Source organism: Marinobacter sp. G11, assembly GCF_021282325.1.
In the GTDB taxonomy this organism is placed as follows: Bacteria; Pseudomonadota; Gammaproteobacteria; order Pseudomonadales; family Oleiphilaceae; genus Marinobacter; species Marinobacter vinifirmus.
Window position 1 is genome coordinate 1 of the sequence record NZ_JAJSPB010000006.1, and the last position, 54,898, is coordinate 54,898.

A 54,898-nucleotide genomic window follows, 5' to 3' on the forward strand; every position below is an offset into this window, starting at 1 on the left:
TGAGCCAGTACGACTTCCCGGGTGACGACACTCCGATCATCACCGGTTCTGCCCTGATGGCTCTGGAAGGTAAAGACGACAACGAGATGGGTACTACCGCTGTTAAGAAGCTGGTAGAAGCCCTGGATGACTACATCCCTGAGCCGGAGCGTGCCATCGATCAGCCGTTCCTGATGCCGATCGAGGACGTATTCTCCATCTCCGGTCGTGGTACCGTAGTAACTGGCCGTGTTGAGCGTGGCATCATCAAGGTAGGTGACGAGGTGGAAATCGTGGGTATCCGCGACACCACCAAGACCACCTGTACTGGTGTTGAGATGTTCCGCAAGCTGCTGGACGAAGGTCGTGCCGGTGAGAACGTAGGTGTTCTGCTGCGTGGTACCAAGCGTGACGACGTTGAGCGTGGTCAGGTTCTGTGTGTACCGGGCTCCATCAAGCCGCACACTGTGTTCGAGTGTGAAGTGTACGTACTGTCCAAAGAAGAAGGTGGTCGTCATACTCCGTTCTTCAAGGGCTACCGTCCGCAGTTCTACTTCCGGACCACTGACGTGACCGGTTCTTGCGAACTGCCGGAAGGCGTAGAAATGGTAATGCCGGGTGACAACGTGAAAATGACTGTTACCCTGATCGCTCCGATCGCCATGGAAGATGGTCTGCGCTTCGCGATTCGTGAAGGCGGCCGTACCGTTGGTGCCGGCGTGGTATCCAAGATCATCGAGTAATATGCTCGATTGATCAGGAAAAAGGGGCTGAATTATTCAGCCCCTTTTTCCGTTTAAGTCGCAAAAGCGTACCTGGCGGTGTCGATTGCAGTGGCAGTTGACACGGTTGGGTATTATGCATACAATGCGGCTCCTTTTTTTGAAGGTCGGCTAACTAGTAGCTGCTACGAGTGGAGTTTGGTGCATCATGCAAAGCCAAAAAATTCGAATCCGGTTGAAGGCGTTTGATTATCGCCTGATCGACCAGTCCACGCAGGAGATCGTCGATACCGCTAAGCGGACCGGCGCTCAGGTGCGTGGTCCAATCCCTCTGCCGACGCGGAAGGAAAAGTACACGGTATTGATCTCTCCGCACGTCAACAAAGACGCGCGCGATCAGTATGAAATTCGTACGCACAAGCGTCTGCTCGACATCGTTGAGCCGACGGAAAAGACAGTGGATGCTCTGATGAAACTGGACCTGGCAGCAGGTGTAGACGTTCAGATCAGCCTCGGCTAATACCGCCCGGTATTAGTCTGTGTAACTGTCATAGGCCATAGAGGGTGCGAGCCCCGTACACTTAAGAGGTGAAACATGGCAATTGGTGTTGTCGGTCGTAAGGCCGGTATGACCCGTATTTTTACGGACGAAGGACAGGCCCTGCCTGTCACGGTAATTGAGGTTGAGCCCAACCGCATTACCCAGCTCAAAACTCTCGAAAGCGACGGCTACCGTGCAGTACAGGTAACCGTAGGTTCTCGTCGTTCCTCCCGTGTAAACAAGGCGGCTGCTGGTCACTTCGCGAAAGCGGGTGTCGAGGCTGGTCGTGGCGTGTGGGAATTCCGTCTGGCTGACGGCGAAGGCGAAGAACTGGCTGCGGGTGGCGAGCTCACTGTCTCTGTATTCGAAGACGGTCAGGTGGTTGATGCCATCGGTCAGTCCAAGGGTAAGGGTTTTCAGGGCGGCGTAAAGCGCTGGAACTTCTCTATGCAGGACGCTACTCACGGTAACTCTCTGTCCCACCGTGCTCCGGGTTCCATTGGTCAGAACCAGACTCCGGGCAAGGTATTCAAGGGCAAGAAAATGGCCGGTCAGCTGGGTAATGCGCAGGTTACTGTGCAAAACCTGAAGATTGTCCGTGTCGATGCCGAGCGCAACCTGCTGCTGGTAAGTGGTGCCGTACCTGGCGCAACTGGCGGCGATGTTGTCATCAAGCCTGCAGTTAAAGCCTGAGGAGCGGTGCGATGGAATTAACAATTACTGGTAGCGGCAAGGGAATCTCTGTTTCCGACGCTGCATTTGCCAAAGATTTTAATGAGGCTCTGGTTCACCAGGTGGTAACTGCCTACATGGCAGCTGGCCGTCAGGGTACCAAGGCTCAGAAAACACGTTCCGAAGTTAGCGGCGGCGGCAAGAAGCCGTGGCGCCAGAAGGGTACCGGCCGTGCACGTGCCGGCACCATCCGTAGCCCGATCTGGCGCTCCGGTGGTGTAACCTTCGCTGCCAAGCCTCGCGACTTCGAGCAGAAGGTTAACCGCAAGATGTACCGTGCGGCTATGTGTTCCATTCTCTCCGAGCTGGTTCGTCAGGAGCGTCTGGTTGTGGTTGACGACATCAACGTCGACTCCCCCAAGACCAAGGCCTTTACTGCCAAGCTGAAGGACCTGGGCGTTTCCAATGCCCTGATCCTGTCCGAGAACGTTGAGCAGAACCTGCACCTGGCCTCCCGCAACATTCCCCACGTGGATGTTCGCGACGTAGCGGGTCTGGATCCGGTCAGCCTGGTTGCCTTCGAGAAAGTCGTGGTGACTGTTCCCGCTCTGAAGAAGATCGAGGAGATGCTGGGATGAATCAGGAACGTATTTACAAGGTCCTGCTTGGGCCGCACGTATCAGAAAAAGCGTCTCTGGCGGCAGAGCGTGGTCAGGTGGTGTTTCGTGTAGCCCCTGATGCAACCAAGCCGGAGATCAAAAAAGCCGTTGAGCAGCTGTTCAACGTCACCGTCGAAGGTGTTCAGGTTCTGAACCGTAAGGGTAAGCTCAAGCGCACTATCCGCGGGTTCGGCAAGCGTAATGACATTCGTAAGGCTTACGTCAAGCTGGCAGAAGGTCAGGACATCGATTTTCTGGATGTGGAATAAGGTAAAGGGGTCGTAATATGCCGATCGTCAAAACCAAGCCAACATCTGCCGGACGCCGTCACGTTGTAAAACTTTACAACCCGGATCTGCACAAAGGACGTCCTTACGAGCCGTTGGTAGAAACTAAGAGTAAGTCTGGTGGCCGTAACAATGCTGGCCGCATTACTACTCGTCACATTGGTGGTGGTCATAAGCAACACTACCGTGTTATCGATTTCAAGCGGACCAAAGATGGTATCCCGGCGATCATTGAACGCCTGGAATATGATCCTAACCGCTCTGCGCACATCGCACTGCTGAAGTACTCCGATGGCGAGCGTCGCTACATCATCGCTCCCAAGGGTATGAAAGCTGGCGATCCAGTGCGTTCCGGCGTCGACGCGCCGATCAAGGTGGGCTCCACTCTGCCGCTCCGGAACATTCCGGTCGGTTCTGTGATCCACTGCGTCGAACTGAAACCTGGCAAAGGTGCCCAGCTGGCTCGCTCCGCGGGCGCATCCGTACAGCTGGTAGCTCGGGAAGGGGCATATGCCACTATCCGCCTGCGTTCAGGTGAAATGCGTAAGGTGCTTGTAGATTGCCGTGCAACGCTGGGTGAAGTATCCAACAGCGAGCACAGCCTCAAGCAGCTTGGTAAAGCGGGTGCATCACGTTGGCGCGGTAAACGTCCAACAGTACGTGGTGTTGCTATGAACCCAGTTGACCACCCGCATGGTGGTGGTGAAGGGCGTACCTCTGGCGGACGTCACCCGGTTACTCCGTGGGGTGTTCCGACCAAAGGGCATAAGACTCGTAAGAACAAGCGTACTGACAAGATGATAGTACGTCGTCGTTCAGCCAAGTAAACGACTACATAGAGGTAATTGCTGTGCCACGTTCTTTAAAGAAAGGTCCTTTTATAGACCTGCATCTGTTGAAGAAGGTCGAGGCAGCTCTGGAAGGAAATGACAAGCGGCCCATTAAAACCTGGTCCCGCCGGTCAACAGTTTTTCCGGAGATGGTAGGCCTGACCATTGCAGTCCACAACGGCAAGCAGCACGTGCCGGTTTATGTCACCGAAGATATGGTCGGTCATAAACTGGGTGAGTTCGCGGCAACGCGTACTTATCGTGGCCATGCGGCCGACAAGAAAGCTAAACGCTGATTGTGAGGTAATAGAAATGGAAGTAGCAGCCAAGTATAAGGGCGCTCGCCTCTCAGCTCAGAAAGCACGTCTTGTCGCCGACCAGGTACGCGGCAAGGCTGTTGAGGACGCCCTGAACATTCTGACTTTCAGCCCGAAGAAGGCAGCGGTAGTAATCAAGAAGGCTCTTGAGTCTGCCATTGCCAACGCTGAGCATAACGAAGGTCTGGACGTAGATGATCTGAGGGTTTCCACCGTTATGGTGGATGAGGGCCCAACGCTCAAGCGAATCAAAGCTCGAGCCAAGGGGCGCGCTGATCGTATTTTCAAGGGCACCTGTCATATCACCGTCAAGGTCGCCGACAAGTAGGAGATGCTCAGATGGGTCATAAAGTAAATCCAACCGGCATTCGCCTGGGTGTGATCAAAGAGCACAACTCAGTGTGGTATGCCGACAAGAAGGACTACGCGAAGAATCTGCTGAATGATATTCAGGTTCGCGAGTTCCTCGACAAGCGTCTGGTTAAGGCGTCTGTCAGCAAGATCGTGATCGAGCGCCCTGCTCAGAACGCCCGGATCACGATCCATACCGCCCGCCCCGGTATTGTTATCGGTAAGAAGGGTGAAGATGTTGATCGTCTGCGTCGTGAAGTTAGCGACATGATGGGTGTGCCCGTGCACATCAACATCGAAGAAGTCCGCAAACCGGACCTGGATGCCCGCCTGGTAGCGCAAAACGTTGCCGGCCAGCTGGAGCGTCGTGTGATGTTCCGTCGCGCTATGAAGCGTGCGGTACAGAACGCCATGCGCCAGGGTGCCAAGGGTATCAAGATTCAGGTTGGTGGTCGTCTTGGGGGTGCTGAGATCGCACGTTCCGAGTGGTATCGCGAAGGTCGTGTACCTCTGCACACACTGCGTGCAGATATTGATTATGCAACCTACGAAGCGAAGACCACTTACGGCATTATCGGCGTAAAGGTATGGATCTTCAAAGGTGAGATTCTTGGTGGTATGGAGCAGGTCCGTGCTGACAAGAAAGCCTCTGGGAAGAAAGGTTCTAAGTAAAGGGGCACTCTTATGCTGCAACCAAAACGCACCAAATTCCGCAAGGTAATGAAAGGCCGTAACACCGGTCTTGCTCACCGCGCCAATAAGGTGAGCTTCGGTGAATACGGATTGAAGGCGACTAGCCGTGGGCGTATAACTGCGCGCCAGATTGAGGCAGCGCGTCGTACCATGACTCGCCGCATCAAGCGGGGCGGTAAGATCTGGATCCGGGTATTCCCGGACAAGCCGATCACCGGTAAGCCGCTTGAAGTACGTATGGGTAAAGGTAAAGGTTCTGTCGAGTATTGGGTGGCTGAGATTCAGCCAGGCCGTATGCTTTACGAGATGGAAGGCGTAGCGGAAGAAATCGCCCGCGAAGCTTTCACTCTGGCTGCTGCCAAACTGCCGGTACAGACCACCTTTGTTAAGAGGACGGTGATGTGATGAAAGCAACAGAGCTGCGTGAAAAGTCAGTCGAGGAGCTGAACAAAGAGCTGATCGACCTCCTGAAGGAGCAGTTCAACCTGCGCATGCGCAAGGCGACAGGTCAGCTGAATCAGTCTCACCTTCTCGGCAAGGTGAAGCGCGATATCGCTCGCGTGAAAACAGTATTGAATGAAAAGGCAGGACAGTGACATGACCGAAGCTACCCAAACTGCCAGAACTCTGAGCGGCAAGGTCGTGAGCAACAAGATGGACAAGTCCATCGTGGTCCTGGTTGAGCGTCAGGTGAAACACCCTCTGTACGGTAAGTACATGAAGCGTTCAACCAAGATCCATGCACACGATGAAAGCAATCAGTGCAACATTGGTGACACCGTTACCATCCAGGAAACCCGTCCGGTCTCCAAGACCAAGACCTGGGCCCTGGTGGAAGTCACCGAACGCGCTGCCAAGGTGTAATTCGCCCGGAGAACAACCATGATTCAGACTCAAACAATGCTTGAAGTCGCGGATAACAGTGGTGCACGTCAGGTTATGTGCATCAAGGTCCTGGGCGGATCTCACCGGCGTTATGCAACCGTTGGGGATATCATCAAGGTAACCGTTAAGGAAGCCATCCCCCGCGGCAAGGTGAAAAAAGGCCAGGTCCTGAAGGCTGTTGTAGTACGTACCCGTAAGGGTGTGCGTCGTCCGGACGGTTCTCTGATCCGTTTTGACGGTAACGCGGCGGTACTTCTGAACAATCAGGACGCTCCCATTGGTACCCGTATCTTCGGACCGGTTACCCGTGAACTGCGTAACGAGAAGTTCATGAAGATTATCTCACTGGCACCCGAAGTACTTTAAAGGACCAGAGGCCGGTTATGAAAAAGATCAAACGAGATGACGAAGTAATCGTCACCACGGGGAAAGACAAAGGCAAACGTGGTAAAGTCCTGAAGGTTCAGGACGACGGTCGCGTGATTGTTTCTGGCATCAACATGATGAAGAAGCACACAAAACCGAACCCGATGCTCGGCACCCCGGGTGGTATCGTCGAGAAAGAAGCGCCTATCCAGGCTTCCAACGTGGCTATTTTTAATCCGCAGACCGGCAAAGCCGATCGTGTTGGCTTCCAGATCAAGGAAGACGGCAGCAAAGTGCGGATCTTCAAGTCCACGAACGAAGCTGTCGATAACCAGTAAGCGGTGGTGGTTACGATGCTTAACATGAAAGAGCAGTACACTAAGGAAGTGGTACCCGCCCTGCAGAAAGAGTTCGGTTACAAGAACATTATGCAGGTGCCGCGTATCGAGAAAATCACCCTGAACATGGGTGTTGGCGAAGCGGTTGGTGACAAAAAGCTGATTGAGAATGCCGTGGCGGATCTTGAGCGCCTGGCAGGTCAGAAAGCGGTTGTCACCAAGGCACGCAAATCCGTAGCGGGTTTTAAAATCCGTGAAGGTTGGCCGATTGGCTGTAAAGTGACCCTGCGCGGTGAGCGCATGTGGGATTTCTTTGATCGTCTGGTGCACATTGCGGTTCCCCGCATTCGTGACTTCCGCGGTCTGAACCCGAAATCCTTCGATGGTCGCGGTAACTACAGCATGGGTGTTCGTGAGCAGATCATCTTCCCTGAGATCGAGTACGACAAAGTCGACAAGATCCGCGGGCTGGATATCACCATCACCACCACTGCCGGTACCGACGACGAAGGTCGCGAACTGTTGAAAGCCTTTGGCTTTCCGTTCAAGAAATAAGGAACGAGTGACATGGCGAAGGTTTCAATGAAGAACCGCGAGCAAAAGCGCGAGCAACTGGTAGCGAAATACGCTGCCAAGCGCGCTGAGCTCAAGGCGATTATCAAAAACCCGAATACCAGCGACGATGACCGTTGGGATGCACAAATGAAGCTCCAGCAGCTTCCGCGTGATTCATCTCCTTCGCGTCTTCGGAATCGTTGCCAGGTGACTGGTCGTCCCCACGGCGTTCTGCGCAAGTTCGAGCTTTCACGGATTAAACTCCGTGAATACGGCATGCGCGGTGACGTTCCGGGCCTGACCAAGGCAAGCTGGTAAGATAGGCAACCTGACTTCGGTCAGGTGCCTGTTGGTAAGCGGTGCGGCACGCCGCTGCACAACTAAAAAGATCAGGAGCCTCATACTAATGAGTATGCAAGACACGCTTGCGGATATGTTTACCCGTATCCGTAATGCCCAGATGGCGTCAAAAGCTGACGTAACGATGCCATCTTCCAAAATGAAGGTCTCCGTAGCCCAGGTCCTGAAGGACGAAGGTTACGTTGAGGATTTCTCTGTTTCAGCTGACGCGAAGCCCGAGCTGACCATTACTCTGAAATATTTCGGCGGCAAGCCGGTTATTGAAGAGATCAAGCGGGTTAGCCGTCCGAGTCTGCGCCAGTACAAAGGCGCCGGGAAACTGCCGAAAGTATCCGGTGGTCTGGGAGTCGCGATTGTCTCAACGTCCAAGGGCGTTATGACAGACCGCGCCGCACGAGCTGCAGGCGTGGGTGGCGAAGTCATCTGCACCGTATTCTAGGAGATACACATGTCCAGGGTTGCCAATAATCCTGTCGTGCTGCCTTCCGGTGTTGAGGTCAAGCTGAACGGACAGGAAATTAACGTGAAGGGCTCCAAGGGAGCACTTCAATTCACCATTCACCAAGCGGTAGAAGTAAAGCAGGAAGAGGGTACTCTTCGCTTTGCTGCACGCGATGGTGCCAAACAGTCCCGCGCTCTTGCTGGTACTACTCGTGCGCTGGTTAACAACATGGTTGCCGGCGTATCCACAGGCTGGGAGCGCAAGCTGCAGCTGACGGGCGTAGGTTACCGTGCGCAGGCGCAAGGTAAGAAGCTTAACCTGACCCTGGGTTTTTCCCATCCGGTCGAGTATGAGCTGCCCGAGGGTGTTACCGCTGAAACTCCGTCCAATACGGAAGTTGTGATTCGCGGTATCGACAAGCAACAGGTTGGCCAGGTCGCTGCTGAAATTCGCGCGTTCCGTCCGCCCGAGCCTTATAAGGGTAAGGGTGTTCGTTATGCGGATGAGCAGGTCAGACGCAAAGAAGCCAAGAAGAAATAAGGCGGGACTATGAGCGCGAATATCGAAAGACTGCGTCGCGCACGTAAAGTGCGCATGAAGATTCGTGAGCTGGGTACTGACCGTCTGTGCGTTCACCGCACTCCGCGTCATATGTACGCCCAGGTTACAACTGCAGATGGCAGCAAAGTGCTGGCCACTGCCTCCACGTTGGATAAGGAACTGCGCCAGGGTGCAACCGGTAACGTGGACGCTGCCAAGAAGGTCGGTCAGCTGATTGCTGAGCGTGCCAAGGCAGCAGGCATTGAGAAGGTCGCTTTTGACCGCTCAGGTTACCGTTATCACGGTCGCGTCCAGGCTCTGGCCGACGCAGCCCGTGAAGCTGGCTTGCAATTCTAAGAGGTGGAGAAGATGAGCGTTAACGAACAGAAGGCGCCTGAGCTCCAGGAAAGGCTGGTTCAGGTAAACCGCGTCGCCAAGGTTGTTAAAGGCGGCCGGATTTTTGCCTTCACCGCACTGACTGTAGTGGGTGATGGTAAAGGACGCGTTGGTTTCGGTCGTGGTAAGGCCCGGGAAGTTCCGGTAGCCATCCAGAAGGCGATGGAAGCTGCTCGTAAGAACATGGTAGATGTGGCGCTTGACGGCAACACTCTGCAGTACCCGGTTCGCGCCCAGCACGGCGGTTCCAAGGTGTACATGCAGCCGGCATCTGAAGGTACCGGTGTTATCGCCGGTGGTGCGATGCGTGCGGTACTGGAAGTGGCAGGCGTTCAGAACGTTCTGTCCAAGTGCTACGGCTCTACCAACCCGGTGAACGTGGTACGTTCCACCATCAAGGGTCTGCAGGCCATGAAGGCGCCTGAAGATATTGCAGCCAAGCGCGGTAAATCCGTCGAAGATATTCTGGGTTGAAGTCATGGCGAACGCAAAAACGATCAAAGTAACTCTGACCCGCAGCCCGATCGGCTGTCAGCCCAAGCACAAGCTGTGTGTAAAGGGTCTGGGTCTTCGTAAAATCGGTCACACCGTTGAAGTGGAAGATACTCCTTCCATTCGCGGCATGATCAACCGGGTTAACTACCTGGTTCAGGTTGAGGAGAACTAAGATGCGTCTGAACGAACTTGCTCCGGAACCTGGTTCACGTCCTAGCGCCAAGCGCGTTGGTCGTGGTATCGGTAGCGGTCTGGGTAAAACCGGCGGTCGCGGTCACAAAGGTCTGAAATCCCGTTCCGGTGGCTCCGTAGCCCCTGGTTTCGAGGGTGGTCAGCAGCCTCTGGCCCGTCGTCTGCCGAAGTTTGGTTTCACCTCCCGCCAGCAGCGTTACGTTGCTGAGATTCGCCTGAACGAACTGGCGAAGGTAGAAGGCGATGTAGTCGACCTGGCTGCACTGAAAAAGGCTGACATCATTCGTGAAGAAATTCGCGAAGCCAAGGTTATGCTGTCTGGCGAGCTGGACCGCGCAGTAACCGTTAAAGGGCTACGTGTCACCAAAGGCGCACGCGAGGCAATCATTGCCGCGGGTGGGAAAGTCGAAGACTAAGACGAGTCGAGGACTAAATGGCCAAGACAGCATCATTGCCTGCGGGCGCCGGAAAAGGATTTGCAGAGCTGCGCTCGCGGCTCTGGTTCGTCTTCCTGGCGTTGTTGGTGTACCGGATCGGTGCCCACATCCCGGTTCCAGGCATCAACCCGGACCGGTTGGCGGCACTGTTTGACCAGAACCAGGGTACTATCCTGAGTCTGTTCAACATGTTTTCCGGTGGTGCGCTTGAGCGCATGAGTATCTTCGCACTCGGTATCATGCCGTACATTTCTGCCTCTATTATCATGCAGCTCATGACTGCGGTTAGTCCGCAGCTTGAGCAGCTGAAGAAAGAAGGCGAGGCTGGTCGTCGCAAGATCAGTCAGTACACCCGGTATGGTACGGTTATCCTGGCCCTGGTTCAGGGCTTTGGTATTTCTGTGGGGCTGGCCTCTCAGGGCGTTACCTTTAACGACAGCTTCAGCTTCCACTTTGTGGCGGTTGTTTCCTTCGTGTGTGGTGCCGTCTTCATGATGTGGCTTGGCGAGCAGATCACCGAGCGTGGTATCGGTAACGGTATTTCCCTGCTGATTTTCGCAGGGATTGTTGCCGGTCTCCCGGGGGCTATTGGTCAGACCCTGGAGCAGGCCCGTAACGGTGAAATGAGCCTGTTGGTAGTGCTCGGTATTGGTATCCTGGCAATCGCGGTTGTCGGCTTCGTGGTTTTCATGGAGCGGGGCCAGCGCCGGCTTACCATCAACTATGCCAAGCGGCAGCAAGGGCGCCGGGTATTTGCCCAGCAGTCCAGTCACCTGCCGCTGAAGGTGAACATGGCCGGTGTTATTCCGCCGATCTTCGCCTCTTCCATTCTGCTGTTCCCGGCTTCGCTCGGTCAGTGGTTTGGCCAGGGTGAAGGCATGGAATGGCTGAGCGATGTGTCCCAGGCATTGGCGCCGAGCCAGCCTTTGTATATCATTCTGTTCGCAGCAGCAGTAGTCTTCTTCTGCTTCTTCTACACAGCGCTGATGTACAACCCCAAAGAAGTTGCGGATAACCTCAAGCGTTCCGGCGCGTTTATCCCGGGTATTCGTCCGGGAGAACAGACCTCCAAGTACATCGATGGTGTGCTTACCCGTCTGACGTTGTTCGGGGCTATGTATATTGCAGCAGTATCCCTGTTCCCTCAGTTCCTGATGGTTGCGGGTAACGTGCCTTTCTATCTTGGTGGTACGTCTCTGCTGATTGTTGTAGTCGTGGTGATGGATTTCATGGCGCAGGTTCAGTCGCACCTGATGTCCCATCAGTATGAATCGCTGATGAAGAAATCCAATCTCAAGGGCTATGGTCGGAACGGCTGATTAAGCCGTTCCCCTTGAAAACTGGAGTCGACAATGAAAGTACGCGCTTCGGTAAAGAAAATTTGCCGTAACTGCAAAGTAATTCGACGCAATGGCTCAGTGCGAGTCATCTGCTCGGAGCCTCGCCACAAGCAGCGCCAGGGCTGATTCTCCGGAATCGCACTGACATTGCAGAAGGGGTTCGGAATAGTGGCGCTTGACTCGACCACGGGTCAGGCGCTATTATTTCGCGCCCTTTTTGTGGCGGAAAATTCACACAGCAAAGCTTTGAACGCGGAGTAATTTGGATGGCACGTATAGCCGGTGTCAATATACCCGATCACAAACATGCTGTTATCTCGCTGACCTACATCTTTGGTGTTGGCAAGACAACAGCCCAGAAGCTTTGCGATGCAACCGGCGTTAAGCCGGACGCCAAGGTCAAAGACCTGAGCGACGAGCAGCTTGAAGCACTTCGTACTGAAGTGGGCAAGTTTACCGTCGAAGGCGATCTGCGTCGTGAAGTACAGATGAACATTAAGCGTTTGAAGGATCTCGGTTGCTTCCGTGGTCTGCGCCATCGTCACGGCCTTCCGGTCCGTGGTCAGCGCACCAAGACCAACGCCCGCACCCGTAAAGGTCCTCGCAAACCTATTCGTAAGTAACAGGTAGGCAAACATGGCAAAGCCAGGTACACGTACCCGTAAAAAGGTGAAAAAGACGGTTGTTGATGGCGTCGCGCACATTCACGCGTCCTTCAACAACACCATCGTGACCATTTCGGACCGTCAGGGCAACGTCCTGTCCTGGGCCACCTCAGGTGGTTCCGGTTTCCGCGGCTCACGTAAGAGTACACCTTTTGCTGCGCAGGTAGCAGCTGAAAGAGCCGGTAATGCGGCTGCTGAATACGGCCTTAAAAACCTGGACGTAGAGGTTAAGGGTCCTGGGCCCGGACGTGAATCCGCTGTACGCGCGCTTAACGGCTGCGGGTACAAGATCACCAACATCACTGATGTGACGCCGATTCCCCACAACGGCTGTCGTCCGCCCAAGAAGCGCCGCGTCTAACACAGGAGACAGTGAAATATGGCTCGTTATATAGGCCCGAAGTGCAAGCTGTCTCGTCGTGAAGGGACAGATCTTTTTCTGAAGAGCGGCGTACGCGCGCTCGATTCCAAGTGCAACATCGAGACTCCGCCGGGTATGCACGGCGCGCGTCGCGGTCGTCTGTCCGAATACGGCTTGCAGCTTCGCGAGAAGCAAAAAGTTCGTCGTATCTACGGTGTGCTTGAGAAGCAGTTCCGTAGCTACTACAAAGAGGCTGCCCGTCGGAAGGGCGCAACCGGTGAAAACCTGCTGCAACTTCTGGAAGGCCGTCTGGATAACGTTGTATATCGCATGGGCTTTGGTTCTACCCGTGCGGAAGCTCGTCAGCTCGTCTCTCACAAGGCGATCCTGGTGAATGATAAGTCGGTGAACATTCCGTCTTACCAGGTTAAGCCGGGTGACGTTGTGAGTGTGCGCGAAAAGTCCAAGAACCAGTTGCGTGTTAAAGGCGCTCTGGAACTCTCTGGTAGCCGCGCACCGGTAAGCTGGGTAGAGGTTGACGCCAACAAGATGTCCGGCGTTTACAAGTCAGTACCTGAGCGTACTGAACTGCCGGCCGACATCAACGAGAACCTCATCGTCGAGCTTTACTCCAAGTAAAGCCCAGTTAGCAACGATAGCAGATAGGGGCGTCTATGCAGCGTTCAGTACATGAGTTATTGACACCTCGTACCATTGACGTGAAAGAATCCAGCGCCGCGCGCGCCAAGGTGACCCTGGAGCCGCTCGAACGCGGTTTCGGTCACACCCTGGGTAGTGCGCTGCGTCGTATTCTTCTGTCTTCAATGCCGGGCTGCGCCGTGACTGAAGCACAGATCGACGGTGTCCTGCACGAGTACAGTGCCATTGAAGGTGTCCAGGAAGACGTCATCGAGATTCTCCTGAATCTCAAAGGCGTCGCCGTAAAGATGCACGGCCGTGACGATGCTGAGCTTACGCTCAGCAAGAAAGGCCCGGGCGTAGTGACTGCCGGCGATATCAAGCTGGACCACGATGTGGAAATCGCTAACCCGGAGCACGTGATCTGTCACCTGAGCGAAAACGGCGAAGTGAACATGCGTTTGCGTGTTGCACGTGGCCGCGGCTATGAGCCGGCTGATCAGCGTGGTCTGGACGAGGACGAAACTCGTGCCATCGGACGCTTGCAGCTTGATGCTACGTTCAGCCCGGTTCGTCGTGTGGCTTATGCCGTCGAGAGCGCTCGGGTTGAGCAGCGTACAGACCTGGACAAGCTGGTTATTGACCTGGAGACCAACGGTACTATCGATCCGGAAGAAGCAATTCGCCGGGCGGCTACCATCCTCCAGCAGCAACTGGCGGTGTTCGTAGATTTCGATCATGAGAAAGAGCCAGAGCGCGTTGAAGAAGAGGAAGAAATTGATCCGATTCTGCTGCGTCCGGTTGATGATCTGGAGTTGACTGTGCGTTCAGCTAACTGCTTGAAGGCTGAAAACATTTACTATATCGGCGATCTTATCCAGCGCACCGAAGTGGAGCTGCTGAAGACGCCTAACCTTGGCAAAAAGTCGCTTACCGAGATCAAGGACGTTCTTGCGTCCCGTGGTTTGTCTCTGGGTATGCGTCTTGATAACTGGCCGCCGGCAAGCCTTCGTGGTGATGACCGGGTTCTGGGCGGTTGATCGCCGATTAGTTTAAGGTAAGGAATCAGAGCAATGCGTCATCGTAAGAGTGGTCGTAAGTTCAACAGGACCAGTGCGCATCGCAAGGCCATGTTCCGTAACATGACTGCGTCACTGGTTGAGCACGAGCTGATCAAAACGACGCTCCCGAAAGCCAAAGAGCTGCGTCGGGTAGCTGAGCCGTTGATCACGCTCGCAAAGAATGATTCGGTAGCAAATCGTCGTCTGGCGTTCTCACGCCTGCGTAGCGATGCTGCGGTAGCCAAGCTGTTTGATGAGCTGGGCCCCCGTTACAGCGAGCGTCCGGGTGGTTACCTTCGTATCCTGAAGTGCGGTTTCCGTGCTGGCGACAATGCCCCTATGGCATTCGTAGAGCTTGTCGGCCGTCCTCTGGACATCGAAGCTGAAGAGGTGGACGAAGGCGAAGAGTAAAATCTCCGTTTAGTCCTGAAAAAAAACCGGGTTCCGAAAGGGCCCGGTTTTTTTGTGCCTGACGCCTGAAGGTATCGGGGGCTGGTCAGGGTGGTGTGGGTGAATTTTCTTTGGAAAAACAACTCGCTTCGCTCAGACATCTTTTTCCGGCAGAAAATTCACCCACACCACCCTGACCGTCCGGTCTTCCGGGGTATGCCTTTTCTAAAAAAGGTCTTATTTTTTAGTGTCCTTTCGTGGTTTTCGTGGCAAAACGTCCTTGTCTTTATCTTTCCGTGTTTTTCCGTGTTTTTCCGTGTTTTCCGTGTTTTTCAGTGGATTCCGTGGCTAAAAACCTACTTAAGCATAGGCTTCAAATAACGCCCGGTATGTGACGACGGATTGTCCGCTACCTCCTCCGGAGTTCCCTCGGCAATAATCTGCCCGCCACCAGAACCACCCTCGGGTCCGAGGTCCACAATCCAGTCCGCCGTTTTGATCACATCCAGGTTGTGCTCGATCACCACTATGGTGTTGCCATGGTCCCGCAGCCGCTCCAGTACGTTCAGCAATTGTTGGATGTCGTAGAAGTGCAGGCCGGTGGTGGGCTCGTCGAGGATGTACAGGGTTTTGCCGGTGTCGCGCTTGGACAGTTCCTTGGCCAGTTTTACCCGCTGGGCTTCGCCGCCGGACAATGTGACGGCGCTTTGGCCGAGGCGGATGTACGACAAGCCCACGTCGATCAGGGTTTGCAGTTTTCGGGCGATGAAAGGCACGGCGTCGAAGAATTCACGGCCTTCTTCAACGGTCATTTCCAGCACTTCGTTGATGTTTTTGCCTTTGTAGCGGACTTCCAATGTTTCGCGGTTGTAGCGTTTGCCTTTGCAGATGTCGCAGGGCACGTACACGTCGGGCAGGAAGTGCATCTCTACCTTGATTACGCCATCGCCCTGGCAGGCTTCGCAGCGGCCGCCTTTGACGTTGAAGGAGAAACGGCCGGGTTTGTAGCCTCGGGACCGGGCTTCCTGGGTGCCGGCGAAGAGTTCACGGATGGGGGTGAACAGGCCGGTGTAGGTGGCCGGGTTGGATCTCGGAGTCCGGCCGATAGGGCTCTGGTCTATGTCGATGACCTTGTCCAGGTGATCCAGGCCCTTGAGGTTTTTGTAGGGGGCGTGGCTCAGGCTGGTGGCTTTGTTCAGCTTGGCTGCCGCCACCGGATAAAGGGTGGCGTTGATCAGGGTGGATTTGCCGGAGCCGGATACGCCGGTGATGCAGGTCATCACGCCCAGTGGCAGGTTCAGGGTGACGTTCTGCAGGTTGTTTCCGGAGGCGCCGGATAGCACGAGTTTTTTGCCGTTGCCTTTGTTTCGGGCTTTGGGAACGGCAATTTCCTTTTCGCCACTGAGATACTGGCCGGTCATGGACGCCGGGTTGGCGATGATCTCGGCCGGGGTGCCGCGGGCGACGATTTCGCCGCCGTGTACGCCGGCGCCCGGGCCGATGTCGATCACGTAGTCGGCGGCGCGGATGGCGTCTTCGTCGTGCTCCACTACGATCACGGTGTTGCCCAGGTCCCGCAGGTGGGTGAGGGTGGCCAGCAGGCGGTCGTTGTCACGCTGGTGCAGGCCGATGGACGGCTCATCCAGTATGTACATGACGCCCACCAGGCCGGCGCCGATCTGGCTGGCCAGCCGGATGCGTTGGGCTTCACCGCCGGACAGGGTGTCTGCGCTGCGTTCCAGTGTGAGGTATTCCAGCCCGACGTTAACCAGGAATTGCAGGCGTTCGCGTACTTCCTTGAGGATTTTCTCGGCAATTTCACCTTTGCGGCCGGGCAGGGCCAGTTCGCTCACGTAGCGATGGGCGTCGCCGACGGGCAGTCGGGTGATTTCCGGCAGGGTGCGCTCTTCGATAAACACATGGCGGGCGCTGCGGCGCAAGCGTGAGCCGCCACAATCCTTGCACGGCTGGGTGCTGAGGTTGCGGGCCAGTTCTTCCCGCATGCTCTGGGAGTCGGTTTCCCGGTAGCGGCGTTCCAGGTTGGGCAATATGCCCTCGAACGGGTGCGCCTTTTCCATGATATGGCCGCGGGAGTTCACATACCGGAAGGTGATGTCTTCATCGCCGGAACCATACAGCAGGGCCTGCTGGAAGTTCTCCGGCAGCTCTTCCCAGGGTGTTTCGAGGTCAATGCCATAGTGCTCCGCCACGCTGGTGAGCATCTGGAAATAGTACACGGCGCGGCGGTCCCAGCCTTTGATGGCGCCGGAGGCGAGGGTGGCTTCCGGGCTCTGGATAACCTTTTCGGCATCGAAAAACTGGCGCACGCCCAGGCCGTCACAGGTGGGGCAGGCGCCGGCCGGGTTGTTGAAAGAGAACAGCTTGGGTTCCAGTTCGCTCAGGGCGTAGCCGCACTGGGTACAGGCGTAGCGGGCTGAGAAGGTGTGTTCCTCGCCTTCACCGGTCATGGGCGCGACCAGGGCAATGCCGTCGGCAAGCTCCAGGGCGGTTTCAAAGCTCTCGGCGAGCCGCTGCTCCAGGCCTTCCTTCACCTTGAACCGGTCGACCACCACATCAATCTGGTGTTTGCGCTTTTTATCCAGCGCCGGTAGGTCGTCGATATCGTAAACGGTACCGTCGACCCGCAAGCGGATAAAGCCCTGGCTGCGCATGGTGTCGATCACCTGCAGGTGTTCACCTTTACGATCCCGGATGACCGGCGCCAGGATCATCAGTTTGCTGCCTTCCGGCATGGCCATCACCTGGTCCACCATCTGGCTTACGGTCTGGGCTTCCAGAGGCTGGCCGTGGTCCGGGCAGCGGGGTTCACCGGCGCGGGCGAACAGCAGGCGCAGGTAGTCGTATATCTCGGTAATGGTACCCACAGTGGAGCGCGGGTTGTGTGAGGTGGATTTCTGCTCGATGGAAATGGCCGGGGAAAGGCCTTCGATGTGGTCCACATCGGGTTTTTCCATCATCGACAGGAACTGGCGGGCATAGGTGGACAACGATTCCACGTACCGGCGCTGGCCTTCGGCATAGAGCGTATCGAACGCCAGGGAAGATTTACCGGAACCGGAAAGGCCTGTGATGACAATCAGCTTGTCCCGCGGCATATCCAGGTCGATGTTCTTCAGGTTGTGGGTGCGTGCACCCTTGATCTGGATATGGTCCATAACACCTCGCTTGGGTAAAAACGTCGATTATATCGTTTTCGGGTGGCGCCGGCTAAACCGTGTACAGATTCCTCTGGCTGCTCTAGGCCGCCCGCAGCCGCTTTCTGCCGCCCCGTTGTGAGTAGTCCCGTCTGCATAGCGCTTCTGGTACAATGCGCCGCTCGCAGTGACAGGCTGCGCCTATACATTCAACCAGTCCGGCACGGGTTAGCATGAACGCGCTTGAAAAACGCTCAGTAGTAGCTCTGGCATCGGTATACGCCATGCGTATGCTGGGCCTGTTCATGGTAATGCCGGTCTTCGTTTTGCTGGGCAGCGACCTCGAAGGCGCTACGCCCGCGCTGATCGGTTTCGCAATTGGTGCCTACGGCCTGAGCCAGGCACTGCTGCAGATTCCGTTCGGTTTGCTGTCAGACCGGGTTGGCCGCAAGCGGATGATCTACATCGGCCTGGTCCTGTTCGCAGCCGGTAGTGTGCTGGCTGGCGCTACCGATTCCATATACGTAGTTATTGCCGGGCGGATTCTTCAGGGTGCCGGTGCGATTGCCAGTGTGCTGATGGCGTTGCTCAGTGATCTCACCCGGGAGGAGCAGCGCACCAAGGCCATGGCCACCGTGGGCATTTCCATTGGCCTGTCGTTTTCGGTCTCCCTGGTTGTGGGCCCGCTGCTGGGGGCTGCCTGGGGGCTGTCCGGGATTTTCTATACCACGGCGGTACTGGCGGTTCTGGCGCTGGTGGTGGTTGCCCGGGTTGTGCCCACACCGCACCAGCACAAGGTCAGTGCCGACACCCATCCGGCCCGGGAAATGGTCAGCCGTGTCCTGGCTGATGGCCGGCTGCTACGGCTCGATGTCGGCATTTTCATCCTGCACTTTGTACTGACCGCGCTGTTCCTGGTGTTCCCGACCATGTTGCAGGATCAGCTGGGGTTGAAGGCCAGTTCCCACTGGTGGTTCTATCTCAGCGTTATGATTACCTCGTTCTTCGCCATGGTGCCGTTCATCATCGTTGGCGAGAAAAAACGGAAAATGAAGCCGGTGCTATGCGGCGCCATCGCCCTGCTGACATTGGCGGCTGCGTCGATGACCGGTGTTGGCCAGAGCCTGTGGCTGGCGTGGGCTGTGCTATTCTTCTTCTTTATGGCGTTCAATCTGCTGGAAGCCAGCTTGCCGTCGCTGATCAGCAAAGAAGCCCCGGCTGCGGCCAAGGGCACCGCCATGGGCGTGTATTCCACTTCCCAGTTCTTCGGCGCGTTTCTGGGTGGTGCACTGGGCGGCTGGCTGTTGCAGACCGCTGGCCTGGAAGGTGTACTCTGGCTGATGGCCGCAGCGCTGGTGGTATGGTTGCTGGTGGCGTTAACCATGCCTGCACCGGGTTACACCACCAGTTTTGTGGTACAGCTGAAAAACGCCGTGAGTATCAGTTTTGACGAGATCGACCAGAACCTGCGAAAACTGCCGGGCGTGGAAGACGTGGTGATCGTGGAAGAGGCCGCCATGGCGTACCTGAAGGTAGACCGTCAGCATTTTCGGGAAGAGCAGCTTGCGCACTTTGAATTTGTGCGGCAGGGTAGCACTACTTAAAACACAGGATGCCTGCATGGAACGCAGGCGTTCAGCAAAAGAGACCAGGAGCATACAATGGCACGAGGCGTAAACAAGGTAATTCTTATCGGTAATCTGGGCCAGGATCCGGATACCCGTTACACCCCGAACGGCAACGCGGTGGTAAACCTCAACCTGGCGACCGATGAAAGCTACAAGGATCGTCAATCCGGCCAGTTGGTACCGAAAACCGAGTGGCACCGGGTGGTGTTGTTCGGCAAGGTGGCTGAAGTGGCAGGGCAGTATCTGCGCAAAGGTTCCAAGGTGTATATCGAAGGGCGCCTGCAAACCCGCAAATGGCAGGGGCAGGATGGCCAGGACCGTTACACCACCGAGATTGTGGTGGATATCAACGGCCAGATGCAGATGCTCGACAGCCGTGGTGGCGAAGGCGGCATGAACCAGGGCGCGCCCCAGGGCCGGCCCCAGCAAGCGGCCAGCTACAACAACCCGCCCCCGCAACAGCAGCAGGGTGGCCAGGGTAACCAGGGTGGCGGGTACAGCAACCAGCCGCCCCAGCAGCAGGGCGGCGGCATGCCGGAGCCGATTGACGACTTCGATGACGATATCCCCTTCTGAGTGAGCCATTTTTCTAGGTAAATCAAGTGTTTGTGAAATTTGCGCTACACGTATAGGCTGTTGGTAGGCCTATTGCAAACCTGACTTATCCTCGCCCAGTAATGGGCTTGAACCTCGAAAGAGGGAGGGGAGTGCAGCATGTCAGGAAAAGGCGGGTGGCGGTGAAAGAGTCTAACTTGCGCCCGTCATTACAGGCCCCATACGGTTAAGCCTGATTGGTTGAACCATAGTCCTTTGTGGGTTTCAGGATATCAGTGACCTATGACTCTTGAGAGGTCACTTCACGTGTAGTCGGTCGGGGAAGTTGTTAGAACGCCCGGCTAACCAACCACGTGATACGCGCTCGGTGAGAGTGTTAAGGGGACGTAAGTGGAACCTAAGTGGGACGCACGTTGACTACCTGGCAGCCTGTCGGACTTGCACCTGACAGGCGCCGGATCATCGGGTGCGAACCGATCAAGCACGGATAAGTGGTGTTGATCACGCGCCACCGCCACCTTCGGCGTCTACCGCGGCAACGACCGCATCAACTACTGGCGCGAAGTCCCCGCCAACTGAATCCAATCTCATGGGGGAAGAGGCTTACTCTTCCTCCCCCTCCGGATGATCCATCCCCAACTCGTTAATCTTCCGGGTCAGCGTATTCCGTCCCCAGCCCAGCAGTACCGAGGCATCCCGGCGGCGGCCGCCGGTGTGTTTCAGGGCGGCTTCGATCATGATTTTCTCGAACTCCGGCACCGCGTTGTCCAGGATCGCTTTCTTGCCCCGCTTCAGTTCCAGTTCGGCCCAGTTTTTCAGGCCTTCCTGCCAGGTCTGGCCGGTGCCGGTGTTGTCGGTGTCGGCCTGGTGCAGCAGTTCCGGGGGCAGGTCGTCTACGTGGATTTCCCGGCCGCTGGCCATTACGGTCAGCCAGCGGCAGGTGTTTTCCAGCTGGCGCACGTTGCCGGGCCAGGGCAGGGTGGTCAGGTATTCTTCGGCATCTGGCCGCAGTATTTTCGCTTCTACCGACAGTTCCTTGGCGGCCCGTTTCAGGAAGTGCTGCATCAGTTTGGGGATGTCTTCCCGGCGTTCAGCCAGTTTGGGCAGGTGTACGCGGATTACGTTCAGGCGATGGAACAAGTCTTCGCGGAAGCTGCCGGCCTGCACCAGTTTTTCCAGGTCCTGGTGTGTGGCGGCGATGATGCGCACATCCACTTTGATGGGGGTGGTGCCGCCTACCCGGTAGAATTCGCCATCGGCCAGTACCCGCAGCAGGCGGGTCTGGGTGTCGGCGGGCATATCGCCGATTTCGTCCAGAAACAGGGTGCCGCCGTTGGCTTGCTCAAAACGGCCCTGGCGGGTGGCGCCGGCGCCCGTGAAGGCGCCTTTTTCGTGGCCGAACAGTTCCGATTCAATCAGGTCTTTGGGGATGGCAGCCATGTTCAGGGCGATGAACGGGTTGTGGGCCCGGGGGCTGTGGTTGTGCAGGGCCTGGGCCACCAGTTCTTTACCGGTGCCACTCTCGCCGTTGATCAGTACGGTAATGTTGGAGTTGGAGAGCCGGCCGATGGCGCGAAACACTTCCTGCATGGCGGGCGCTTCGCCGATGATTTCCAGGTTTTTCTGAACCGACTCCATCTGGGGTTCCGCCGCGGCCTTTTTCTCGTGGCTGTGGGCGATGGCGCGTTTTACCAGTGCCACGGCTTCGTCCACATCAAAGGGTTTGGGCAGGTATTCGAAGGCACCGGTCTGGTAGCTGGTCACCGCGCTGTCCAGGTCGGAGTGGGCGGTCATGATGATAACGGGCAGGTCCGGGTGCTTCTTCACGATCCGGGACAGCAGGGTAATGCCGTCTACGCCGGGCATGCGGATGTCGCTGATGATGGCATCTGGCTGTTCGTGCTCCAGGCGCATCATGATGCTTTCACCGCTGTCGAATACGCGGGGGTGCAGGCCGGCCTGGGTGAGGGCACGGTCCAGTACCCAGCGGATGCTTTTGTCGTCGTCTATGATCCAGACGTTTCCCGTTCGGCTCATTGGTTGTCCTCCAGAGGCAGGAAGATGATGAAGTCGGTTCTTCCCGGTTCACTCTCGCATTCCACCAGCCCGCGATGCTGGCCGATGATGCTTTGGGTAATGGAAAGCCCCAGGCCCGTGCCGGACGCCCGGCCACTGATCATGGGGTAGAAAATGTTCTGCAGCAGTTCCGGCGGTATACCCGGGCCGTTGTCGATGATGTCTACCCGGCACACCAGTCGGTGGCGTCGGTGGCCGATGGTGAACTGGCGCAGGGCCCGGGTGCGGAAGGTGATGGTGGGCATGTCACCGCTGTGGCTGTCCACCTGGTTTTCGAAGGCGGCTTCCATGGCGTTGCGGGCGATGTTCAGGAAGGCCTGGATCAGCTGTTCCTTGTCGCCGGTGAATTCCGGAATGCTGGGGTCGTAATCCCGCTTCAGGCGCACCCGGCCCTTGCTTTCGGCTTCAATCAGGGTGCGTACCCGTTCCAGTACTTCGTGGATGTTGGTGCTGGCCATCTGCAGGGCTTTGTTGGGGCCCAGCATGCGGTCCACCAGGCTGCGCAGCCGGTCGGCTTCGTTGATGATCACCTGGGTGTATTCGCGCTGGTCTTCGCTGTTCAGTTCCCGGTCCAGCAGTTGTGCCGCGCCCCGGATGCCCCCGAGCGGGTTCTTGATTTCATGGGCCATGCCGCGCACCAGGATGCGGGTGGTTTCCTGCTGGGAGATGATGTCTTCTTCCCGGCTGATGCGCAGCATCCGGTCTTTCGGCTGGATTTCGATCACCAGCTCGGTCGGGTCTACGCTGACCGGGGTTACCGAATAGTCTACGGTGAAGCGTGAGCCTGTCAGCAGGGCGAACTCGGCCTCGCGGCGGGTGTAGGACTGGCCGTTGTTGAGGGCTGCGTACAGGGTCTTCAGGGCGTCGCTGGAGTCGATCAGCAGGTCACCCAGCGGTTGGCCCCGGGTGCGGGTCAGGCTGGTTTCAAACAGGTTCTCGGCCGCCGGGTTCAGGTAACGGATAGTGAGGTCTTCGCCCAGCACCAGAAGGGAGGTGCTCAGGCTGTCCAGAATGCTTTTGTATCCACTGTCCGGGGTGGCGGGCGGCTGCAACGTCATGCTCGGCTTCCGTTTTCGTTTCATGCGTGTACCCCGGTTTTGCAAAATCCGAACCAGTTTTTCTGGCTGGCAGAAAAAAATGGGCAACGGCCGGGCGTGGGCCGGCCTGTAGGGCATGGCGGTGCTGTGGCTTGGTGCAGATGGTGCGGGAAAGGCTACAGGCAGCCGGCGATTTGCCCCTTCGCTGCCCAGAGTATGGCGTTAATGTGGTGCGTATGCACTAAATTGGTGCAACTAATTCCGGGTGCTACCGCTGATGTGTTATCGGCGCAGGACAGACGGGCGATGAACGGTAAAGCTGATGCCGGGGCCGGTTTTCACCTGAACGCCCTGCTCGTCCACGATATGCACGCCAGCCTGATGGGTGCCGCGGTCAATATTGTTCACGGTTACCGAGCCGGAGGAGCTCTGGCCTACGGGCTGGCCGTCGAGGGTGATTTCGTATTTGTGGCCACGCTTGAGGCCGGGGGTGCTGCGCACTTCAAAGGTGACGTCGCCACTGCCGCTGTGGAAGGCCTGGTCATTTTTCGGGTGCACAAAAGTGAGGCTGTCGTAGTTGGCGCCTTCCTTCTGGACTTCTTGCCGAAGCTGGTCGGTTTCCCGCACCACTTCCGGTTTGGGCAGGGTGATGGTGGTCACCGGTTTTACTTTTACGGTTTCGCTGCCCTGCATCGGCTCGTCTGAGAAGGTGACGTTGCCCTGGGCATCCACATGCCGGTACACCTCTGCGTGGGCGCCGGCGGCGGCCAGTAAACAGAATCCGGTTACAAGGGCGAGAGGTGTTTTCATAATAAAGGCCTGCATTGATCAACTGCCTCGATTATCGGCGCCGCTGGCGGGGTTTTCAACGGCTGATACAAAAAACCCCGCACGGGGCGGGGCTTGTTGCTACCGGTCTGCACCAAGTTGGTGCAGTGGCTTAGCAGGAGTAATACAGTTCGAATTCAACCGGGTGAGTGGTCATGTTGATACGCTCAACTTCGCCACGTTTCAGGTCGATGTAGCCGGCAATCATGTCTTCGGTGAACACGCCACCGCGGGTCAGGAACTCGTGGTCTTCTGCCAGGCAATCGAGCGCCTCCTGCAGGGTAGTGGCTACCTGCGGGATGTTCATGGCTTCTTCCTTCGGCAGGTCGTACAAGTCCTTGTCCATGGCATCGCCAGGGTGGATCTTGTTCTGAATGCCGTCCAGGCCGGCCATCATCAGGGCGGCGAAGGCCAGGTACGGGTTGGCTGCCGGGTCCGGGAAGCGCACTTCGATACGGCGTGCCTTCGGGCTGCTTACGTACGGAATCCGGATGGAAGCGGAACGGTTACGGGCAGAGTAGGCCAGCATTACCGGGGCTTCAAAGCCGGGTACCAGGCGCTTGTAGCTGTTGGTGGCCGGGTTGGTGAAGGCGTTGATGGCCTTGGAGTGCTTGATGATGCCGCCGATGTAGTACAGGGCCATTTCGCTCAGGCCGGCATAGCTGTCACCTGCAAACAGGTTTTTGCCGTCTTTGTTCAGGGACATGTGTACGTGCATGCCGGAACCGTTGTCACCCACGACCGGCTTGGGCATGAAGGTGGCGGTTTTGCCGTAGGCGTGGGCTACGTTGTGCACGCAGTACTTCAGAATCTGAACTTCGTCTGCCTTGCGGGTCAGGGTGTTCGGGCCAACGCCGATTTCACACTGGCCGGCTGTGCCCACTTCGTGGTGGTGCACTTCGATGGTCAGGCCCATGTTTTCCATAGCCGCACACATAGCGCCACGCAGGTCGTGCAGGCTGTCTACCGGCGGAACCGGGAAGTAGCCGCCTTTTACGCCCGGGCGGTGGCCGATGTTGTTGCGGTCGAAGTCTTCGCCGGATACCCAGGCGGCTTCTTCGGAGTGCAGGGAGTACATGGAGCCCTGCATGTCGGTCTTCCACTTCACGGAGTCAAAGATGAAGAACTCGGGCTCCGGGCCAAACAGGGCGCCGTCGGCAATGCCGGTGGACTTCAGGTATTCCTCTGCGCGCTGGGCAACGGAGCGGGGGTCGCGCTCGTAACCCTGCATGGTTGTCGGCTCTACAATGTTGCAGGTGATGTTAATGGTGGTTTCTTCGGTGAACGGATCCAGCACGGCGGTATCGTCAACCGGCATCAGGATCATGTCGGACTCGTTGATGCCTTTCCAACCAGAAATAGAAGAGCCGTCGAACATCTTGCCGTCAGCGAAGAAGTCTTCGTCTACTTCAGTGGCAGGCAGTGTAACGTGCTGTTCTTTACCGCGGCTGTCGGTGAAGCGCAGGTCAACCCATTTGACTTCGTGTTCTTTGATCAAATCAATCGTCTTGGACATTGTGCATGCTCCGTAGTGATTTCGTGTTCGTTGTGCCGGATCGTTCAGTGTGCTGAGGCCCGATCTCTTGCAGGTGTAGGCAGCTTACCAGAAGCCTTTGGCCCTTACCTTTCAATTACGGCTGCTCCTCACTAAGCAAGTGCCTTGCCAGTTTTGTGTAACTGCGCCACAACAGCGCAGTGGCAAGGCTTTGGTGCGTTGTGTGTGCAAAAGTGTACGGCGGCCGGCCCGGAAATGCACCAGAATAGCGCACCACTTTGGTGCGAAAACCGGTGGATTGCCTGATATCAGTGCGCCGGAAGGGTTGGTTACATATTAGGCACTATTCTTCATATTATCGACATGGACTTTTCGATATACTGCGCGCCGCTAATTTCTGCAGGATACCCGTTGTGATTGATAAGCTTAGAAACGTCGCCATCATTGCCCACGTCGACCACGGTAAAACCACCCTGGTTGACCAGTTGCTGCGCCAGTCTGGCACCCTGGACCGTAAAGAGCTCGAAAACGAGCGCGTTATGGACTCCAACGACCAGGAAAAAGAGCGTGGCATTACCATTCTGGCAAAAAACACCGCGCTGAAATGGAAGGACTACGATATCAACATCGTAGACACCCCGGGCCACGCTGACTTCGGTGGCGAAGTTGAGCGGGTAATGAGCATGGTAGACAGTGTGCTGCTGGTGGTGGATTCCATCGACGGCCCCATGCCGCAAACCCGCTTTGTTACCCAGAAAGCTTTCGCAGCGGGCCTGCGCCCGATTGTGGTCGTGAACAAGATCGACCGCCCGGGTGCGCGCCCGGACTGGGTTGTAGACCAGGTCTTTGACCTGTTCGATAACCTGGGTGCCACCGACGAGCAGCTGGACTTCCCGATTGTTTACGCCAGCGCCCTGAACGGCATTGCCGGTATGGACCATGAAGACCTCCAGGACAACATGGACGCCGTGTTCCAGGCGATTGTTGACCACGTGCCTGCGCCTTCTGTTGACATGGACGGCCCGTTCCAGATGCAGATCTCCCAGCTGGACTACAACAGCTTCCTGGGTGTAATCGGTATCGGCCGTATCATGCGCGGTAAAGTGAAAACCAACACGCCGGTGGTGGCTCTCGGTGCCGACGGCAAGAAGCGTAACGGCCGTATTCTGAAGATCATGGGCCACTCCGGCCTGCAGCGTGTAGAGGTTGAAGAAGCCCAGGCTGGCGACATTGTGTGCGTGAGTGGCCTGGACCAGCTGTTCATTTCCGACACCCTGTGTGATCCCTCTAACGTAGAAGCCCTGCCGGCGCTGACCGTTGACGAGCCCACCGTATCCATGACCTTCCAGGTAAACGATTCGCCGTTTGCCGGTAAAGAAGGGAAATACGTGACCAGCCGTAACATCAAAGAGCGCCTGGAAAAAGAGCTGCTGCACAATGTGGCACTCCGTGTTGAAGAAGGCGATTCAGCGGACAAGTTCAAGGTGTCTGGCCGTGGTGAACTGCACCTTTCGGTTCTGATCGAGAACATGCGCCGCGAAAACTTCGAGCTGGCCGTAGGCCGCCCGGAAGTGGTGGTCAAGGAAGTAAACGGCCAGAAGGAAGAGCCGTACGAAAACGTGATCATCGACATCGAAGAGCAGCACCAGGGCGCGATCATGGAGCAGATGGGTCTGCGTAAGGGTGACATGACCAACATGATCCCGGACGGCAAGGGCCGAATCCGCCTGGAATACACCATTCCTGCCCGCGGCCTGATCGGTTTCCGGAACACCTTCCTGACCATGACCTCCGGTACCGGCATCCTGACCTCCACCTTCAGCCACTACGGCCCGGTGAAGATGGGTGACGTAACCAGCCGCCAGAACGGTGTTATCGTTTCCATGGCTACTGGCACTGCGCTGACCTACTCGCTGGAAACCCTGCAGAGCCGTGGCAAGCTGTTCCTGGACCCGGGCCAGGAAATCTACGAAGGCCAGCTTTGTGGTATCCACAGCCGCGACAACGACCTGGTGGTTAACCCCACCAAGGGCAAGAAGCTGGACAACATGCGTGCCTCCGGTAAAGACGAAGTGATCGGCCTGGTGCCGCCCATCAAGTTTACCCTGGAGCAGGCGCTGGAGTTCATCGACGACGACGAGCTGGTAGAAGTCACGCCCAAGTCGATCCGTCTGCGCAAGAAGCTTCTGACCGAGAACGAGCGTAAGCGCGCGGGTAAGAAGTAAAAGACTTTTTGCCACTAAAACCACGAAAGAACACGAAAAAAAGAAACTGATTGGCCACGGACACTCACTGACCCTCACGGACAAAAATGCTTTTGGCAGTTGTCCGTGTAATTCCGTGAGTGTCCGTGGCAAAAAAATAATCTTTTTCTTTTGAGTTTCTTTCGTGTCCTTTAGTGGATTTCGTGGCAAACCAATCCTTCCTTTATTGTCCCTGTCCATCTCAGCTAGACTGCCGTTATCCCTGAAACGGAGTTCGTCATGCTGAACCTCTACCCCGACATCGAACCCTACGCCCGTCATCGCCTTGCGGTAGATGAGCCCCATGAGTTGTACCTGGAAGAATCCGGCAATCCGGATGGCATTCCTGTGCTTGTGGTTCACGGCGGACCGGGTGGTGGGTGTGAGGATTACCATCGGCGGTTTTTCGATGCCGAGCGCTTCCGGATTATCCTGATGGACCAGCGCGGCGCTGGTCGTTCCACGCCTTTGGCGGAGCTGGAAGGCAACAGCACCGACAAGCTGGTTCAGGATATGGAAACCATTCGTCAGTTTCTGGGCATTGACCGCTGGTTGCTGTTTGGCGGCAGCTGGGGCTCCACGCTCAGCCTGGTGTATGCCGAAACCTATCCGGAGCGGGTACTCGGGCTGGTGTTGCGGGGTATCTTTCTGTGCCGGCCGCGAGATATTCAGTGGTTTTATCAGGAAGGCGCGAGCCGGGTGTTTCCGGATTACTGGCAGGATTTCCTGGCTCCGATTCCCGAAGCTGAGCGCGGTGATATGGTGACGGCCTACTATCGCCGGCTCACCAGCGCCAATGAACTGGAGCAGATTCAGGCGGCCAAGGCCTGGTCGATCTGGGAAGGCCGTTGCGCCACCCTGCATCCGAACCCCAAGGTGGTGGAGCATTTCGGCCACCCCCATGTCGCCATAGCCCTGGCGCGCATTGAGTGCCACTACTTCATGAACAACGCCTTTCTGGAACCGGGTCAGATTGTGCGGGACGCGGGTCGGTTGGCGGATATCCCCGGGGTAATTGTGCACGGCCGTTACGACATGGTGTGCCCGCTGGATAATGCCCTAGCCCTGCACCAGGCCTGGCCGGAAGCCGAGCTGTATATTATCCGGGATGCCGGCCATTCCGCATCCGAGCCGGCTATTGTGGATGCGCTGTTGCGGGGCGTAGAAGAGGTAGTGGCGAAAAGCCTGCCCAGCGCCGGTTGAGCATAGACTTATTATTGGCCTTCAAGGGCTTGCGGCCCCGCCGATGGCCCTATACACTCCTGCGCGTTGCTGATTTTTAACCCTGTGCTAATCTTGCCAAGGGATGGAATGAAAGGACTGATCCAGCGCGTTTCCGAAGCCAGTGTAACGGTGGATGGCGAAAAGATTTCGGCCATCGGGCCGGGGCTTCTGTTATTGCTGGGTGTAGAAAAGGACGACGCACAGAATGAGGCCAGGGACTTGTGCCGAAAAATCCTCTCTTACCGGGTATTCCCCGACGAGCAGGGCCGGATGAACGTTAATGTTCAGGACTCCGGCGGATCCCTGCTGATTGTTCCCCAGTTCACACTTGCCGCCGATACCGGCTCCGGTACCCGCCCGGGGTTCTCGCTGGCGGCTGCGCCGGATATGGCCAATTCCCTGTATCAGAATTTTGTGGCCCGGGCCCGTGCTGAGCTTGGGGAGAGTCGTGTTGGGGAAGGGCAGTTCGGTGCAGACATGAAAGTGGCCCTGGTAAATGACGGCCCTGTCACGTTCATGCTGGAAACCGGCAAAAAGGGTTAGTGCACAGAAATGTGACAGAGTTGTATCTGGCGCCTCACAAAAGGGCGGTAGATAAGGTAATGTTTGAGCCGGCTTGTGGTTTTGCTAGCTCGGACTGCGTTAGTTGATTGTTCTGGAAGCGGTTTTTGGGTTCTGGCCCTGATTTTGGTAGATAAAACCGGAATCTGTGGTCAAGCCATTGAGGAATAAAGAACTTTGCTTCCTGACCAAAAAAGGCTAAAAATTAGCCCGTGAAAATTTGCAAAAATGCAAACATTGTATTAAAACAGGTTCATCACGCTGAACTTTAGCAAAGTTCTGTAAGTGGTTGAGAACTAAGGTTCGGGGCTTTCCCGGCCAGATAAAAAGAAGAAATGTCGGCCCCCTGTTGGAAATAAATGGGGGTTGATCGGGGTTCCGGTAAAGCCGGCATTTGCTGGATTTGCCAGTAAAAATCGGGGCTTACACCCGTCGAAAACCTGAGTTAACTCAAAAAGGAAGACGCAACATGAAAAAAACTATTCTTGCTTCTGCTATTGCAGCCGCAACCTTCTCTGGCGCTGCTCTGGCCCAGGAAAGCAACCTGCCGACCGTTTACGGTAATATTCAATATGCTCTGACATACAACGATGTCGAGAACGAAGCTGGACAAAAGTTCAACGGCCTTGAGCATTTTGACAATGGCACCACACTTGGTGTTGCGCATGAGCATGAAATTGCTCCTGGCATCAAAGGCTTCTTGAAGCTCGAGCTGGAAGGCATCAACGCCGACGATAAGAGCGAGAGCAGCGGTATCGACGGTCTTGACGAAGCCTACATCGGGGTTCAGGGCGACAACTTCGGTAAAGTCTGGGTTGGTTCTGACGACTCTCTGTACGAGCGCAATATTGTCATCATTGGCAACTTCCACGAAGTTGGCTCTGATATCTTTGGAAACTATGACACCGGCGAAGGCGATCTGATTCAGTATGAATCTCCGTCGTTTGGTGGCCTGACTCTGGGTGCTGCAGTTCAAGTTAATGGCGATAGTGAGTCCGCAACTCGTGACGTTGTTGTGGTTGATGCTAACTCCCCGTCTGGCTATGCAATTGATCAGCAGTCAGATAACAGCGAGAAGTCGTTCCCGTATCAGTTGGCAGCCACTTATGAAGTTGATGCTCTGAAGCTCGCTTTCGCGATGGACTCGAATGATGGATCTGCTGGAGACAACGAGAATAGCTATGGCCTGTCTGCCACTTACGGTATGGATGATCTGACTCTGATTGGTGAGTATCAGACTCGCAAAGACAATTCCGACATCTTTGGTGTAATGGGTGTATATACTCTGGGTGCAAACCAGTTTGCCCTGGCTTACCAGATGGAAGATGATGACGTGACTGGTGATAAGAACGATACCATCACCATTCAGGCTCTGCATAACCTGTCCAGCAACATGTACGTGTATGTTGAAGGCTATATTTCCAGCGCTGATGCCGATAAAGATTACGAAGTTGGTTCATTTGCCGCCGAAGGTGATGAGCGCTCCACTCTGGCACTTGGTGCCGTTTACTACTTCTGATCAGCTAACCAGCTAATCAAGTAGTCTCAAAAGCCGGTGACTCAGGTCACCGGCTTTTGTATTTTAAGGCCACTCATTTTTTACCGGAGAACCCCATGGCCACAGAGCTCGAAATCAAACTCACCTTGTCTGAGTCTGCCCAAGCCAAAGCCCTTGAGTGGTTGCTGGCCAGGCCGGAAGCGAGTGAAGGCCCGCGCAAGCCCCTGATCAATCGCTACTTCGACACCCCGGACGCCGCCCTTAACCGTGCTAAGGCCGCCTTGCGGGTGCGGCAGGCAGGTGACCGGTTTATCCAGACCCTGAAAACCAAGGGCGAGTTTGTGGATGGCGCCCATCGCCGTGAGGAGTGGGAGTGGGAACTGTCTGGTCCGAATCTGGATTTATCGCTGCTGGAGCAAACGCCCCTGCAAGGGTTGGTCGATCTGTCAGCACTTGCGCTGGCGTTCGAAACCAACTTCCAGCGGCAGGTGGTGATGCTGAAATCCGGCAGCAGTGTTATCGAAGTGGCAGTCGATTCTGGGGAAATTCTAGGTGGCGGTCGTTCGCTGCCGCTGCACGAGGTGGAATTCGAGCTAAAAGCCGGCGAACCGGGCGAGTTGATGCGTTGGGCGAAGGCGCTTGCCTGCGAAGTTCCGGTGTTCCTCAACCTGGTCAGCAAGGCTGAGCAGGGGTATTTTCTTGCGGGTATTTACCGTCCCGGGATTCTCGTTTCCAGTGAGCCCTTATCGGTAACGAAGCTGCTGCATACGCTGAGCGTAAGCTGGCTGACCGGTGAGTCAGTCAAGCTGCCTCCAAGCGCTTTAGGTGCGATCACTAAAGCGGCCAGCGCAGCCGGATTTGATAAGGAGTGGCAAGAGCTCAATCATTCGCTCCAATCCGGCACCACAACCGATGACTTGATTCAAAAATTCCCGGAATTGGGCCGGTTGCAGTTAGCACTAGCCCTTGTCGGCTAGGCGGTTCAGGAACCGCTTTCTTTTTCAGCGGCAGCCTCTGCCGCGGCCTTTTGCTCATTTTGTTCGTGCATGGATCGCCACTGGGCCAAAAAGTCCCGGTAGCGATCCAACGCTTCTTCCACCACGGAAACTTCCGGTGTTTCCGTTGAGCGCACCAGTACGATCAGTCCTTTCCCTTCCACTTCCTTGTTGGTTTCCGGATGGCAGATCACTTCATTTTCGTGGTCGATATAAGCCAGTGCCGTGCCAATGCCGTGGCGAACCAGGGCGCTGACGATATCAGCCCAGGTCAGGTCGTCCAGTTCCAGATCATAGCGGTGGGGGTGGTCACGCTCGTAGTTGAACATGTCTTCCAGCACTTTCTCTGAACCTGGCGCCACCACGGCGCGCACCATGATTTCCGGATAGGTTCGAACCGGCCGGATGATGGTTCTCACCCCCAGGGCCTTGAAGCGATCCCGGTTGGCATCACTCACGCATTCCACGGTGGTTTTGCCGCCAAGGTTGGACTCTGCCAGCCGGTGTGCGATATCGAAGGTCAGGCTGTCGGAGAAAGGATCGGACTCGTCGGCCGCGAGCACAATCACGTGCCTGGCGCTGCCAGCGTGGACGGATTTCAGCGCTTCCGGATCATTGCCTGCACCGTGGAAGTGCACCATGCCACAATCCCGAAGCTCTGCCGGCAGGCCGCCGGGAAACTGCCGGGTCAGCAACATGATCGGGACTGTGTGGTATTCCGGTATCGACCGGATCTGGGTGGCGAAGCGCATGAAGTATTGTTCGCCACCGGTGCGTGGGGTGTTGATGATTACGATGTGGTCTTTCATGTTGTAAATCCAGCGTCCGGAGAGGATTCGTTCACGGCGGTAGAACCGGTATTCAATATAATCGCTGACAATCAGCGTGAGCAGGGTGATGGCAGTTACAAACATCAGCACCACGGTACTGATGCGACCGATGGCGGTTACCGGCGCGTAGTCACCATAGCCTACGGTGACCAGTGTGGTCATTGTGAGCCACACGGCTTCGAAAAAGCTCAAAGGCTCTACAGCCCAGAGGATCAGGATCTGCGCGGAAACCAGGGCTCCCAGTGTCAGGAATAGCCGGCTGATACGTTGGCGGATCAGCCCTCCCATTGGGAGGTGTGGCTGCGAGTGTTCCGGGTTCAGCGGGCGACGATTGCGCATCATGGAGTGGGGCTGCCTGTTCAGTCCGTGGCAAGTTCGTTATACAGTACCGGAAATATATCAGAGAGACAGGGGTTTGCGTTATGTCTGAGCCTATGGGTTCGTTACCAGCGGAGCTGTCACAGGCGGATGTTGCCGAGGCCTGCGCCCGCAGTGTGTTTCTGGCCCAGACGCTGGAACGTTATCCGGAGCAGGTTCAGGCTGCCGCTAAGGCCCGCCCGCTGACCGAGCCGACTACAGAAGCGTGGCTGAAACAGCGCTGGGGCGATTTTCTGGCAACCGTTGATTCCGAGCCATCGCTGCACGCCGCCCTTCGCCAGTACCGCCGGGAAGTCCAGTTCCGCATTATCTGGCGTGACCTGATGAACTGGGCAGACCTGAACGAAACCATGCTGGCCACCAGCGCCTTTGCCGATGTGGCCATTGATGGCGCTCTCAGCTGGCTTTATGAAAAGGTCTGTGAGGAGTTCGGTACCCCCATGGGTTGCGACCCGGTGACCGGTGCCCATGTGCCCCAGAAAATGGTGGTGCTGGGTATGGGTAAGCTGGGCGGTCGGGAGCTCAACGTTTCCTCGGATATCGACCTGATCTTTGCCTTTCCCTCCAAGGGGGAAACCGAAGGTGGCCGCCGGGCCCTGGATAACCAGCAGTTCTTTATCCGTCTTGGTCAGCGATTGATCCAGGCCCTGGACCAGATTACGGCGGATGGTTTTGTGTTCCGGGTGGACATGCGCCTGCGGCCCTACGGCCAGAGCGGTGCCCTGGCACTGAGTTTCGCAGCACTGGAAACCTACTACCAGGACCAGGGTCGGGACTGGGAGCGCTATGCCATGGTCAAGGCCCGGGTAGTGGCCGGCGACCAGCGGGCAGGGCAGGTGTTGATGGCAAGCCTGAAGCCTTTTGTTTATCGGAAATACATTGATTTCAGCGCCTTCGAATCCCTGCGCACCATGAAAGACATGATCAGCCGGGAAGTTCGCCGCAAGGGGTTGGAGAACAATATAAAACTGGGCAGCGGCGGTATCCGCGAGATCGAGTTTGTGGTGCAGGCGTTTCAGCTGATCCGTGGCGGTCGTGACCGGGAGCTGCAACAGCGGGAGCTGCTGAACATCCTCAAGGAACTGGAAGAGCTGGAGCTGCTGCCGTCTTCTGTGGTGAAGGAGTTGCGCGAGGCCTATGTATTCCTGCGCAACCTGGAACATGCACTGCAGGGGATAGAAGACAAGCAGACCCAGGTTCTGCCGGACGACGAACTGTCGCAGGCCCGGGTTGCCCGCATTATGGAGTTTGATGACTGGGCCGCCTTCCAGCATGCGCTGGATGAGCATCGCAATCGCGTTGCCCGGCACTTCGCCAACATCATCGCGACTGAAGACGAGGAAGGCGATTCCGAAAACGGCATGGATGACGGCTGTTACGAACTCTGGCTGGCGGAAATGGAAGAGCCCGCTGCGGTGGAATGGCTGGCGGAGAAAGGTTTCGAAAATCCGGAAGATAGTTACAAGCGCCTGGTGAGCCTGCGGGACAGCCGAACCGTGCAGACCCTGCAAACCCAAGGCCGCAAACGGCTGAACCAGTTCATGCCGTTATTGCTGAACGCGTTGATGGATGTTGAGAATGCGTCGGAAACCCTCGACCGGGTATTGCAGCTGGTAGAGGCCATTTTGCGCCGCACCGCCTACATGGTGCTGCTGGTGGAAAACCCCGGCGCACTCACCCAGCTGGTGCGCCTGTGTAGCGACAGCCCCTGGATTGCCCGCCTGCTGGCGGAAACGCCGCTGCTGCTGGACGAACTGCTGAATGCCGAAAGCCTGTACAGCCCGCCTGCCAAGGAAGAGCTGCAGGACGACTTGCGCCAGCAGATGCTACGCATTCCCTATGAAGACCTGGAAGAGCAGATGGAGGCCCTGCGTTACTTCAAGAAGGCCCATGTGCTGCGAGTGGCAGCTTCTGAGCTAAAGGGAACTTTGCCCCTGATGAAGGTGAGTGATTACCTGACCTGGATTGCCGAAGTGGTGCTGGACCATGTGGTGGATGTGGCCTTCTCCAACCTGGTCAGCCGCCATGGTTATCCGCGGCGGGCAGATGGTTCGGCGTGTGACACGGACTTCGCAATTATCGGTTACGGCAAATTGGGTGGCATTGAGCTCGGTTATACGTCAGATCTGGACCTGGTGTTTGTGCACCAGGCCGACCCGCAACTGGCCACCGATGGTGACAAGCCCATCGACAACGCGGTGTTCTACACCCGCCTCGGCCAGCGAATTGTGCACATTCTCAGCACCCAGACGCCCTCCGGCCAGCTTTATGAAGTGGATATGCGCCTGCGGCCGTCCGGTAACTCCGGCCTGCTGGTCAGCACCTTACATGCGTTCGAGAAATACCAACAGAACGATGCCTGGACCTGGGAGCATCAGGCCCTGGCCCGGGCCCGTGGCGTTGCCGGCTGCCCGGATACCCTTCAAGCCTTCGAGGGTATCCGTCACCAGATTCTGTGCACGCCAAGGGAGAAAGCTGCCCTGCGCCAGCAGGTGGTGGAGATGCGGGAGAAAATGCGCAGTAGCCTCGGCACGCCGGAAATCCGGCGGGACGAAGTGTTTCACATCAAACACGATGCCGGCGGTATTGTGGATATCGAATTCATGATGCAGTACCTGATGCTCGCCTGGAGTGCCGAGCACCCGGAGCTGACCCAGTGGAGCGACAATATTCGCCAGATGGAAGAGCTGGGCCGTGCCGGTGTATTGCCGGTGGAGGACACAGAGAAGTTGCGGGAGGTATACATTACCTTGCGTTCGACCATTCACCGCCGGGCGCTGCAAAACCTGAATAGCCAGGTGGAGGGCAGCGCATTTCAGGAAGAGCGTGACTACATCCAAAGTATGTGGAAAAAAGTCATGCTTGAGTAGCAAGCTAAATTTATTTCTGTCCGGCTTTCCTGCTAGAATGCTGGATCCCCGAAAACTGCTTATTCAGGAGCACTGTAGAAATGTCGATGGCTGATCGCGATGGCCTTATCTGGCTGGATGGTGAAATGGTTCCCTGGCGGGAAGCCAAAACCCATGTACTCACTCACACCCTGCATTACGGCCTTGGCTGCTTTGAAGGCGTGCGTGCGTACAACACCGCGAACGGCCCGGCAATTTTCCGGCTGAAAGAACACACCGACCGGTTGTTCAACTCCGCCCACATCCTGAACATGAAAATGCCGTTCAGCAAAGACGTGATCAACGAAGCCCAGCGTGCTGCGGTTCGTGAGAACAACCTGGACGAAGCCTACCTGCGCCCCATGGTATTCCTGGGCTCCGAAGGCATGGGCCTGCGCGCCGACAACCTGCAGGTGCACGTAATGGTTGCCGCCTGGAGCTGGCCGTCTTACATGTCGCCAGAAGCTAAGGAGCTGGGCATCAAGGTGCGCACCTCCTCTTACACCCGCCACCACGTGAACATCACCATGTGCAAGGCGAAGGCCAACGGCAACTACATCAACTCCATGCTGGCCCTGAACGAAGCCATTTCCGGCGGCGCTGAAGAAGCCCTGCTGCTGGACAACGAAGGTTACGTTGCAGAAGGCTCCGGTGAGAACATCTTCATCGTGCGCAACGGTGAGCTGCACACCCCGGAACTGACCTCCTGCCTGGCCGGCATCACCCGCGCCACCATCATCGATTTCGCCAAGGACCTTGGCCTGGTGGTGAAAGAACGCCGCATCACCCGCGACGAAGTGTACATCGCTGAAGAAGCCTTCTTCACCGGCACCGCCGCTGAAGTTCTGCCGATCCGTGAACTGGACGGCCGCCAGATTGGTGAGGGCAAGCGTGGGCCGATTACCGAGAAGCTGCAGGGTATGTACTTTGATGCGGTGAAGGGGAAGCTTGCTGCGCATCAGGAGTGGCTGACGGCAGTTCGCTAACCCGGAAATCGTGTTCGATCAGTGTAGAAGCCGCCCCAAGTTTCCCGTGGGGCGGCTTTTTTATTAGAGTTGTTGGTGAATGGCCTTGTGAGAGGTTCGGTGGTGGGCTCAGATACGGAAGTACACATAAGTCGCGATGGCATCAACGCACTGGTGGTGCCTGAGTGGGCAGAGCAGTTCGACCCTGATTGGTTTGACCCTGATTATTGGGGTGAGCGCGCGGTACCGGTTTCTTCGGGGGGGCGTGGGAGCGCCTGGTTTATTGAGCGCAGCCCGGAACATTGGGTGCTTCGCCATTACCGTCGGGGAGGATTGGTCGGAAAGCTGATACGTGATCGGTACCTATACGCAGGCGAGGTGCGCGTGCGCGCGTTCGTTGAATTCCGACTGTTAGTCCAGCTCCGTGTTTTGGGGCTTCCTGTTCCTAAGCCCGTGGCTGTTGTGTACCAGCGCAAGGGGGTACTTTACTCCTCGGCCATTATCATCGAACGCTTGCAAGGTGTTCGCCCATTAGGGGATGTTGCTCTGTCCCTGGACGCAACCCGTTGGCGCGAAATTGGGCAAGTGATTCGTCAATTCCATGATGCGGGTGTGTATCACGCGGATTTGAACTGTTTCAACATCCTGGTCGGAGAGACTTCAACCCACCTGATAGACTTTGATAAAGGTGAGCTGCGCTCCCGAACCCCTTATCGGACTTCCTGGAAAGGTAATACGTTAGATCGGTTGAAGCGTTCCCTGAATAAGGCTTATGGCGAAGAGCTGGAGCGTGAATGGCAGTTTTTCCTTGAGGGGTACAACGCCTCCACTAACGTTTGATGAGAGAGCTCAATAGATCCGCCATAGCCTGTTTTTGGTTTACCATTGAATACTGTTGGGCAAGACTTGCCGCCGCCTGACTAGCTCGCTTTCCTGCGTCAGGGTCTGTCAGCATGTTCTGCGCGGCTTTACCCCACTCCTCCAGGTTGTAGCCACTGATTACCTCTGGCACTGAGTGATCCTGCATCAACTCAGCGACGCCGACGTTGTCACTTGCGATTGTAGGCACTCCACAGGCCAGCCCCTCCAGAACTACACGGCCATATTCTTCCAGTAAGGCGGGGAATATGTGCAAATCCAAGGCATGAAACAGTTCGTGGACGTTTGGTACCGGGTCGATAAATCGAATCCGGGACTGCAGGCCGTTTACTGATATCTGGTCGGCAAAACGAGTACTGTTGGATTTCCCCACGACAAGGAATTCAATCGGAAAGGATGTGTTTGCTGCAAGAAATCCGGCGACCTCCAGAAAGAAACGAACGTTTCGTTTGGTAAAGTCTCCGGAGGTGATCAGTCCAAGAACCTTGGATGTTTCAGGGAGCTGCAGTTCTCGGCGAGCTTTACACCGGAGTGCTTCTTTGTCAGACACGTTGAACAGACTGGTGTCAACGCCCTGATAGAAAACTCGTAGTTTGTCGTTGGGCACTGAATATCGCTGCTGGAAATCATCGGCCATAAGCTTGGAGTTGGTGATGAGCGCCCGATAATCTCCTGCCGAGATGACGGAGTCATGGAATGCTGCAACATCAAGTTCAGGTGTGCCGCATGTTTCTTCATGCAATCTGACACAGTTGTGCATCACCAGGATGTCATTGCTGTGGCTGTCACCATGACTGAAAAAGAGGTCGTAGGGGTTTGCTCTCAGCCAGTGTTGTACACGCTTATCAAACCAGGTTCGGCGATAGGCCCCTTTGATTGGCCATCGCATGATGCGAACAAAATCCGCTCCACACTCATCCAGGATTTCTCGGTTATACCGTTCAGCTATGATCGTAGTTTCATAGCCCAGGGCCTTGAGGTACTTGCAGTGCTCGATAACGTTCCGAACCGCACCCGTGTGTCTTTGGATTTGCCTGATAGCGATGACGGCTCTCAATGTAGACTCTTCCTGTTAGTGTTACAGATGAACCAGGCTGCGACAGAATAATACAATCCAAAGTTCTGAAGAATTCTCCTCTGATCAAACAGAGTGATGGTAAGTCCAAACAAGATGAACGATAGAAAAATCACAGCCAGCGTAACACGCAGAATATGGTGGTTCAGATGGCTGCCAGGGCGAGGTGTGGCCAAGTAGAACAAGGGAAGGGTCAGCATCAAAAGTAGAAGAAACAGACCTATCAGGCCGTGAGAGGCAAGCTGATACAGGTATTGATTGTGTGGCTCGGAAGAGAAATCTGACATGAGTGGTTTTAGTTGCCCTTCGGAAATCCGGGTCAGGATTTCCGTTCGGTATCCCGAGAAACCTGAGCCAATAAAAGGGGCCTCGGTGACAACGTTCAGCGCGGCATCCCACATGAGTAGGCGCATTCCCATGGAGGTATACATCTGACCTTCTGAGAACTTATCAATCTCATTCAGGGTTAACTCGTATCGTTCGGATATTGGGTCAACAAATTTGACTGAGACGATGGCAACCGAAGCGACGAGAGCGAGTGTAATGACAAAGTAACGGATTTGGTTTCGGGTAACACTGAACCAGAATCCAATGGCGAGAAGTGCCAGAAACAAAGCAACCAGGCCGCCCCGGGATCCGGACTCCATAAAGGCTATCAGTGCGCCAACACTTCCCATCGCGGCTATCACATACCAGTGACGCTTGCTCTGGGTGAGTAATCCTCCAACGCAGAGTATCAAGGTAATAAGGGCGATATTGCCAAAATGGATGGCATGAACCAGTCCGTCTAACCTGCCCTCGCCGTCGTGCACAATCCAATACGCCAGAAACACCAGACCGCTCAGCGAAAAACTCAGTAACAGATCCTTTGCCCGGAACCGCGCGTGAAACAGGAGTGCGATGACAGGAATGCTGATCAAGAGCAGGGCGTGTCGCTCCACACGGGATTTTGCGAAATCGCTGGGATCAACGAGCCAGTAAATAATGATTGACCACATAAAGAAGAGAAAAGGTGCGGCAACGAATAGCAGGGCCTTTGGTTCAAAGCAAAGTCTCCTGCGAACGTTGGCGCTGATCGCAAATGAGACGATTCCGGCGAGCCCCAAAAGATACCAAAGGGCACTGCCGTACCCATCAACGATGACGCTGAGTGCAGGGAAGGTGCCAATGACGATAAGCAGTAAATATTTGAGGGCGGATGCCAGGCCATGTTGTGCTGGGGTCATTTGATGCCGCCTGACTCACTGCTGCGTCTGTTTTTGTAGAGCTTGACGATGGTCTCCAGCTTGACAGGATGCACATGGACCAAGCGTTTCAGAAACAGGTTTGCCTTCACTGAAGCCGGTGCTTTAGGGAAATCCGGGTCGCAGTAACGGCGATAAATCTCTTGCCACTCCCAGTGTTGCCACTGGGCGCATTGCCCTTTGGTACGAGAGATTCGGGCGGTTCCGAGAAACTTCTGGCAAAGCCCCAAGCCGAGGTCGGCAGGGGAGGCTATTACCAGGTTGTTGGCGAAACAAAGATCAGACTGCTCCAGCCGGCTGGCTGATCGATCCAGTAACTCGTTGACATGTATTGAAGTGTCAAATTTCTGTAGGGCCTTTATCCAGAACATCTGAGTGCAATCGGGCGGATAACTTTTGTACAGGGCACCTTCATTATCGTGAATAGGGTCTTGGGCATCCTCAAAAAGATCGAGATCCCAAAGGGTTCGCAGATCTTCGGTTAAGCCAAAATAGAAAAAGTCAGAGAGATGGAAGGGTACCCGGAATCCTTTAGCGTACTGTCTGGTGAATACGTTTGAGACGACAACTCTCTCTTTCAGAAAGCAATGCGTTGAGGTTCTTTTGGGGTATTCACGTTGCAGAGCTACGAAGTTGTTTCCCGTCAGATAGTTGTCACTACGTAATTTGACCGCGTATTTCGTGGTGACCTCTCTCAAGCCCTCACGTGTTGATACTATCTGCCTGTTATTGTTGAAGCGATGTGGCGCGCCGTCCCTTCCAAAAAACCTGACATTAGACCCGGGATCTTCGGATATGACGAGCCGATCGTAATCGAGCCCAGCGAGTTCCTGGCCGGGCCATGTTGAGAGAATCAGCGTGCTACCAGGAAGGTGCTGCCGAACTGACTCCAGGCATTTCTGGGTAATGCCTGATTCTTGTTCGCGGTCCTGAAAGCTCTGCACGGGGCCTTGGACAACCACGCTAATGTCAGAAAAGTCGCTCATTCTCATGCTCGTACCAGGTTTCATATGCCAATATCAAAGCCAATAGACTCTTCAAGCATTTCTTTGAGGTCGTCGCTGTTGCGTTTGATATTTATTGCGTCACAGCTTTTGAACGGGTTTGTTCTTGCGTAATCATTGATTACGATTCTCCGGCCATGCACCAAGCCAAAAATAATATCATCGTAAGGAATATTTAGACGCTTAAGTTGCTTGATGGTTGCTTCTCGAAAGCTTTCCTTCCGCGATGTAGTGATAATTATCTGAACCTTTCCAGATTTGTGTAGTTTGTTCAGGACCTGAATATTCTTTGTTATGCCATTTGTTTCGCCCCAGTACGGTGAGTTGTACTGGGCCGAGTTCTCTACCAGGGTTCCATCAAGGTCTACGAAAAGCGTAGAGTATTGAGCCTTATATTGATTCCATTCGCGAATCGTTCCCCAGTCACAATAATCTTCACTATGCAGGGCGTTGAACGTATGGCCGTCCAGGAGCATCTGATAGATAATGTTAGATATGTAAAGGTCGGGAGAGTCGCTGCTCAGTTTTTCATAAGTGTCCATAAAGGTTTGGGCTGACTCAAAAACGTAGCCTCCCACACAGAATGTTGAGCTAACGATCTTTTTCTCAACAATATTTTGGACAAAGCCATACTCATCAATGTCTATATAGCTTTTGTTTCGTGCGTTAACGGTTTCTAGCTCGTGGAGATCCAGACAACAGACGTGGTTTCCCTCCCTAATGGGAGCAGAGAACTGGTTGTCAGAGTCTTTAATGAATATTGGACCGGTGATGCCCGCAGTCTTGAGTCCTTGATAAACCGTCTCGGGCTGGTTTCGTGTGCGTTCTTCCAGCATGATAAAACGAAGTTTGTCTCTGTGGCCAATTTCATCAAACTGAGTTTCAATCGCGATTCTTACGGAATGTTTGTCTTCATGCTCCTGTAAGCAGATCAAGTTGATACTTTCAAATTTATCCAGGTCCAGCTTCTTGATCGCTTCAACAATCATCATGTGGCCCCTGGGGTGAGTAAGGAGCCATTTTGGTTTCATGTCTGGGAACCGTGATGAGCTTCCAGCAACTGGCAGAATAAGGTGCATTTAGTCCTCCAGAGTCTTCAGGGATGTTTGAATGAAATTTAAAGTGGTTGTGTCGTTGGCGTACGGCAAAATTCTTAGAACGTTGACAGATTGGAGTATGTTGTACTCTTTCCCGGAGATTCCGAGAGCTGAAAGCTTACTTTTTGTAAATATATCCAATTGCCGGAGGCCTTGGCAGACTCGAAGATGAGAGAATGGCTTTTTGGACTTGGTGAGAGACCAGTGAAGGTGTGTATCCTGTCGAAGCTTGACTAGGTCCATGATTGGGGAGTCGATGTAGCTGTCCAGGAAATCGAATAGGCCGATGCAATTACCATTGGCAGAAAAAACGATGTTGGACAGGGTAAAATCGCCGTGACACCAACCATTCGGAATATTAATTTCTTTTTTTGTTAATCGGTCACGCAATTTATTCCCGAAGAGCTGGTCGATCTCTTGTTTGTGAGGCTCCCCTGAAACGTTGCGAGAGATTTCATCCAGCTTTAACAAAGCCGACGTATTAACTGTTTGGTATTCGGTTCGCAGGTTGTGATCGATGAAGCCTTCGATTGCTTTGATACTTTGCATTAACGCAGGCACGGAACAAACGCCAAGGAAGTCGATGAAGTTCAGGTAGGGTAGAAATTCCATTCGTGCGGAATAGAGGCCGGGATTATCCGCTTCATCATAGAGTTCTGGGACTATTATGGCAGGGTTCGTGAGTGCGTGTCGGAAGTTGTCTTGTTTGCGAATTTGTGCCTGGAGACGCGGAATATACGACGGGAGTGCGCATTCTTTTTCAACCATGATTCGCTGGTCATGAGTAAGCAGCCTTACGGTGCATCCCGAATTGCCAGAAATCTCAATTGAAGGCTGATGTGGCATTCCCGTTCCTTACCTTTCTATTTGGTCTTGTGTAATCACACTAGACCGATGATCTATCGTGGATAATCTGGCCAATATGCGTTAGCAGAGATAGTGATGCCTCGTTGTTCGGCAACGTCACAAGGAGGCTGCCAGTCAACACCCTTACCTTTGTGCCGATACCGGCTCGTTCCGCTGCTGCAACGTCACTTGGTTTATCCCCGACCATAATGCACTCCGCCGGGTCCAAATCAAACTCCTCAATCCCCCTCAATATCATCCCCGGCTTAGGCTTCCTGCAATCACAGTCTCGTTCATCAGCAGGCCCAAAGTCCGGATGGTGGGGGCAATGATAAACCTTGGTGATGGTCACACCCTGTTCCTTGAATCGTTCTACCATCCAGTCTGTTAGCTCCTGGAATTGAGCTTCTGAGTACATGCCTCGGGCAATGCCGGACTGGTTGGTGACGACAATCAGCAGATAACCCTGTTCCTGGAAGTGCCGGCAGGCCTCGAATATACCATCGACAAACTCGAAATCTTCTTTGCGATAAACATAGCCGTGATCCACGTTGATCACGCCATCCCGGTCCAGAAATACGGCTTTGTTGGTCATAGGTTCTGTTCCTGAATATAGCGGTCCAACATGTCGATAACGTGTTCCGTCGTGATGTTCTCCATCAGTTCTTTGCCCTTGAGCCTCTGGCCCCAGCGGCTTTGTTCCGGCGTTTCCCCTCGCATCTGTTTCAGGGCGGGGGTGTAGGCGTCTACCACGTAGTTTTGCCAAAGGTAGGGACCGGTACGTTTCGGGTTGCTGTGAGCATACAGGCCAATAACGGGCGTGCCGGCGGCAACGGCCATGTGGGCCGGGCCGGTGTCTGGTGCGAGCACAAGGCTGGCCTCGCCAATCAGGGCGAACAATTGCTTCAGGCTCGACTGGCCAACCAGGTTATGCAGGGAGTGTTTGGCCTGGCCCTGAATGTTGGCCGCCAATTGCTTTTCATGATCGGCCGGCCCGCCACACAGATACACGGAAAAACCCTGACTGGCGGCATGGTCAGCCACGGCCGCGTATCGCTCGGGCAGCCAGTTGCGCTCGGCGTTGGAGGCGGCGGGGGTGATAATAAGGTGTTTGCGGGTGCCCGGGTCGAGCTGGGCTTTGGCCCAGTCCCGCTCTTCCGCATTAACCGGAATGTTCCAGTCGGGTGCTTCGAGGGGGATGCCCAGCGTTTTCTGGAACTGCCGGAAATTGTCCAGCACGTGGACCTTGTCCGTTGGCTCGATCCGCTCGTTGATAAACAGGCTGTGCAGCTCTTTGCTCTTGGCTTTGTCGTAGCCGATTCGTCGTTTGGCGGATATGCACAAACTGGCGAGGTTCGCTCGCAGCGCAACTTGCATTAGCAGAAGGGCGTCAAATCGTTTGCCCTGGAGCTGGCGCCGAAGGTTGCGGAATGCGGCCAGGCCCTGTTTCTTGTCAAACACAACAAAGTTGACGCCGTCCATGCCTGTCATCAGCGCGGCTTCAGCCTTGCCGATCACCCAGGTGATCTCAGCTTCCGGGTAATGCTGCCGGATAGCATGAACCACTGCAGCGGCGTTGCAGGTGTCACCAATGGCCGACAGGCGCAGCAGGCAGATGGAGCGTGGCGCAGACAAATCAGCCTCGAACTTTCTTGATCAGCCCGGTGGTGGAACGGCCTTCAACTGTGGGCAGGATGGCAACCTCACCGCCGTTTTGCTGAACAAAGTCGGCGCCGACGATGGTGTCGATTGAGTAATCGCCGCCTTTGGCGAGCACCTGCGGATTCACCCGTTTGATGAGTTGCTCCGGGGTGTCGTTCTCCTCAGTGTTGTCGCCGAAGGGGATGACCCAGTCCACACAGGCCAAGGCGGATAGCACTTCCATCCGGTCTTCCAGTGAGTTTACCGGGCGTTCTTCGCCCTTCAGGCGACGCACGGAGGCATCGGAGTTCAGCCCGACAACTAGTCGGTCACCGAGCGCCCGGGCCTGGGCCAGGTAGCGCACATGGCCGGCGTGCAGAATGTCGAAGCAACCGTTGGTAAAGACAATCCGTTCGCCCTGTTGTCGGGCGTAATCAATGTGCAGCAGGCTCTGCTCGACACTGGGGTGGTAGCCGCTGGTTTTGGCCGACCACTGGTGGCTTGCGCGGGCTGCCAGCTCTTCCGGGGAAACGGTGGCGGCGCCTAGTTTGGCGACCACAATGCCAGCCGCAAGGTTGGACAGCCAGGCCGCGTCTTTCAATTCGAACCCGGCGCTCAGCAAGGTGCCCAGAGTGGCGATCACGGTGTCACCGGCACCGGTGACGTCACTCACTTCCAGGACTTCCGCCGGGAAATGGTGATGTTCAGTCTGGGTTATCAGGCTCATGCCTTGTTCGCTACGGGTCAGCAGCATGGTATCGATACCCGCTTCGGCCAGCATGGCGCGGGCAGAACTCAGCATCGCTTCATCGGATGAGGCTTCCCCACCGGCCGCCTTGAATTCGGTCAGGTTCGGGGTGATGACTGTGGCGCCCCGGTACAGGGAGAAATCCTTGCTTTTCGGGTCCACCAGCACTTGCTTGCCGGCCTTTCGTGCAGTCTGGATCAAGTCGCCAACACAGGCGAGGGTGCCTTTGGCGTAGTCGCTGATGATGACGGTATTGTATTGCTCAACCAGCTCGCCGTAACGTTTTTTGACGCTCTCGGCTTGGGCGACGGGGAAGGTATCTTCCATGTCGAGCCGAACCATCTGTTGATGGCGGGAGATAATACGGGTTTTGGATATGGTGCGTGCGTCGTCCAGTTCCAGAAGCTCGGAATGGACCTTTTCCTTGACCAGAAGATCCTTCAGCAAACGACCGTCTGTGTCGTTGCCGATGATGCCCAGAATGGCGGCCTGGCCGTCAAGGTGGGCAATGTTTCTGGCAACGTTGGCGGCACCGCCGGCCCGGTCTTCTGTGTGGGCGACACGTACCACCGGCACCGGTGCTTCCGGTGAAATGCGGTTGGTGTCACCGATGAAATAGCGATCGAGCATGACATCGCCAATCACCAGCACAGAGGCGTTCTGAAGTTGGTTCAGCCGGGCCAGGTCAAGCATCAGTCAAGGCCTCCGGACAGCACCACCTCATCCATTGCTTCACACAGCCAGTGGCCAATGAACATGTGGGCCTCCTGGATGCGGGCGGTTTCGTCACTGTTGATGATGATGGACAATTTGGCGATGTCTTTTACCTTGCCGCCGTCTCTGCCAGTGAGGGCAACGGTTCCGGCGCCAAGTTCGTTGGCGGCTTTCAGGGCCCGGTTGATGTTCTCGCTCTGGCCGGAGGTGGTCAGGCCGATCACCAGATCCTCAGGCTTGCCCAGCCCCAGCACTTGCCGCTCGAACACGGTTTCAAACTCGTAGTCATTGGGGTGCGCGGTCAGAATCGAGGTGTCTGTAGTCAGCGCGATGGACGCTAACGGGCCGCGCTCTTTCTTGTAGCGAACCATAAACTCGGCCGCCAAGTGCTGAGAGTCTGCTGCACTGCCGCCGTTACCCATAAAGATGACCTTGCCGCCGCTTTTCAGGCACTGCCGGGTAAGCTCGAGCAGTTGTTCCGCCACTTCTTGATACTCTTCCAGAATGGCAAAGGTTTTGCGGTGCCGTTCCAGAGTGGCGAGGTAGCTGCTTGGCTGGGACATGGGAGCCTCCGGTGTTAGCTTTCATCTGGGCGCGCCGGTGTTTCACGGCACCGGCTAGAAGGCGCAAAGTGTACCATGGTGGCTTAAGGCGTCCCATATGCTTTTTTCCGTACTAAACGGCTGTTAATGCAGTGTTCACAGTGTTCTTCGCCACTGATGTGAATGGTTTTGGCGGTTTTAGCTATGGGTAAAAGAGGTTAAGATGGCAGCCATATTCCGGGCCGTTGTCAGGCCCGCCCGCACGGAATTTTCAGGAGCCTTACCATGATTGTCGTCACTGGCGGTGCCGGTTTCATCGGAGCGAACATTGTCCACGCACTTAATCAGCGGGGCGAGACAGACATTCTCGTTGTTGACGATCTGACCGACGGCACCTATTTCCGTAATCTGGCGGAACTGGATATCACCGATTACATGGACAAAGGCGAGTTCCTGGAGCGGGTTAAGGCGAATGACCTGCCGGTGGGCATCCGGGCGATCTTCCACGAAGGGGCGTGTTCAGACACCACCGAGTGGGACGGCAAGTTCATGATGGAGAACAACTACACCTACTCCAAGGTGTTGCTGCATTGGTGCCTGGACCACAAAGTGCCTTTTCTCTACGCCTCCAGTGCGGCGGTCTACGGCGCCAGCGATGAGTTCCGGGAAGCGCGCGAGTGCGAACGGCCACTGAACGTCTATGGCTATTCCAAGTGGCAGTTTGACCAGTACGTGCGCACGATTCTGCCGTCTGCCCGTAGCCAGATTGTCGGCTTCCGTTACTTCAACGTCTACGGCCCCAGAGAGCAGCACAAGGGCAAGATGGCGTCCGTGGCCTATCACCTGCACGAACAGATCAAAGCTGGCCAGAATCCCAAGCTGTTCCAAGGTTGGGATGGCTATTCTGACGGTGGGCAACAGCGTGACTTTGTATATGTAGACGACGTGTGCAAGGTGAACCTGTGGTTCTATGATAATCCGGACCAGTCCGGCATTTTCAACCTGGGCACCGGCCGTGCCCAGTCGTTCCTGGAGGTGGCGGAGGCGGTCATCCAATACCACGGTAAGGGCAAGGTGGAGTTCATCCCTTTCCCGGATGAGCTGAAAGGCCGCTATCAGAGCTTCACCCAGGCGAATGTCAGTGCGTTGCGTGATGCGGGCTATACCGATTCGTTCACTGACGTTGCCAATGGTGTAGCGGCCTACCTGGCTTGGCTGGATCGATGAAATATCTGGTGGTTGGCCCGTCTTGGGTGGGTGACATGGTTATGGCTCAGGCGCTGTTCATGTCCCTCAAGCATCAGGACCCGCAAGCAGAAATCGACGTGTTGGCCCCCGGGTGGTCGCTTCCGATCATCGCTCGGATGCCAGAGGTAAACAAAGGTATTGCGGCACCCTGGAAAAGTGGTGAGCTGGCCCTGAAGGCCCAGTGGCGATTGGCCCGAACGCTGAAAGGGTACGATAAAGCGATTGTCCTGCCGCGTTCGTTCAAGTCCGCTTTGATTCCTTTCTTTGCAGGCATTCCCGAGCGGGTTGGCTTCAGCGGGGAAGGGCGTTCGATTCTGCTGACCGATGCCCGGCGCAGACACCCAACCCGAGACGGCTCTACCATCACCGACAAAACCGTGTGGCGTTACATGGGGCTTGGGGCCAGCAAGGCGGATTACGAGAACTATCAGTTTGATGTGCCACAACCGTCACTGACGATCGACAAGGCGAACCTGAAAGACGTGATGGGCAAACTGGGCCTGGACCCGGAATGTCCCGTCATTGCGATCTGCCCCGGTGCGGAGTTCGGCCCGGCAAAGCAGTGGCCCCTTGAAAACCACCGGGCGCTCGCTGAAAAACTGGTGCAGCAGGGCTTTCAGGTCTGGATTATGGGTGGTCCGAAAGATGTTGAGTCGGGTGACGAGATTGCCAATGGTCAGGAAAGCGTGTTCAACCTTTGCGGTAAAACCCGCCTGGAAGATACCGTGGACCTGTTCAGTCATTGCCGCAAAGTGGTCAGTCACGATTCCGGTTTGATGCATGTGGCTGCGGCCTCGGGTGCTGAAGTGGTTGCCATCTACGGTTCCACCAGCCCCGATTTCACTCCGCCGCTGACGGATAAGGCGACGATTGTCCGGCATCCGGTGGAGTGCAGCCCCTGCTTTGAGCGCACCTGCCGTTTCGGCCATTACAACTGTCTGACGGGCATTTCGGTGCAGCGGGTTCTGGAGGCGTGCCAGTGAAACTCAGCGCGGTACTGATCACCAAAAATGCCGGGCCTGAATTCGCCAAGTGCCTGGAGAGCCTGGCGTTCGCCGATGAGGTTGTGATTCTGGATTCCGGTTCGACGGACGATACGCTGGCCATCGCGGAGCAGTTTGGCGCGCGCATTTTCCGGTCTGACGACTGGCCAGGCTTTGGTCCGCAGCGCCAGAGAGCTCAGGGCCACGTGCAGGGTGAGTGGTTGTTCTGGATCGATACCGACGAAGTGGTCACCCCGGAACTGGCCTCATCCATTCAGCGCGCCATCGAACAGGCTCCGGCGAAGAAGGTGTTTCAGGTAAAGCGGTTGTCGTGGTTTTTTGGCCGTTTCATCCGGCACTCTGGCTGGTATCCCGATAAAGTAGTCCGGTTGTACCGCCGTGAAGAATACGGGTATGACGACGCTCTGGTGCATGAAAAGGTTCACTGCCCCGATGCCAGCGCAGAAACGCTTGACGGGGATTTGCTGCACTATACCGCCACTAATTTCCCGGACTACATGGCGAAATCCGTTCGATATGCGGAGGATTGGGCTGAGGGCCGGGCCCGTCGTGGCAAGAAAGCCTCACTGTTCTCTGCCTGTAGCCACAGCCTTGGAGCGTTTGTCCGGAAGTATCTGCTTCAAAGAGGGTTTTTGGACGGCCGGCATGGGTTTTTGCTGGCCGTCACCACCGCCATTTATGCCTTCAACAAATACGCAGCGCTCTGGATTAAAACTCGCCGCTGACGGTTTCGTTCAGCACCTTCAAAAGGGCTTCAGACGACTGCTGTACATGAAAGTGCGAGGCGATCCTTTTTTGGGCGCTTTCGCCCATATTGGCGCATAGATCTGGGGATTCATGCAGCCGCTGAATGCCGGCAGCAATTTCTTCAGCGCTACCGGGCGTTACGCGTATGCCGGAAACGCCATCTTCAATGAGCTCCGCACTCCCTCCGGTATCACTGACGATTGGTGCAACACCATAGGCCATAGCTTCAATTACCGTTTTAGGAAGCCCCTCTCGTTTGGTTGACGCCAGCACGGATACCTGACAGGACGCAATGATGGCCGGCGCGTCTTTTCTGAATCCAGTCAGGTGAATCCTGTCGGCCATCGGGCTGGCCTGGATTAGCGCCTGAACCTCTGGATTGTCCATTCCCCGTCCCACGAGAAGTAAGTGGATGTTGCTGTCCCGGGGTAACATGTGTGTGGCTTTCAGCAGAATTGGCAGTCCTTTTCTGGGGCGGATGTTTGCCACCGACCCAATCACAAAGGCGCCATCCGGTACTCCAAATTGTTTGAGGTCTACCGGCGTATCCTGGTACCAGTCGAGATCGTGGCCTTTATAGACCGTGCACACTTTGTTTTTGTTGCCCCAGACGTGCTTTTGAAGGTCATCGCGGGTTGCTTTGGAAACACAGATAATCCGATCCACTCTCGGGCTGAGATGGGTGAGGTAGCCGCTTGGGTCCCAGCGGCTGATATTGCCGGTTTGGCCTCGATAGGTCATAACTTTGACTGGCAGGCCGATGGCCGCAAGGTTGGTGTTGGCGATGGCTTTGTTGTTAAAACAGTAAACGGCGTCGAACTCGCCTTCTTTCAGAAGCTGGCGGATTCTGCGAATGGCTTCAGGTTCAATTTTCTTTCTCGGATGGAAACCGTGTACCTTGATTCCGTTGGTTTCAAAGCGAGAGCGATACTCTGCATCGGGTTGTGTCATCAGCTCAACTTCGACACCGAGCTTTGCGAGCCCGATAAGCATTTCGGCTTCCGGACGAACCGAATTCCAGGTGTCTACATAGGAGCTGATTACGAGTAGCTTCACGGTGTTATGTCCTTTTTAAGGTCGATCTCTTACACTGCCGCCATTAAAACATCGACTGGGCCGAGTTGGTATGCACATTTGCCATGTAAATCTGGCCGGGGGCTTCTCCGGTGGCGAACGACAGACGGTTAACCTGATCCGGGAGCTCGCTGGTCAGAATATTTGTCAAACGCTGATAGCGCGGCCGGGAAGTCGTCTTTTCAGTGAGCTGAAGGGCACCCCTAATCTCGGGGTTCGGGAATGCTCCCACTTTGTTCTCGGGCATAGTGGAGGTGGCTGGGACCTGGTTCATTGTCACGATGGCAAGGCGGTATACTGGGGCTGGATTGAATCCGTCGTTCGCGGAACGCCTTATATTATTACAAGGCGCGTTGACAACCCTATTGGCAGTGGTCGGCTGACTACCAGTGCCTATAGTCGGGCGCAAACAGTGGTGTGCCTGAGCTCCGCTATCCGGCGCATTGTCAGCCAGCGCTTGGAATCTGCCAATACCGTTGTCATCCCATCAAGTTTTTCCGCATTTCCTGCAGAGCCTCGGCGTGTGAGAGCAATACGAAGCCAATATCCTGGCAAACGGCTCGTGGGGCAGGTTGGTCGATTGCTGAAGCACAAGGGATATCAGGTCACGATTAACGCTGCACGAAAGTTGCTGGACTCCGCCCCGGACCTGCATTTTGTGTTTCTGGGTGAGGGCCCTGATGAAGATTGGCTCAAAGAGCTCGCGGAGGCCTTGCCGAACATCAGCTTTCTGGGTCATCGGGACGATGTTGGGGACTGGTTGGCTGCGCTGGACGTTTTTGTGTTCCCGTCGCTCTCAGAGGGGCTGGGTTCCACCATCCTGGAAGCCATGCAACATCGGGTGCCTGTGATCGGCGCGAGCGCCGGAGGCATACCGGATCTGATCAAGGATCGCGAAAATGGGCTTTTAGTACCTGCCGGCGACTCTGAAGCTTTGGCCTCTGCCATTCAGGAATTGCTTGAAGAGCCAGCTCTGGCGGAAGGCTTGGCGACCAAGGCACTTGAGGGCCTGAAAAACTTCAGCCCTGAAGCTATCGGTCGTCGCTACTGTGAGCTCTATCGCAAAGTTCTGGCCGAGCGCAACTGATAGCTGGTTACTGACAAATCTGTCCGGGCTTATAAGGATTCGGATTCCCCGGTGGCCGGTGCCGCATACGTTTGTACTCCCACTGGTACTGCTCAGGGGCCATTCGTACCACCTTTTCCACGGATTGATTCAAGGCGGTGGCGCCGGCCACTGCATCATCGGCACCAATGCCAGGCTCCGCCGGAGTGACCAGAATCTTGAAGCCTTCGCCGTTGGGCAGGCGTTGGGCGTAGGTAACCAGCACGTTGGCTCCGGTTTTCTGAACCAGTTTCCCTACCAGTGTCATGGTCATCACCTCCATGCCGAAAAAGGGCGCGTAGGCGTTGGTTTTGCCACGGGGTGACTGGTCCGGGAGAATGCCGGCTACACCGCCTTCCTTCAAAATGCCCATCAGTCGCATCAGCCCTCTACGGTCGCCGCGCACCAGTTCGGAACCAAGGCGTCCTCTCACCCGAATCATATAATCCTCGAATTCCTTGATGTGCGGAGGGCTATAGAGCGCTGCCATTTTGTAGCGGGAGGAGAAAAACAGGCCGGTCAGCTCCCAGTTGCCCAGGTGCGGCGCGAGCAAGATTAAGCCTTTGCCCGTCGCCAGGGCTTCGTCAACCAGTTCCAGACCCTCGGTTTCCTTGATCAACCCAAGGCACTTCTCTACGGGCCATTCCCACATCAGGGGAATTTCCAAAGCTGTCATGCCTGTGTGAGCCAGAGAAGCCCGGGATAGTTCCTGGCGTTCCTTTTTCGTAAGTTCGGGCAGACAGATTTCCAGATTGATGTCGGTAATCTTCCGTGGCCTGCCGCCTAGTTTCCACGCCAGGAGCCCAGCCCAGTTGCCGATGAATTGAGCGGTTCCCAGCGGTAGAAGACTGACAAAACGTAACAGGCCAGCGATCAGGTAATACTTAAGTTTGCTCATGCTTTGCCGTACCGATCCTTAAATCTCACAATATCGTCTTCACCCAAATAAGATCCGGATTGTACTTCGATCAGTTCCAGATCGATCACACCGGGGTTTTCCAGGCAATGGATCTGGCCGACCGGAATGTAGGTGGATTGGTTTTCCGTGACCAGATAGGAATCGTCGCCGTTGGTGACTTTGGCCGTGCCGCTGACCACAATCCAGTGTTCTGCCCGGTGGTGGTGCATCTGGACAGATAGCTTGGCGCCGGGCTTCACGGTGATGCGTTTCACCTGGTAGCGGTGGCCGTTATCGATAGAATCATATACACCCCAGGGCCGGTAAACTTCCCGGTGGTTCATGTGTTCGTGCCGGCCATCGTTTTTGATGGCTTCCACGATTTTCTTCACATCCTGAACCTGGTCTTTGTGGGCAACCAGTAGGGCGTCTTTGGTTTCGATGATCACCAGGTCTTTCACGCCCACGGTCGCCACCAGGCGGTTGTCTGCCCGCACCAGAGTGCTTTCAGTGCTGTGGGCGATCACGTCGCCGGAGAAACAGTTGCCATTGGCGTCTTTCTCACTCACTTCCCACAGGGCAGACCAGGAGCCGATATCACTCCAGCCTGCATCCAGAGAGACCACGGCGGCGTTGTCGGTTTTTTCCATTACGGCGTAGTCGATGGAGTCTTCCGGGCATTCGGCGAATACACTCTCGTTCACACGGGTGAAGTGCAGGTCTTCACTGGCATCATCCAGCGCAGCCTGGCAGATGGCGAGGATATCCGGGCGGTGTTTTTGCAGTTCCTGAAGGTAGGTGCGGGCGCCGAAAAGGAACATGCCGCTGTTCCAGAGGTAATCACCGGATGCGAGGTATTTTTCCGCAGCTGTCTGGTCGGGCTTCTCTACAAACCGGCTGACGCTGAAACTGTCGTCGGCCAGTATTGGGCCTTGCTGAATGTAGCCGTAAGCGGTTTCCGCATGACCGGGTACTATGCCGAAAGTCACCAGCTTATTCTGTTGAGCCAGGGGCACGGCCTTCTGGATGCAGCTCTGGAACGCAGCGATGTGCTTGATCAGGTGGTCTGCCGCCAGAACCAGCATCAGCGGGTTCTGGTTTTCATCGATGTTTTTAACCAGTTGCAGTGCTGCCAGAGCGATGGCCGGTGCCGTGTTGCGCCCACAGGGCTCCAGGATAATTCGGGCATCTTTGTAGCCCGCCTGGCGCATTTGCTCAGCCGCCAGAAATCGGTGCTCTTCGTTGCAGATCAGGAGTGGGTCGGCCGACTCCATGCCGTCCAGCCGGGCTACGGTCAACTGCAACATGGATAGATGTTGGTCCGTCAGTTTCAGGAACTGCTTGGGGTTCAGTTGCCTAGATAACGGCCAAAGGCGCGAGCCCGTCCCTCCGGCCATAATGACGGGGTAAATCATGTGTTTGCTCCACGCGTAGCTTTCGGTCAGCATTAGCCTTTTCTGATGGCCAAATATTATCATAGGTGCGCTAACTCGGCAGTGTTTGGGGCCGAGTAGGGGCCAGTTTGCGGGTGTTTATGATGAAACTGCCGTTATCGGTTTACTACATCACGTTGAATGAAGAGGAAAGGCTGCCGGAATCTCTTGAGATGGTGAAGGAGTGGGCTGGTGAAATCATCGTTGTTGATTCGGGAAGCACAGACCGAACCTGTGAGCTAGCGGAGGCCGCAGGCGCCCGGGTGGTTTATCGGGAATGGGAAGGCTTTGCGAGCCAAAAGGCCTATGCCGCCAGCCTTTGCGTGAATGACTGGGTGCTTGATCTGGATGCTGATGAAGTGCTTTCCGATACGCTGGTGCGCAACATCAAGCAGCTGTTCTCCAAGCCGATCTCTCCGGATGTCGCTGGCTATCGTATGCGCTGGGTTTTGTCGTCCCCCAACCCGAGGCACCCTTTTCGGCATGACAAGTCCAAGAAGATCCTGCGGCTTTACAACCGGAAACGGGCTGCGATCCATGCCGAAAAACACAGTAACGACGACCGGCCTAGAGTGCATACAGGTAGTGTGTTGGAGCTCAAAGGCGATGTCTTGCACAAGACATTGATCTCTCTGGAGCAGATGGAAAGAAAATACACTCAACTGTCCAGCGAGCAGGCCCGGTTCCTGTATGGGAAGGGCCGGCGAATTTCGACCCCGCGTCTGATGAT

The 54,898-nt window shown here is 55.7% G+C and carries 62 protein-coding genes and 1 pseudogene (1 of these 63 cut by a window edge); 45 read left to right on the forward strand and 18 right to left on the reverse strand.

Features of this window, described 5'->3' with window-relative positions:
- The 29 genes from LWH94_RS05465 to rplQ all read left to right on the forward strand — a co-directional run.
- Positions 1–722: EF-Tu/IF-2/RF-3 family GTPase (locus LWH94_RS05465; protein WP_269802495.1), on the forward strand; the 722-nt coding region annotated here is incomplete at its 5' end.
- Positions 723–909: 187 nt separating this feature from the next.
- On the forward strand, positions 910–1,221 hold the full coding sequence (gene rpsJ / locus LWH94_RS05470; protein ID WP_004580743.1) for a 30S ribosomal protein S10: 312 nt from the start codon (positions 910–912) through the stop codon (positions 1,219–1,221).
- 75 nt (positions 1,222–1,296) lie between these two features.
- Positions 1,297–1,935 (forward strand): 50S ribosomal protein L3, encoded by a 639-nt coding sequence (gene rplC / locus LWH94_RS05475; RefSeq protein WP_022989781.1) that lies wholly within the window; start codon positions 1,297–1,299, stop codon positions 1,933–1,935.
- Positions 1,936–1,946: 11 nt separating this feature from the next.
- The gene (rplD, locus tag LWH94_RS05480; protein ID WP_022989782.1) at positions 1,947–2,552 is read left to right on the forward strand and encodes a 50S ribosomal protein L4; all 606 of its coding nucleotides are present in this window, start codon (positions 1,947–1,949) and stop codon (positions 2,550–2,552) included.
- Positions 2,549–2,842, forward strand: a complete 294-nt coding sequence (gene rplW / locus LWH94_RS05485; RefSeq protein WP_008174862.1) for a 50S ribosomal protein L23 — start codon at positions 2,549–2,551, stop codon at positions 2,840–2,842. Before rplD ends, rplW begins: the two co-directional genes overlap by 4 nt.
- 17 nt (positions 2,843–2,859) lie before the next feature.
- Positions 2,860–3,687, forward strand: coding sequence for a 50S ribosomal protein L2 (rplB, locus tag LWH94_RS05490; protein WP_022989783.1), 828 nt, complete (start codon positions 2,860–2,862; stop codon positions 3,685–3,687).
- Positions 3,688–3,710: 23 nt separating this feature from the next.
- Positions 3,711–3,986 carry a 30S ribosomal protein S19 gene (rpsS, locus tag LWH94_RS05495; RefSeq protein WP_036219840.1) on the forward strand — a complete coding sequence of 92 codons (276 nt, stop codon included), beginning with the start codon at positions 3,711–3,713 and terminating at the stop codon, positions 3,984–3,986.
- 16 nt (positions 3,987–4,002) lie between these two features.
- The gene (gene rplV, locus LWH94_RS05500; protein ID WP_232901496.1) at positions 4,003–4,335 is read left to right on the forward strand and encodes a 50S ribosomal protein L22; all 333 of its coding nucleotides are present in this window, start codon (positions 4,003–4,005) and stop codon (positions 4,333–4,335) included.
- 11 nt (positions 4,336–4,346) lie between these two features.
- Positions 4,347–5,030 carry a 30S ribosomal protein S3 gene (rpsC, locus tag LWH94_RS05505; protein WP_022989785.1) on the forward strand — a complete coding sequence of 228 codons (684 nt, stop codon included), beginning with the start codon at positions 4,347–4,349 and terminating at the stop codon, positions 5,028–5,030.
- A 12-nt stretch (positions 5,031–5,042) separates the two neighbouring features.
- Complete coding sequence (rplP, locus tag LWH94_RS05510) at positions 5,043–5,456, forward strand: 50S ribosomal protein L16 (protein ID WP_022989786.1); 414 nt, start codon at positions 5,043–5,045, stop codon at positions 5,454–5,456.
- On the forward strand, positions 5,456–5,647 hold the full coding sequence (gene rpmC, locus LWH94_RS05515) for a 50S ribosomal protein L29 (protein WP_008174877.1): 192 nt from the start codon (positions 5,456–5,458) through the stop codon (positions 5,645–5,647). The genes rplP and rpmC overlap by 1 nt, the downstream gene beginning before the upstream one ends.
- A 1-nt stretch (position 5,648) precedes the next feature.
- Positions 5,649–5,915, forward strand: coding sequence for a 30S ribosomal protein S17 (rpsQ, locus tag LWH94_RS05520; RefSeq protein WP_022989787.1), 267 nt, complete (start codon positions 5,649–5,651; stop codon positions 5,913–5,915).
- Between the two features lie 18 nt (positions 5,916–5,933).
- On the forward strand, positions 5,934–6,302 hold the full coding sequence (gene rplN / locus LWH94_RS05525; protein ID WP_011784252.1) for a 50S ribosomal protein L14: 369 nt from the start codon (positions 5,934–5,936) through the stop codon (positions 6,300–6,302).
- Between the two features lie 17 nt (positions 6,303–6,319).
- The gene (gene rplX, locus LWH94_RS05530) at positions 6,320–6,640 is read left to right on the forward strand and encodes a 50S ribosomal protein L24 (RefSeq protein WP_022989788.1); all 321 of its coding nucleotides are present in this window, start codon (positions 6,320–6,322) and stop codon (positions 6,638–6,640) included.
- Positions 6,641–6,655: 15 nt separating this feature from the next.
- Positions 6,656–7,195, forward strand: a complete 540-nt coding sequence (rplE, locus tag LWH94_RS05535; protein ID WP_022989789.1) for a 50S ribosomal protein L5 — start codon at positions 6,656–6,658, stop codon at positions 7,193–7,195.
- 12 nt (positions 7,196–7,207) lie between these two features.
- Positions 7,208–7,513 (forward strand): 30S ribosomal protein S14, encoded by a 306-nt coding sequence (rpsN, locus tag LWH94_RS05540; protein WP_022989790.1) that lies wholly within the window; start codon positions 7,208–7,210, stop codon positions 7,511–7,513.
- Positions 7,514–7,601: 88 nt separating this feature from the next.
- On the forward strand, positions 7,602–7,994 hold the full coding sequence (rpsH, locus tag LWH94_RS05545) for a 30S ribosomal protein S8 (protein WP_022989791.1): 393 nt from the start codon (positions 7,602–7,604) through the stop codon (positions 7,992–7,994).
- Between the two features lie 9 nt (positions 7,995–8,003).
- Positions 8,004–8,537: a 50S ribosomal protein L6 gene (gene rplF, locus LWH94_RS05550; RefSeq protein ID WP_022989792.1), complete on the forward strand. Its 534-nt coding sequence runs from the start codon at positions 8,004–8,006 to the stop codon at positions 8,535–8,537.
- A gap of 9 nt (positions 8,538–8,546) precedes the next feature.
- Positions 8,547–8,894 carry a 50S ribosomal protein L18 gene (gene rplR / locus LWH94_RS05555; protein ID WP_022989793.1) on the forward strand — a complete coding sequence of 116 codons (348 nt, stop codon included), beginning with the start codon at positions 8,547–8,549 and terminating at the stop codon, positions 8,892–8,894.
- Between the two features lie 12 nt (positions 8,895–8,906).
- Complete coding sequence (gene rpsE, locus LWH94_RS05560; RefSeq protein WP_022989794.1) at positions 8,907–9,407, forward strand: 30S ribosomal protein S5; 501 nt, start codon at positions 8,907–8,909, stop codon at positions 9,405–9,407.
- A gap of 4 nt (positions 9,408–9,411) precedes the next feature.
- Positions 9,412–9,600, forward strand: coding sequence for a 50S ribosomal protein L30 (rpmD, locus tag LWH94_RS05565; protein ID WP_007153997.1), 189 nt, complete (start codon positions 9,412–9,414; stop codon positions 9,598–9,600).
- Position 9,601: 1 nt separating this feature from the next.
- The gene (gene rplO / locus LWH94_RS05570) at positions 9,602–10,036 is read left to right on the forward strand and encodes a 50S ribosomal protein L15 (protein WP_022989795.1); all 435 of its coding nucleotides are present in this window, start codon (positions 9,602–9,604) and stop codon (positions 10,034–10,036) included.
- 17 nt (positions 10,037–10,053) lie between these two features.
- A complete protein-coding gene (secY, locus tag LWH94_RS05575; protein ID WP_232901497.1) occupies positions 10,054–11,376 on the forward strand; it encodes a preprotein translocase subunit SecY in 1,323 nt (440 codons plus the stop codon).
- A 33-nt stretch (positions 11,377–11,409) separates the two neighbouring features.
- Positions 11,410–11,523: a 50S ribosomal protein L36 gene (gene rpmJ / locus LWH94_RS05580; RefSeq protein ID WP_008174902.1), complete on the forward strand. Its 114-nt coding sequence runs from the start codon at positions 11,410–11,412 to the stop codon at positions 11,521–11,523.
- Positions 11,524–11,663: 140 nt separating this feature from the next.
- Positions 11,664–12,020 carry a 30S ribosomal protein S13 gene (gene rpsM / locus LWH94_RS05585; protein ID WP_022989797.1) on the forward strand — a complete coding sequence of 119 codons (357 nt, stop codon included), beginning with the start codon at positions 11,664–11,666 and terminating at the stop codon, positions 12,018–12,020.
- 13 nt (positions 12,021–12,033) lie between these two features.
- The gene (gene rpsK / locus LWH94_RS05590; protein ID WP_004580767.1) at positions 12,034–12,423 is read left to right on the forward strand and encodes a 30S ribosomal protein S11; all 390 of its coding nucleotides are present in this window, start codon (positions 12,034–12,036) and stop codon (positions 12,421–12,423) included.
- Between the two features lie 18 nt (positions 12,424–12,441).
- Positions 12,442–13,062, forward strand: a complete 621-nt coding sequence (gene rpsD / locus LWH94_RS05595) for a 30S ribosomal protein S4 (RefSeq protein ID WP_022989798.1) — start codon at positions 12,442–12,444, stop codon at positions 13,060–13,062.
- A 35-nt stretch (positions 13,063–13,097) separates the two neighbouring features.
- Complete coding sequence (locus LWH94_RS05600) at positions 13,098–14,102, forward strand: DNA-directed RNA polymerase subunit alpha (RefSeq protein ID WP_058341458.1); 1,005 nt, start codon at positions 13,098–13,100, stop codon at positions 14,100–14,102.
- Positions 14,103–14,135: 33 nt separating this feature from the next.
- Complete coding sequence (gene rplQ, locus LWH94_RS05605; RefSeq protein WP_058341459.1) at positions 14,136–14,534, forward strand: 50S ribosomal protein L17; 399 nt, start codon at positions 14,136–14,138, stop codon at positions 14,532–14,534.
- A 335-nt stretch (positions 14,535–14,869) separates the two neighbouring features.
- Here the strand turns inward: rplQ and uvrA are convergent, their stop codons facing one another.
- A complete protein-coding gene (gene uvrA, locus LWH94_RS05610; protein WP_232901498.1) occupies positions 14,870–17,689 on the reverse strand; it encodes an excinuclease ABC subunit UvrA in 2,820 nt (939 codons plus the stop codon).
- Between the two features lie 212 nt (positions 17,690–17,901).
- Between uvrA and LWH94_RS05615 the strand changes: the two genes are divergently transcribed.
- The 3 genes and pseudogenes from LWH94_RS05615 to LWH94_RS19595 form a co-directional block, all read left to right on the forward strand.
- Positions 17,902–19,272, forward strand: coding sequence for an MFS transporter (locus LWH94_RS05615; protein ID WP_232901499.1), 1,371 nt, complete (start codon positions 17,902–17,904; stop codon positions 19,270–19,272).
- 57 nt (positions 19,273–19,329) lie between these two features.
- Complete coding sequence (ssb, locus tag LWH94_RS05620) at positions 19,330–19,872, forward strand: single-stranded DNA-binding protein (protein WP_022989938.1); 543 nt, start codon at positions 19,330–19,332, stop codon at positions 19,870–19,872.
- 486 nt (positions 19,873–20,358) lie between these two features.
- Positions 20,359–20,430, forward strand: a pseudogene (locus tag LWH94_RS19595) (DUF6701 domain-containing protein); the annotation flags it as partial.
- A 24-nt stretch (positions 20,431–20,454) separates the two neighbouring features.
- On the opposite strand, the gene glnG reads toward LWH94_RS19595, so the two are convergent.
- From glnG to glnA, 4 genes are all read right to left on the reverse strand, one after another.
- Positions 20,455–21,888 carry a nitrogen regulation protein NR(I) gene (gene glnG, locus LWH94_RS05625; protein ID WP_232901500.1) on the reverse strand — a complete coding sequence of 478 codons (1,434 nt, stop codon included), beginning with the start codon at positions 21,886–21,888 and terminating at the stop codon, positions 20,455–20,457.
- Entirely contained in the window at positions 21,885–22,985 is a 1,101-nt protein-coding gene (glnL, locus tag LWH94_RS05630) for a nitrogen regulation protein NR(II) (protein WP_232901501.1), read from the reverse strand. Before glnL ends, glnG begins: the two co-directional genes overlap by 4 nt.
- A 261-nt stretch (positions 22,986–23,246) precedes the next feature.
- Complete coding sequence (locus LWH94_RS05635; protein ID WP_232901502.1) at positions 23,247–23,774, reverse strand: DUF4124 domain-containing protein; 528 nt, start codon at positions 23,772–23,774, stop codon at positions 23,247–23,249.
- Positions 23,775–23,904: 130 nt separating this feature from the next.
- Entirely contained in the window at positions 23,905–25,308 is a 1,404-nt protein-coding gene (gene glnA / locus LWH94_RS05640) for a glutamate--ammonia ligase (protein WP_232901503.1), read from the reverse strand.
- Between the two features lie 392 nt (positions 25,309–25,700).
- Between glnA and typA the strand changes: the two genes are divergently transcribed.
- From typA to LWH94_RS05665, 5 genes are all read left to right on the forward strand, one after another.
- Positions 25,701–27,512, forward strand: a complete 1,812-nt coding sequence (gene typA, locus LWH94_RS05645; protein ID WP_022989932.1) for a translational GTPase TypA — start codon at positions 25,701–25,703, stop codon at positions 27,510–27,512.
- 258 nt (positions 27,513–27,770) lie between these two features.
- Complete coding sequence (gene pip / locus LWH94_RS05650) at positions 27,771–28,733, forward strand: prolyl aminopeptidase (RefSeq protein ID WP_232901504.1); 963 nt, start codon at positions 27,771–27,773, stop codon at positions 28,731–28,733.
- Positions 28,734–28,841: 108 nt separating this feature from the next.
- Positions 28,842–29,297 (forward strand): D-aminoacyl-tRNA deacylase, encoded by a 456-nt coding sequence (dtd, locus tag LWH94_RS05655; RefSeq protein WP_232901505.1) that lies wholly within the window; start codon positions 28,842–28,844, stop codon positions 29,295–29,297.
- A gap of 487 nt (positions 29,298–29,784) precedes the next feature.
- A complete protein-coding gene (locus tag LWH94_RS05660) occupies positions 29,785–30,834 on the forward strand; it encodes a porin (protein WP_232901506.1) in 1,050 nt (349 codons plus the stop codon).
- A gap of 95 nt (positions 30,835–30,929) precedes the next feature.
- Positions 30,930–31,790, forward strand: coding sequence for a CYTH domain-containing protein (locus LWH94_RS05665; RefSeq protein WP_232901507.1), 861 nt, complete (start codon positions 30,930–30,932; stop codon positions 31,788–31,790).
- Between the two features lie 5 nt (positions 31,791–31,795).
- Here LWH94_RS05665 and LWH94_RS05670 read toward each other — a convergent pair whose 3' ends face one another.
- A complete protein-coding gene (locus LWH94_RS05670) occupies positions 31,796–32,980 on the reverse strand; it encodes a potassium channel family protein (RefSeq protein ID WP_058341490.1) in 1,185 nt (394 codons plus the stop codon).
- Positions 32,981–33,060: 80 nt separating this feature from the next.
- Between LWH94_RS05670 and glnE the strand changes: the two genes are divergently transcribed.
- The 3 genes from glnE (at position 33,061) to LWH94_RS05685 (ending at position 37,709) form a co-directional block, all read left to right on the forward strand.
- Positions 33,061–35,886: a bifunctional [glutamate--ammonia ligase]-adenylyl-L-tyrosine phosphorylase/[glutamate--ammonia-ligase] adenylyltransferase gene (glnE, locus tag LWH94_RS05675; protein WP_232901508.1), complete on the forward strand. Its 2,826-nt coding sequence runs from the start codon at positions 33,061–33,063 to the stop codon at positions 35,884–35,886.
- Positions 35,887–35,966: 80 nt separating this feature from the next.
- Positions 35,967–36,890 (forward strand): branched-chain amino acid transaminase, encoded by a 924-nt coding sequence (locus tag LWH94_RS05680; RefSeq protein WP_094625506.1) that lies wholly within the window; start codon positions 35,967–35,969, stop codon positions 36,888–36,890.
- 102 nt (positions 36,891–36,992) lie between these two features.
- A complete protein-coding gene (locus tag LWH94_RS05685) occupies positions 36,993–37,709 on the forward strand; it encodes a 3-deoxy-D-manno-octulosonic acid kinase (protein ID WP_232901509.1) in 717 nt (238 codons plus the stop codon).
- Here the strand turns inward: LWH94_RS05685 and LWH94_RS05690 are convergent.
- The 9 genes from LWH94_RS05690 to LWH94_RS05730 are packed head-to-tail and all read right to left on the reverse strand — an operon-like array spanning position 37,699 to position 46,680.
- Positions 37,699–38,805: a glycosyltransferase family 4 protein gene (locus tag LWH94_RS05690; protein ID WP_232901510.1), complete on the reverse strand. Its 1,107-nt coding sequence runs from the start codon at positions 38,803–38,805 to the stop codon at positions 37,699–37,701. The two genes, LWH94_RS05685 and LWH94_RS05690, sit on opposite strands and share 11 nt — an antisense overlap.
- On the reverse strand, positions 38,802–40,049 hold the full coding sequence (locus tag LWH94_RS05695) for an O-antigen ligase family protein (RefSeq protein WP_094625504.1): 1,248 nt from the start codon (positions 40,047–40,049) through the stop codon (positions 38,802–38,804). Before LWH94_RS05695 ends, LWH94_RS05690 begins: the two co-directional genes overlap by 4 nt.
- Complete coding sequence (locus tag LWH94_RS05700; RefSeq protein WP_232901511.1) at positions 40,046–41,053, reverse strand: WavE lipopolysaccharide synthesis family protein; 1,008 nt, start codon at positions 41,051–41,053, stop codon at positions 40,046–40,048. The genes LWH94_RS05695 and LWH94_RS05700 overlap by 4 nt, the downstream gene beginning before the upstream one ends.
- Positions 41,054–41,073: 20 nt before the next feature.
- Complete coding sequence (locus LWH94_RS05705) at positions 41,074–42,150, reverse strand: hypothetical protein (protein WP_232901512.1); 1,077 nt, start codon at positions 42,148–42,150, stop codon at positions 41,074–41,076.
- A complete protein-coding gene (locus LWH94_RS05710; RefSeq protein WP_094625501.1) occupies positions 42,151–43,014 on the reverse strand; it encodes an aminoglycoside phosphotransferase family protein in 864 nt (287 codons plus the stop codon). It abuts the gene before it with no gap.
- A gap of 40 nt (positions 43,015–43,054) precedes the next feature.
- On the reverse strand, positions 43,055–43,609 hold the full coding sequence (gene gmhB / locus LWH94_RS05715; RefSeq protein ID WP_094625500.1) for a D-glycero-beta-D-manno-heptose 1,7-bisphosphate 7-phosphatase: 555 nt from the start codon (positions 43,607–43,609) through the stop codon (positions 43,055–43,057).
- Positions 43,606–44,649: a glycosyltransferase family 9 protein gene (locus tag LWH94_RS05720; protein ID WP_022989917.1), complete on the reverse strand. Its 1,044-nt coding sequence runs from the start codon at positions 44,647–44,649 to the stop codon at positions 43,606–43,608. The genes gmhB and LWH94_RS05720 overlap by 4 nt, the downstream gene beginning before the upstream one ends.
- Before the next feature lies 1 nt (position 44,650).
- A complete protein-coding gene (hldE, locus tag LWH94_RS05725; RefSeq protein WP_413771526.1) occupies positions 44,651–46,099 on the reverse strand; it encodes a bifunctional D-glycero-beta-D-manno-heptose-7-phosphate kinase/D-glycero-beta-D-manno-heptose 1-phosphate adenylyltransferase HldE in 1,449 nt (482 codons plus the stop codon).
- The gene (locus tag LWH94_RS05730; RefSeq protein ID WP_022989915.1) at positions 46,096–46,680 is read right to left on the reverse strand and encodes a D-sedoheptulose-7-phosphate isomerase; all 585 of its coding nucleotides are present in this window, start codon (positions 46,678–46,680) and stop codon (positions 46,096–46,098) included. Before LWH94_RS05730 ends, hldE begins: the two co-directional genes overlap by 4 nt.
- Before the next feature lie 264 nt (positions 46,681–46,944).
- Here LWH94_RS05730 and rfaD point away from each other — a divergent pair, with 264 nt between their 5' ends.
- The 3 genes from rfaD to LWH94_RS05745 are packed head-to-tail and all read left to right on the forward strand — an operon-like array spanning position 46,945 to position 49,636.
- Complete coding sequence (rfaD, locus tag LWH94_RS05735) at positions 46,945–47,886, forward strand: ADP-glyceromanno-heptose 6-epimerase (protein WP_232901513.1); 942 nt, start codon at positions 46,945–46,947, stop codon at positions 47,884–47,886.
- Positions 47,883–48,890: a lipopolysaccharide heptosyltransferase II gene (gene waaF / locus LWH94_RS05740; protein ID WP_022989913.1), complete on the forward strand. Its 1,008-nt coding sequence runs from the start codon at positions 47,883–47,885 to the stop codon at positions 48,888–48,890. Before rfaD ends, waaF begins: the two co-directional genes overlap by 4 nt.
- Positions 48,887–49,636 carry a glycosyltransferase family 2 protein gene (locus LWH94_RS05745; protein ID WP_022989912.1) on the forward strand — a complete coding sequence of 250 codons (750 nt, stop codon included), beginning with the start codon at positions 48,887–48,889 and terminating at the stop codon, positions 49,634–49,636. Before waaF ends, LWH94_RS05745 begins: the two co-directional genes overlap by 4 nt.
- On the opposite strand, the gene LWH94_RS05750 is transcribed toward LWH94_RS05745, so the two are convergent.
- Complete coding sequence (locus tag LWH94_RS05750) at positions 49,620–50,714, reverse strand: glycosyltransferase family 4 protein (protein ID WP_036219916.1); 1,095 nt, start codon at positions 50,712–50,714, stop codon at positions 49,620–49,622. The two genes, LWH94_RS05745 and LWH94_RS05750, sit on opposite strands and share 17 nt — an antisense overlap.
- A 70-nt stretch (positions 50,715–50,784) precedes the next feature.
- On the opposite strand from LWH94_RS05750, the gene LWH94_RS19400 reads away from it, so the two are divergent.
- Positions 50,785–51,819, forward strand: coding sequence for a glycosyltransferase family 4 protein (locus LWH94_RS19400; RefSeq protein ID WP_036219914.1), 1,035 nt, complete (start codon positions 50,785–50,787; stop codon positions 51,817–51,819).
- A 7-nt stretch (positions 51,820–51,826) separates the two neighbouring features.
- On the opposite strand, the gene LWH94_RS05760 is transcribed toward LWH94_RS19400, so the two are convergent.
- On the reverse strand, positions 51,827–52,735 hold the full coding sequence (locus LWH94_RS05760) for a lysophospholipid acyltransferase family protein (RefSeq protein WP_022989908.1): 909 nt from the start codon (positions 52,733–52,735) through the stop codon (positions 51,827–51,829).
- Positions 52,732–54,150, reverse strand: a complete 1,419-nt coding sequence (locus tag LWH94_RS05765) for a mannose-1-phosphate guanylyltransferase/mannose-6-phosphate isomerase (protein ID WP_232901514.1) — start codon at positions 54,148–54,150, stop codon at positions 52,732–52,734. The genes LWH94_RS05760 and LWH94_RS05765 overlap by 4 nt, the downstream gene beginning before the upstream one ends.
- A 119-nt stretch (positions 54,151–54,269) precedes the next feature.
- Here LWH94_RS05765 and LWH94_RS05770 point away from each other — a divergent pair, with 119 nt between their 5' ends.
- Positions 54,270–54,898, forward strand: partial view of a glycosyltransferase family 2 protein gene (locus LWH94_RS05770; protein ID WP_232901572.1) — the 5' portion only. It continues 175 nt past the right edge of the window; the window shows 629 of its 804 coding nt (coding positions 1–629); it begins with the start codon at positions 54,270–54,272; its stop codon lies beyond the right edge, outside the window.

Bases quoted from the DNA above. Each gene is read 5' to 3' on its own strand.
- rpsJ (WP_004580743.1), top strand. From the start codon at position 910: ATGCAAAGCCAAAAAATTCGAATCCGGTTGAAGGCGTTTGATTATCGC.
- rplC (WP_022989781.1), top strand. From the start codon at position 1,297: ATGGCAATTGGTGTTGTCGGTCGTAAGGCCGGTATGACCCGTATTTTT.
- rplD (WP_022989782.1), top strand. From the start codon at position 1,947: ATGGAATTAACAATTACTGGTAGCGGCAAGGGAATCTCTGTTTCCGAC.
- rplW (WP_008174862.1), top strand. From the start codon at position 2,549: ATGAATCAGGAACGTATTTACAAGGTCCTGCTTGGGCCGCACGTATCA.
- rplB (WP_022989783.1), top strand. From the start codon at position 2,860: ATGCCGATCGTCAAAACCAAGCCAACATCTGCCGGACGCCGTCACGTT.
- rplV (WP_232901496.1), top strand. From the start codon at position 4,003: ATGGAAGTAGCAGCCAAGTATAAGGGCGCTCGCCTCTCAGCTCAGAAA.
- rpsC (WP_022989785.1), top strand. From the start codon at position 4,347: ATGGGTCATAAAGTAAATCCAACCGGCATTCGCCTGGGTGTGATCAAA.
- rplP (WP_022989786.1), top strand. From the start codon at position 5,043: ATGCTGCAACCAAAACGCACCAAATTCCGCAAGGTAATGAAAGGCCGT.
- rpmC (WP_008174877.1), top strand. From the start codon at position 5,456: ATGAAAGCAACAGAGCTGCGTGAAAAGTCAGTCGAGGAGCTGAACAAA.
- rpsQ (WP_022989787.1), top strand. From the start codon at position 5,649: ATGACCGAAGCTACCCAAACTGCCAGAACTCTGAGCGGCAAGGTCGTG.
- rplN (WP_011784252.1), top strand. From the start codon at position 5,934: ATGATTCAGACTCAAACAATGCTTGAAGTCGCGGATAACAGTGGTGCA.
- rplX (WP_022989788.1), top strand. From the start codon at position 6,320: ATGAAAAAGATCAAACGAGATGACGAAGTAATCGTCACCACGGGGAAA.
- rplE (WP_022989789.1), top strand. From the start codon at position 6,656: ATGCTTAACATGAAAGAGCAGTACACTAAGGAAGTGGTACCCGCCCTG.
- rpsN (WP_022989790.1), top strand. From the start codon at position 7,208: ATGGCGAAGGTTTCAATGAAGAACCGCGAGCAAAAGCGCGAGCAACTG.
- rpsH (WP_022989791.1), top strand. From the start codon at position 7,602: ATGAGTATGCAAGACACGCTTGCGGATATGTTTACCCGTATCCGTAAT.
- rplF (WP_022989792.1), top strand. From the start codon at position 8,004: ATGTCCAGGGTTGCCAATAATCCTGTCGTGCTGCCTTCCGGTGTTGAG.
- rplR (WP_022989793.1), top strand. From the start codon at position 8,547: ATGAGCGCGAATATCGAAAGACTGCGTCGCGCACGTAAAGTGCGCATG.
- rpsE (WP_022989794.1), top strand. From the start codon at position 8,907: ATGAGCGTTAACGAACAGAAGGCGCCTGAGCTCCAGGAAAGGCTGGTT.
- rpmD (WP_007153997.1), top strand. From the start codon at position 9,412: ATGGCGAACGCAAAAACGATCAAAGTAACTCTGACCCGCAGCCCGATC.
- rplO (WP_022989795.1), top strand. From the start codon at position 9,602: ATGCGTCTGAACGAACTTGCTCCGGAACCTGGTTCACGTCCTAGCGCC.
- secY (WP_232901497.1), top strand. From the start codon at position 10,054: ATGGCCAAGACAGCATCATTGCCTGCGGGCGCCGGAAAAGGATTTGCA.
- rpmJ (WP_008174902.1), top strand. From the start codon at position 11,410: ATGAAAGTACGCGCTTCGGTAAAGAAAATTTGCCGTAACTGCAAAGTA.
- rpsM (WP_022989797.1), top strand. From the start codon at position 11,664: ATGGCACGTATAGCCGGTGTCAATATACCCGATCACAAACATGCTGTT.
- rpsK (WP_004580767.1), top strand. From the start codon at position 12,034: ATGGCAAAGCCAGGTACACGTACCCGTAAAAAGGTGAAAAAGACGGTT.
- rpsD (WP_022989798.1), top strand. From the start codon at position 12,442: ATGGCTCGTTATATAGGCCCGAAGTGCAAGCTGTCTCGTCGTGAAGGG.
- LWH94_RS05600 (WP_058341458.1), top strand. From the start codon at position 13,098: ATGCAGCGTTCAGTACATGAGTTATTGACACCTCGTACCATTGACGTG.
- rplQ (WP_058341459.1), top strand. From the start codon at position 14,136: ATGCGTCATCGTAAGAGTGGTCGTAAGTTCAACAGGACCAGTGCGCAT.
- uvrA (WP_232901498.1), bottom strand. From the start codon at position 17,689: ATGGACCATATCCAGATCAAGGGTGCACGCACCCACAACCTGAAGAAC.
- LWH94_RS05615 (WP_232901499.1), top strand. From the start codon at position 17,902: ATGAACGCGCTTGAAAAACGCTCAGTAGTAGCTCTGGCATCGGTATAC.
- ssb (WP_022989938.1), top strand. From the start codon at position 19,330: ATGGCACGAGGCGTAAACAAGGTAATTCTTATCGGTAATCTGGGCCAG.
- glnG (WP_232901500.1), bottom strand. From the start codon at position 21,888: ATGAGCCGAACGGGAAACGTCTGGATCATAGACGACGACAAAAGCATC.
- glnL (WP_232901501.1), bottom strand. From the start codon at position 22,985: ATGACGTTGCAGCCGCCCGCCACCCCGGACAGTGGATACAAAAGCATT.
- LWH94_RS05635 (WP_232901502.1), bottom strand. From the start codon at position 23,774: ATGAAAACACCTCTCGCCCTTGTAACCGGATTCTGTTTACTGGCCGCC.
- glnA (WP_232901503.1), bottom strand. From the start codon at position 25,308: ATGTCCAAGACGATTGATTTGATCAAAGAACACGAAGTCAAATGGGTT.
- pip (WP_232901504.1), top strand. From the start codon at position 27,771: ATGCTGAACCTCTACCCCGACATCGAACCCTACGCCCGTCATCGCCTT.
- dtd (WP_232901505.1), top strand. From the start codon at position 28,842: ATGAAAGGACTGATCCAGCGCGTTTCCGAAGCCAGTGTAACGGTGGAT.
- LWH94_RS05660 (WP_232901506.1), top strand. From the start codon at position 29,785: ATGAAAAAAACTATTCTTGCTTCTGCTATTGCAGCCGCAACCTTCTCT.
- LWH94_RS05665 (WP_232901507.1), top strand. From the start codon at position 30,930: ATGGCCACAGAGCTCGAAATCAAACTCACCTTGTCTGAGTCTGCCCAA.
- LWH94_RS05670 (WP_058341490.1), bottom strand. From the start codon at position 32,980: ATGATGCGCAATCGTCGCCCGCTGAACCCGGAACACTCGCAGCCACAC.
- glnE (WP_232901508.1), top strand. From the start codon at position 33,061: ATGTCTGAGCCTATGGGTTCGTTACCAGCGGAGCTGTCACAGGCGGAT.
- LWH94_RS05680 (WP_094625506.1), top strand. From the start codon at position 35,967: ATGTCGATGGCTGATCGCGATGGCCTTATCTGGCTGGATGGTGAAATG.
- LWH94_RS05695 (WP_094625504.1), bottom strand. From the start codon at position 40,049: ATGACCCCAGCACAACATGGCCTGGCATCCGCCCTCAAATATTTACTG.
- LWH94_RS05700 (WP_232901511.1), bottom strand. From the start codon at position 41,053: ATGAGCGACTTTTCTGACATTAGCGTGGTTGTCCAAGGCCCCGTGCAG.
- LWH94_RS05705 (WP_232901512.1), bottom strand. From the start codon at position 42,150: ATGCACCTTATTCTGCCAGTTGCTGGAAGCTCATCACGGTTCCCAGAC.
- LWH94_RS05710 (WP_094625501.1), bottom strand. From the start codon at position 43,014: ATGCCACATCAGCCTTCAATTGAGATTTCTGGCAATTCGGGATGCACC.
- gmhB (WP_094625500.1), bottom strand. From the start codon at position 43,609: ATGACCAACAAAGCCGTATTTCTGGACCGGGATGGCGTGATCAACGTG.
- LWH94_RS05730 (WP_022989915.1), bottom strand. From the start codon at position 46,680: ATGTCCCAGCCAAGCAGCTACCTCGCCACTCTGGAACGGCACCGCAAA.
- rfaD (WP_232901513.1), top strand. From the start codon at position 46,945: ATGATTGTCGTCACTGGCGGTGCCGGTTTCATCGGAGCGAACATTGTC.
- waaF (WP_022989913.1), top strand. From the start codon at position 47,883: ATGAAATATCTGGTGGTTGGCCCGTCTTGGGTGGGTGACATGGTTATG.
- LWH94_RS19400 (WP_036219914.1), top strand. From the start codon at position 50,785: ATGCACATTTGCCATGTAAATCTGGCCGGGGGCTTCTCCGGTGGCGAA.
- LWH94_RS05760 (WP_022989908.1), bottom strand. From the start codon at position 52,735: ATGAGCAAACTTAAGTATTACCTGATCGCTGGCCTGTTACGTTTTGTC.
- LWH94_RS05765 (WP_232901514.1), bottom strand. From the start codon at position 54,150: ATGATTTACCCCGTCATTATGGCCGGAGGGACGGGCTCGCGCCTTTGG.